The organism is Oceanospirillum sp., assembly GCF_048265165.1.
Classification (GTDB): domain Bacteria; phylum Pseudomonadota; class Gammaproteobacteria; order Pseudomonadales; family Halomonadaceae; genus Oceanospirillum.
On sequence record NZ_JBLXCD010000005.1, the window covers coordinates 172,582 to 230,252 of the forward strand.

A 57,671-nucleotide genomic window follows, 5' to 3' on the forward strand; every position below is an offset into this window, starting at 1 on the left:
ACCTCTACATCAGAAAACAGGCATAAAAAAATCCGGCAGCATGGTACGTGCTGCCGGATTAACTCGCTGGAGGAACATCCTGTCACTCATCTTACTTTGCTTTTCGAAACGGGCTTACTCAGTGAGCAAGCTCTATTCAGTAAAGCAAGGCTCAAATCACTCGACACAGGCAAAATGGAACCTACCCTCCTGTACCCATAAACCGGCACCGTAGGCATATAACCTCAGTCGACATCATGAACCTCAGGTTACGAGAACAACCGATGCTCAGAAAGTAACCATACTCTTAGTATGCGTCCATTTCTTAAAGTTCCAACCTCTTGCAGGAAAATACTCCACAAAGATGATCTTAAAGCAGCTCTTTGAAACCTGCTAACCCTGCCTTTCTCCGTTCTCATCGCGATCAACAGAGATCCAGACAAAGTTACGGGCATCCAGCTGAGTCTCGCCACTGTAACGATAGCAGGCCAGCTTGCCATATTTCACAGCACTATAATCAAGACAGGCTATATTCGGTGTAACAAGGGCCGGCACACCTTCACACCAATAATGGCCAATAAACAGAGGACGTTCGTCATGGGCATAATGCAGCAAGGCGGCTTTCTCCTGCTCACTCAAAGCCCGGTCTTCAAGATTTCCCGGCAAGTTATCCGGCTGAAAAATCACATCACCATATGTTTTAGGATTCTCTGCCCAAAAATGAGTACGAAAGGTCCTGCGGGTAAAACCATCACCTCCATGGATTTCTATACCTTCGGGCAGACGGATATGACTTCCCCGTGTAAGGTGCTCCATTAGGTGAAAGCCAAAACTTCCCGGCTGAACAGATTCGATTAATAAGTCATAAGTGATCTTGTCAGTAGAATATTCATCCCGAAGTCTCTGTATTAATCTTCTGTCCCAACTGGCATGTACCACGCGAAAGGCTTCAGATTCAATATAAAGAGGTAAGGTTCTGAACCAGTCAAGATAAAGCGCCCATTCATCCTGAGCACCGGCAAACTGATCCAGGGTTTCCCTGATTAATCGGGTATGGCGAGGGTTGTGGCTGCGCAGATAATCATCGGCAAAACCTTCAGGTGCAGGGGTGCAGTACGTCAGAGCATTATGTTCGTGGTTCCCCATAATGCAGACTGCTTCACCAGCCTGAACCATGCTGTAAACCAGTTCAAGAGACTCCCGGATACGAGGCCCCCGATCGACAATATCTCCAAGAAAAATAATCTTACGCTCGGGGTGCCGCCAGGTACCATTGCTCTTGCGATAATCCATTTGTAGTAAAAGGCGTTCAAGCGTGCGGGCGCAACCATGAATATCGCCAATCAAATCGTAGCCCGAAGCATCAGGCAGGCAAGTAAAATTGGTGTTACTGATCGCCAAAACTACTACTCCAGCCCAACTTTGTTCGGCAAATTTCGTAAAAATTATGATCTACAGGGTGAATCAGTCGCAGCTTATACGGACGCTTTTTAACATAAAGAACATCGCCGGGCTTAGTGACTAGATGCGTCTGACCATCACAGCTGACATGTGGGTAGGCTTCGTTATCTTCAGCAATGATAATTTTCACTTCACTACTGCCATCAACGACAATCGGGCGGCTACTTAGTGTGTGAGGGAACATAGGCACAAGCACAATAGCATCCAGTTTTGGATGCATAATCGGCCCACCACCAGACAGGGAGTACGCAGTAGACCCAGTCGGAGTAGAAACAATTAAGCCATCTGAGCGCTGATTGTAAACATACTGGCCCTCAATATAGAGATCGAATTCAATCATGCGGGCTGACTTACCCGGGTGCAGTACCACATCATTCAAGCCAACAGCGTTACCGACAGGCTCGCCGTTACGGTAAACCTCAGCATCCAGCATAAAGCGGGTTTCAGTAATATACTGGCCATCCAGTACTTCGCCAACACGCTCTTCGAGCTCGTTCGGTGAGATATCGGTTAAAAACCCTAGCCGGCCGCGGTTTACCCCTAAAACCGGCGTATTGTATTTTGCAATGGCACGGGCAGCACCCAAAAGGCTGCCATCGCCACCAACGACAATAACCAGATCGCTGACTTCACCAATCAGTTTACGACTGACTTCCTGTAGACCATGGCCCGGCATTACTTCGCCAACCTGGTCTTCAATAATGATGTGCAGATCCCGTTCTTGCAGGTAGCGGATCAGCCGCTTCATTGTGTCCACAACCTTAGTGCTACCCAATCGCCCGATTAGGCCAATATTTTTAAATTGTTCCATCTGCCGTCTTATGATTCGTTTGGTGTGGATGTAAGCTTTCCAAAAAAAGAAAAGCCGGTTATAGCCTGGCAAAAACCCGGTACTTACATACTCTGTAAGATATTCTCCGGAATGCGGAGAAGATATACAACATCCGATATACTCGGAATAAAGGATCAACTATCACCAGAATTTGCTGCAGACCGTCCTAAAAGCACCGACGAATACCCAAAAGCAACGACTACTAAGTAAGAGATGCCATGTACTCACCGGAAATATTTCAGCATCAGGCGGTCAGAGATCTGGTCTGGCTATTAACCACGCAGCAACTGTGCCATTGTACTGCAGAAAGCTGGCAAATACCCCCTCCTGACTGGGATAGCTTAATACAGCTTGATCAATGTCCAAAAACTATTGAGGCCTATTTATCCGGGGAAAAAGCTCAGCGTTTAGGCCATTATCACGAACAGTTATGGCTGTTTTATTTCCAGCAACACCCTGATTTGCAGTTGCTAGCCAATAACCTGGTCATCCAGGGAGAGCAGCGCACACTAGGTGAGTTTGACATTCTGGTTCTGGATCACAGAGACGGGCTGATCTGGCACCTGGAACTGGCAATTAAATTTTATTTAGGCACACAAACCGGCTGGGGATCACCTGAAAAATGGAGTCACTGGTTAGGCGCTGCCTGTCAGGATAGCATGGAGCACAAGTGGCAGCGGCTTTTCACACAACAGCTGACCCTGTCTGAAGATAAGGAAGTACGTCGAAGACTATTAGAACATACGGACAAAAATGGCGTAAATCTTATACCTGATCGATCCAGTGCTTTAACTCGGGGCTGTCTTTTTTACCCTGGTTCTCCCACGGAAGACGCATTACCAGAGCCTGAGGCCATGCATCCAAATCACCAGAAAGGCCAATGGATCACGCTGCAGCAATGGCTAAAACAAAAAAAACAGCGCACAAACTATCAGTGGAGAATCTGCCGTAAACCTCACTGGATGGCACCTATTGTGGCACCGGAGTGGCTCTCAGAAACAGCCCTCGCCGAGAGGCTGGTCAACGAGCTAAAACCTTCGCCGGAAGCCACAGAGACAGGGATAGATGTAACCGTCAGAAAGAAAAATAAAAAGCCACAGATGGGTGCTGAAGGCATATTATTGGAAAACCGCTCAGGAGAGCGGCTTTTTGTTGTTGCCGATAACTGGCCCGGCTATCTTCCGTTGCCTTGGTGTAGGCTACAACGGAATAATATCAACGCTTCAAATACACTACCCTTGGGAAGCTGTAGCCAGTTTACCAGCTAATGCAATCAGAGCGACACCTGTCACACGCTCAATCCAGTGGCTAATTTTTCTGAAGAAAGCACGAACCTGACCACGGGACAGAAACAGGGCTAATCCAACAAACCAGAGCCCGGTCATCACCGTCATCCACGCCCCGTAAAACCCTTGAATCCAGACGGGAGTTTCCGGGCTGATCACAACAGAAAACAAAGACACAAAAAAGAGCGTTGCCTTAGCATTCAGTACATTGGTCAGAAAACCCAGACGCCAAGCTTTCCAAGCCGTTGCAGCATTTACATCACGGTCCTGGCTAATATCATCTACAGACTCTTCATCGGATGGTTTTGCTTTCAGGCACTGCCAGCCAACCCATAACAGATAGGCCGCACCTAAAACTTTAAGTACCGTAAAGGCCGTAGTTGACTGAGCAATCAGAATACCAAGCCCCAACAAAGAATAGGTAACGTGAACCAAAATACCACTACCTATTCCAACAGCGGTCCAGACACCTGAGCGACTACTGGCACAAAGGCTTTGACGTAAAATAACCGCAAAGTCAGGGCCCGGGCTTGCAACAGCCAAAAAATGTACAACAACAACCGTTAAGAATTCCGGCCAATATAAAAATAACTCAGACACAAATCCTCTCCTGAATTTAATTCGGTAATTAACTTCTGCGTCATAAAAACAAAAAGAGCCAGCAAGGCTGGCTCTTTGAATAAATAACCAGCGTTATATCAGAAACGAACACCAAAACCGATATTAATAGCGTCCAGTGACTCGTCATAACTCATATAGTCAGCATTAAAATACCAATCCCGCCATAAGGTCAATTCAGCTCCACCGCCGTATGAGACACTTTTTACGTTCTCAACAACACCGGCATTATCAAACTGTGACGCAGCAAACCCTACTAAGCCCTTAATTTGAAGCCTGCCCAATGGCAGGGCACCACGGGCATAAACTCCAACAGAGTACTCATGGGCACCATCACCAATAGCCAATTGGGTTTCCGCAGATACAAACTCTTCGAAACGCTGCCCAAATGTCAGTCGGGTAGAGTTACCGGAGTCGGTAGCTGTTCCGCTATAACTGTAGCTCATCATATCAATGCCAGCATAAGTATAGGACTGCTGATAAACATCAACTCTCGGGTTGCTATCGGCCGTCTGACGATAAACCGGAGCCGCTTCAGATGGAATGGAAGCTAAAGTAGCCGCAATGGCTAGGGTACTGGCGATGATACGATGCTTCATCGATTAACCTCTGTTTATATTCTTATATCCCCGGCAGGTGTAGCCTGCCGATTTGGTTTTAGATTAACACAATTATCGGCAATCATAAGCCTCACTTAAACTCAGATAACCATTTTTTCCCCGGACGATCCTGAACATAAGAAACATAAAAAGCACACATTCAGATACTGGTCAGCCTCTACTTCTTATGACACCGGCACATCTTACCACTCTCACTTGACCCTATAGTTATCTATAGGGTTTATAATTCTGGAAAAATGAAGAGGTCAGTCAGATGTCCGGTTCTTATAAAATTGGTTCATTGGCAAAAGCCAGCGGCGTTTCAGTGGAAACCCTGCGTTTTTACGAAAAGCAGGGACTACTCCCTGAGCCTAAACGTTCGGAGTCAGGCTATCGCCTATATCCGGAAAGCGCCCGGAATCAGGTTGAGTTTATTCTGCGGGCCAAAGCCGTTGGTTTTTCCTTAAAGGATATTGCGGGACTTCTGGACCTGGAGGTCAACCGGGAACAGGAAACCTGCCAGACCGTAAAGCGTTTTGCTGAAGAGAAGCTAATGGAAATCGAAAATAAAATTCAGGAGTTACAGCAGATGCGCACTGCGCTGAAGCAGATTACCGATGCCTGCTGTGGCGGCCCCTTACCGGCAAGCCACTGCACAATTCTTACTGCACTCGCTGATGGCCACCCTGATAAGGAAAAACAGCATGCTACTTATTGAAAATTTCTACCTTCTTTTCCTTGATGCGGCCCCCTGGCTATTGGGGGGCTTGGTTGTTGCCGGCTTGATTCATAGTTTTGTCTCTACAGACACACTCGCCCGACACCTTGGGTCTGACAGCGTTAGCGCAACTGTAAAAGCCGCCCTTTTTGGTGCGCCCTTGCCTTTATGTTCCTGCAGCGTTATTCCGGCAGCAATAAGCCTCAGGCGCAGTGGTGCATCCAAAAGTGCAACCGTATCTTTTCTGATTGCCACACCGGAAACCGGTGTCGACTCTGTACCCGTTTCTTATGCACTATTGGGGCCTTTTATGGCAATTATCCGGCCTATTGCCGCCATTATGAGTGCTATAACCGCGGGCCTGATGACATTAATATTTTGCGATGAACCGGATCAAAAGCAGTCAGAGAACAAAAACACTGAAACAGCAGGCGGTTGCTGCAGTAAAAAAAGCAGCTGTTCTTCCGTTAAATCCAGTGAACCGGTACAAAAACCAAGTGTGTTGAACCGTTTTATTCAGGGACAACACTATGCCTTTGTCGACATATTTAACGATATGGCTGGCTGGCTTATGGTAGGCCTTATATTAGCAGCAATGACACTGACCTGGGTGCCGGAGCAGTTTTTGACTCAGTGGGGCAGCGGTTTTACCGCAATGGCAGTCATGGCGCTGGTAGGTATTCCTATGTACATTTGCGCTACTGCATCAACGCCTGTTGCAGCGGGTTTATTACTGTCCGGAATATCCCCCGGTGCTGTACTGGTGTTTATGCTGGCGGGACCTGCTACCAATATGGCAACTCTGGGAATTGTTAAGCGGGAACTGGGCGGCAAGGCGCTTGCCTGTTATCTGGGCGGTGTTGTTAGTATTGCGTTTATCTCCGGGTTAACCACTAATGCTTTGGTGCGCTATTTTAATATTGATATTAACGCCCAACTTGCTGCCAGCGAACATTTGTTACCGCAGTGGCTGATGATGATATCCGCCCTGGCTCTTGTTGCTCTGATTATCAACTATGCACGGAGCAAGCTACCCAAGCGAACTAACTCGGCTGGTTTAGGACCAGATACAGCATCAGCTAAGCAATAAAAAGAACATTATTCTCAATCTGAGCCCCGTACCAGCAAACTCACCGGTATGGGGTTCTTAAACAAAATACTATCCGCACAAAAAAACCAGCAGGCGATAAACTGGAAAGCCGCCAAGCCATCAGAAGTACTGGCTACCAGCAGGGTGCTCCCCTGTCTCAATTGCATCATTCAGCTCGAATGTTCTGGCCCACTGAAAAGTATTCAGCATAGCCATACCTGCTTCATTCATATCTCGGCCAAAACTGACTACGCCATCTTCATGGCCCGCCATCGCGAATACAGTGTTGAGCGAAAGCAGTCCCTGCCGCCAGATATTTTTAACCGCCTGGGCCATTTCAGGTGTGCCATAAGGCACATCAGCCGGAGTTTCAGCCATCTGAAGCCGCGCCCGATTCAACCAAATCTCAGGACTGTGTACATGAATAACCGCCTGAATGGTGTCATCCAGCGCATAAACCGTACCATGGGTCAGAGCTTCCGAAGAAGGCTTCACGGGACCTTTGGCAATAATATGATTGGTTAAGGGATTGCAATACTCGACCAGCGCGTAATGCTCCGGTGACAACTGTTCCACCCCTCCGGTCTGGGTGCCACTGATAATAAATCCATCCCCATACCGAATACTGATATTGCCATACCCCAAACCACCATATCGCCCTGGGTTCTGGCCGATCAGCTCCAGCTGAAAAAGAGTCAGCCGCCACTGCTGAATCGCCTCAAGGGGCTCGGGCAAGCAAGGCTCAGTCTCGGTGTAATCCAACCGATATTTTATAACCCCTTCACGCTCAGTCATTCAGATTCCTTAAAGCTTGATCGACGAATTTCATTTGTAATTATCAGCCCTTCTATCCACACATCAATCAGGTGAAGCTTGCCGACAAAGCCTCTGCAGACAGATTTAAACCCTTAAGCTGCCATAAGTCAGAACCTTCCTGGTAGCCTCCTGCAATATCTTCCAGCCAGCTTTGCCTGAGCCAGACTCCTTGTTGGTAATCCAACTGTATCACCAACTGTTGCTGAAAAGGGATCTGTAGCACATGCCCCAGCACAATACGGATAACCCCCAGATGAGCCACCAAAATCCCCCCAGTTGCCTGCTGCTGCCAGTCATGAAAAGCCGCCAGCACTCTTTGCTGCATAAGGTTTGCAGACTCCCCTCCGGGAAAAGAGAAATTGAGCAGATTCTGCTGCCAGCGCTCAACATTGTCACGGCCTATATCCTGCCAACTCAGTCCTTCCCAGTGCCCAAAGTCCAACTCCTGCCAGCGATCATCCAGATATGGTGATGCACCAGCACCACGGCACCGAGCAATATAACGGGCAAGTTCAGATGCCCTCTGTAACGGGCTTGAAATTACAGGTAGGTCACAACTGTGGCCCAGCTTCTGCCAGGCGGATGATGGTCGCTCCTCCGGAGGAAGGTCTGTTGCCCCATAGCAGATCCCTGCATCAACCTGAGGCTTAAGATGACGAATCAACAGGTAGTCACAGGTCTTCGTTATCATGAAAATTTTCCCCGAATCACATCAGCTCAAAGTAGCAGCGAGGACCAGATAGATACATGCCTCTGCTAACTGCTGTGCACCACCGAGACAGTCACCGGTATAACCCCCGATCCGCCGTAACCAGTACCAACGGAGCAACACATACAAAAGACACAGTATCAGTAGCAGAATGACCGAGTGCAGAATACTGAGAAATAAAAGACCGGATAAACCGATAGCAGCGATAAACGCTAACTCCTTGAGCGTCAACGGATCATTATGACCGGAAAGTTTCCGATCAGCCTCATCGCGGACATAGGTCAAACCATACATAAAGCTAGCGGAGAAACTGCGACTCAAGGTATGTCCCAGAACAATAGCGTAGGCCACCCGCTCAACGGGTACCAGATGAAGTGCTGAAAGCTTAACGGTCAGCATCAAACCTAAGCCCAGAGCTCCATATGTACCTATACGGGAATCTTTCATAATGGCGAGCACTTGCTCTTTCTGCCAGCCACCACCAAAACCATCACAGGAATCCGCAAAGCCATCCTCATGGAACGCACCTGTGAGCAAAATACCGACAACGGTGCTCAGCAGAAGTGCTAACCAACTGCTATGCCAGATAGTGTAAAACCCGAGGAAAGAGAGCGCACTTAAGCCACCGACTAAAATACCGATCACAGGCAGAAAGCGCGCAGCACGACTCAGTTGTAGCGCTTCATCCGGTATCTTTTTCCATATCGGTATGCGGGTAAAGAGAACAGCAGCAGCAAGCAAAAGCTGCCACTGAAACCGCCAAAAATGACCGGTTTCAGAATCAGTTGCCATTTCCAGCGCTCTTGCCTTTTTCACCTGCTGCCACAGCTTCACCACTGACTCCGGCATCGGCAAACGAAGCCATCTCATTCAGAAAAGCAACAGAGGAAGCGATCAGTGGATAAGCCACAGCAACACCACTGCCCTCTCCCAGGCGAAGGTCAAGCTGCAACAGTGGCTGTACATTCAGATGCTCCAGCATCTTACAATGACCACTCTCATCCGACTGATGCGTAAATACACAATAATCCAATACATCTGGATACAGAGCCTGTGCGACCAAAAGAGCGCTGGTAGCAATGAAACCATCCACCAATACCAACATGTTTAACTCTGCAGCTTTTAACATGGCGCCACACATCATCGCGATCTCAAAGCCGCCGAAACGGGCCAAAATCCGCAGAGGATTATGGTCTTTATTACCACCATTGTCCTCCAGATAACAGGCTGAAGCCTGCTGCAGGATCGCCAGCTTTTTCAGAACGCCTTTTTCGTCAAGCCCGGTACCCCGACCGACACACTCCACCAGAGGAATTCCTGTTAATTGATGCATTAACAAGGCTGCGGAAGACGTATTACCAATTCCCATCTCACCAAATCCCACAACATTGCAGCCTCCGGCCGCAACACGAGCCATCTGGTCAGCGCCGCGCTGAAGCGCCTGCTTAACCTGCTCATCGGTCATGGCAGCGCCATTAAGATAACTGGCTGTGCCACGGGCAATGCAGGCATCATACAACTTAGGATGCTTTGGCAACTCCCCGGAAACTCCTGAGTTAACTACTTCCAGCTCAATATCATGCTGACGACAAAACACATTAATTGCAGCACCACCATTCAGAAAATTCAGCACCATCTGAAGAGTGACCTCCTGAGGAAAAGGGCTGACACCTTCGCGAGCAACACCATGGTCGCCCGCAAAAACTAACATATGAGGCCGTTTTAACTCAGGCGTCAGGCTTTGCTGAATCAGACCCACTTTGAGCGCAACCGATTCCAGCTGTCCAAGAGACCCTGGTGGCTTAGTTTTGGTATCAATTTTTTCCTGTAACTGTACGGCCAGTCGCTTGTCTGTTCGTGAGATAGAAAACATAGAGGGTCTCAGCTTATACGCAGGCTGAACACAACCTGTCCTGTATATTAAAAAAAGAAAAAGACCTGCAAAACAGGCTGACTCATCAATAGCACCCGATCCGAAAGAATCAGTCGTCGTCCTTCAAACCTTTTTTGCCCTCTTCTGTCAATGTCCAAGGCAACCCAGGCTGCTGCTTGAGATTCTTCTGGGAGTCAGCCTGCGGGTCCTGCTGCTGGTCTTCGTCATCATCCAGCATCGCCTGATAGAAGCTAGCGGAGTAGTGGCGGGTACCAGTATTGGTTGGGGTAATCGTTTTAACTTCCGGTACGGCATCCTGATCCGATGCTTTTTTATCAGCGTCTGAAGCCGTGTCCTGCTTTTGCTCAATATCAGGATCCACGGAGTTTAGAGCATCGGGCTGAACAAAGGCTTCACTTAAAGGTGTATAGGCTAACTCGGAACGGGTGGAGTTCAGCTCAGCTTCTTCTTCTGCCAGTTGCTGAGCTTCTGCTGCAGCTTTCTCTTTCTTCAACTGCTCAGCTTCTGCCGCCGCACCAACATACTTAACCAAAAAATCCCGGGAAGGTGCAAACAAAGCAGCCCCTGTTACCGCTTCGGTATACTTCAGCATATGGTCATAATGACCATGGGCATCGCTATAAACCATACTGGCCAACATACGGGTAAAGTTGTCTGAAAAGCGGCAATAAGAGACAAAATACAGCCCCTGAGCACTCAGATTCCCATAGGGCATGCTCTGGCGGAGAATCTCAATTGCTTCACCTTCCTCATCTTTAATGCCTGTACGCTTGATATGAGATGTCAGTGGCTTGGCATCACCTTCAAACTCAATATTATCCGCCTTGCTTCGCCCAAAAACCTGCTCCTGCTCTTTAACAGAAACCTCATTCCAAATCGGCATATTGTGGACATAGCGCTGAATATGAACATAACTGCCGCCAGCAAAAGACGGATCCTCATGACCAACCAGTGCCACTTTAGCCCGCTCTTCACCCTGTGGGTTTTCAGTTCCATCAACAAAGCCTGTCAGATCGCGGCAATCCAAATAACGAAATGTCGGGATCGCTTCCTGAAGATTGGCTATCTCCCCTAACATGCTGTCGATACGGCGCGCGACAATAAAGTTGATATCATGTCGATCAGAGCGAATCTGGAAATAGAGATCACAAGGTGTTTCCGGAGCAAGTCGGCTGCCCTGCTTCATTTCAGGAAAAGGTTTCAGAGCAACCGGTCGTCCTTGTGGATAAAGTCGATCCCATGCATCAGAGCCGATGGCGACAACACCATTAAGGGAAGGTACATCGAAAACCCGTGAACATTCATCAATCATCGCGGGAAATCGCGCAACCATATCGCGAATCAGGGGTAAGAGATCATCATCATGGCTTAGGGTATACGTGATATAAAAACCAAATTGATTTGATTCTGTCAAAATGCCGGACTGAACATTTTTTAGGGATTGATCCTGCATAACCTTGCCTTCTCCTGTAATCTCAACCTGACCATTATGCCATGGCTTCACTTAATCCATAACCTCGCCGCCCCTGAAGGCCCCCACTGTGTATCAAGAGTATCCTACAGCCTTTCCTGAACTCTCCGGCCTGAAGTGACTGCCAGAAACGACAAAAAAGTTTTCCGGTATAAACCGGGTCCATAGGCAGAGACAGGCCAGGGTTATGAACTTCAATCTCAGCACTCAACTGAGCCATCTGCTGTAGCAGGCCGGACGAAACTTTGGCATAACCCCCAAAATGGCCATCAAGCAGCAATTCCCAGTTTTTCTTTTCGATGCCACAACGACTATCAGAAAGTAGGCGATCATCAATATCACGAATCAGAAATTCACCACCTTTTAAAACGGGCACACCAATAATCCGGTAATCTTTTTTTCGTCCCGCAATCAATCCCGCTAGTGTGCCGCCAGTCCCCACGGCACACCAAAGCTGATCCGGCTGCCAGTTTCTTCTTTCACATTCGCTTTCTAACTGGTGAGAAAGTTCAGTAATGCCAGGGGCAGCCAAAGCACTGCTACCACCTTCAGGAACAACGAAATAGCCTGGGTAACCAGCAGTTAGGCCCTTCAACCAATCTAGGTTATTTCGTAGTCGATAGTCTTGTCGGTTTATAAAGTGCAGTTGAGTGCCCCACATCTTTAAATCCTGCAGCATCGCGCTTTTAGTCGCCAGCTCCTGCTCGCCACGAATCACAGCAACGCAGGGAAGCTGCAAAAGATGGCAGGAATAAGCCAAAGCATGAAGATGATTGGACCAGGCACCGCCAAAAGAGAGAATGCCGGTCGCCCCCTGCTCCAAAGCGGCTTTAAGATTATATTTCAACTTGTAGGCTTTATTACCGGATATAACAGGATGAACGTTGTCTGTACGCAAAATACAAAGTTCAACCTGCATCTCCGTCAACAGAGGGTGTTGCAGTGACTGCAGCTCCGGCTCCACAAGGCAATCCAGCCACACCTGAAACGGCTCTCCCTGCGTGGGTGTGCTTAAAGGATACATTTCCGGCACTTTACTCGGTAGGTTTCACATGCTTTGCCAGAAATTTATCCAGCGCATTACCGAATTCCTGACGGTCACGGGGCCCTAAAGCAGCAGGCCCCCCCGTCTGAACACCACTACTGCGCAGATCTGACATAAAATCACGCATCATCAGGCGCTCACGAATATTATTCTTTGTGTACAGCTCCCCGCGGGGGTTCAGTGCATGGGCATTTTCTTCAATCACCTCTGCTGCCAAAGGGATATCTGCTGTTATCACCAGATCACCGGGATCAAGGTTCTGTACTATATAGTTATCTGCAACATCAAACCCGGGAGGTACCTGAACAGCCCGAATTTTACAGTTTGGTGGCACGGTTAATGGTTGATTCGCAACCAGGATCATCGGCAGATCCAGACGCTGAGAGGCCCTGAATAAAATATCTTTAATTACTTTCGGACAAGCGTCCGCGTCTACCCAGATCTGCATAGTTACCGCCCATATCAAAACAGTTATTTAAATTTCTGCATTATAAGGCAGCGAACTCATACTGACGAATAGAGGATGCAAAAACAGAAAAAGGGAGCCGAAGCTCCCCCTATGAATCAGACCTGTTTCTGTCGTATTTAATTATAGGGTCACCGCCAAACGAAGTCCCTGATCAATCGCTCGCTTAGCATCCAACTCAGCCGCCACATCGGCTCCTCCTATCAGGTGAGGCTCTTTGCCCAACGCCTTAAGCCCTGCTTCTAATTCCCGGCATGGCTCCTGGCCAGCACAGATAACGATATTATCCACCGGTAACAGCTCTGGCTCACCATTAATCGTCAGGTGCAAACCTTCATCATCAATTTTCAGGTAGTCGCAGCCGGATAACATATTTACATTGCGCTTCTGCAGAGATGCCCGATGAATCCAGCCCGTCGTTTTGCCAAGCCCCTTACCTAACTTACTGGCCTTGCGCTGCATCAGCCAAACCTCTCGTGCAGGCTCAGGGTTATGAGCTTCAACGCCCTCAATACCAGCACGGTGCTGAACCGTAAGATCGACACCCCACTCACGCATAAATTCATCGATATTTAAACTGGCAGATTCACCTTTTTGAGTCAGTAGCTCAGAAACATCAAAACCGATCCCGCCAGCCCCCATCACGGCAACCTTCTGACCAATAGGCTTGGTTCCCGTAATTGCTTCGATGTAACTGACAACTTTCGGGTGATCGATCCCCTCAATACCCGGTGTCCGTGGCGCAATACCTGTTGCCAGAATGACTTCATCAAAATCTTTAAGATCTTCAGCTGTGACACGGGTATTCAAGCGCAGCTCAACGCCAGTAACTTCAATACGGCGCTTAAAGTAACGCAGAGTTTCGTAAAACTCCTCTTTACCCGGAATACGCTTAGCATAATTAAACTGCCCGCCAATCTCAGATCCAGCATCAAACAAGGTAACATTGTGTCCCCGTTCGGCAGCAGCCGTCGAGGCCGATAAACCCGCAGGGCCCGCCCCCACAACAGCAACCGACTTAACCTGTTTGGCAGGCAAGCTGATGATTTCTGTTTCATGGCAGGCACGTGGGTTCACCAGGCACGAGGTCAGCTTCATCTGGAAGGTATGATCCAGGCAAGCCTGATTACACCCGATGCAGGTATTAATCTCATCCGCACGGTTTTCAGCAGCCTTACTGACAAAAGCCGGATCTGCCAGAAAAGGTCGCGCCATAGAAACCATATCCGCATGACCATCAGCCAGTACTGCTTCCGCTACTTCCGGGGTGTTGATACGGTTGGTGGTAATCAACGGAATACCAAGCTCTTGCTTCATCTGCTGTGTAACACGGGTAAAAGCAGCCCGGGGAACACTGGTAGCAATGGTCGGAACACGGGCTTCATGCCAGCCAATACCGGTATTGATCAGGGTAGCGCCAGCAGCTTCAATTCGTTTACCCAGCTCAACCACTTCCTGCCAGTCGCTACCGCCCTCGACTAGGTCCAACATTGATAAGCGGAAAATAATAATAAAGTCTGATCCAACCTGTTCCCGAACCTTGCGCACAATTTCGGTAGCAAAGCGAACCCGGTTATCAAAACAACCGCCCCACTCATCGGTACGTTTGTTCGTCCGTGCAGCAATAAACTGGTTAATCAGATAGCCTTCAGACCCCATAATCTCAACGCCATCATAGCCAGCTTGTTGAGCCAAATCCGCACAGATCACATAATCGGCAATCTGCTTTTCAACTTCCTCTGCCGTTAACTCATGGGGAGGGAATGGATTAATAGGAGCCTGAATTGCTGAAGGAGCCACAGAGCGCTGAGAATAAGCATAACGACCCGCATGGAGAATCTGCATACAGATGCGGCCACCGGCATCGTGGACAGCATCCGTCATCACCCTGTGCTTTTCCGCCTCTTCCGGCGTACTCATCTTGGCAGACCCTTCAAAAACCGCCCCTTCTTTATTCGGAGCAATACCGCCGGTCACAATCAAAGCAACACCGTGTTTCGCGCGTTCAGCATAAAACGCTGCCAGGCGCTGAAAACCATTTGGGCTTTCTTCCAGATTCGTATGCATAGACCCCATAAGAACCCGGTTCGGCAGGGTTAAAAAACCCAGATCAAGAGGTTTAAGCAGGGTTGGATAAAGCACTTCTGTATTTGCCATTGTCATTAATAGGTCCTCGATCATCAATCAGGCTGCCCCGCCATTTAAAATCGGAGCTTTATTTTTATGTTGGCTTAACTGTAAACCATGAACCTAAAAAAGTATTATCTTTAGAAAACAGAATAATAACTTTAGAGAACAGTCTTTAACTCATGAAACTAGGCGATATTAACGTCAATATTCTGCAGTGCCTTTATCAGACCATTACTGAGCAAGGTAAAAACGCAGAAAGTCTCTTTTCGGACTTTGGGCTGGGGGATTTAGATCTCAGCCATCCGGACAGAAGGATCAGTATCCCCCGCTATATGCGTTTAGGTGAGCAGGCAACCCGTCTCACGGGTCGCCAGGATATTGGTATTCTGATGGGAGAAAAGTGTCGAAGCCATCACTTTGGGCTGATGGGCCTAACCGCACAGTCCGCAGCAACCCTGGGAGATGCCCTGGAAACATCGATTCGATTCGAACGCCTTTATAGCTCAAACAGCCGTGGACATAGTTTTGTACGTCGGGAAGCAGAGCGCACAGGTTTTTGTTTTTACTCCATAAGCCCCTACAACCGATACAACTACTTTGTTGTCGATGCGGTATTGGGAGGCTGGTTAAGCCTACTACAGGAATGGAGTGGCAGTTCTTTATCTGAAATCAGGCAGGCAGGCGCCACAGTGGCGATTGAGTTTGAGCGCCCAACTTATGCCGCAGCCTACCGAAAATGGAAACTTCCGGTACAGTTTTCAGCCCAGGGGAATACTCTCTGGCTCCCCAACGACCTGTGCCAAAGCAATACAGTCCACAGCAACCCGATTACGTTCCGTCAGCTGGAACGGCTCTGTCAACAAGCTCTGGACGAAATATTACAAGGCAGAACACTTGTGGATAAAGTGGAGGAAGCAATTGCGATGCAGCTCAGCGGTCAAACACCATCAATCAGTAGTGTCGCCCGGTACTTCAGCCTGGAACCCTGGACCCTGCAACGTCAACTACAGTCTGAAAACGTAAGTTTCACTCAGCTACTTGATCAAACCCGCAAAGAGCTGGCAACCCGCTATATAAGAGATACAAAACTGACCATTGGAGAAATAGCATGGCTGATGGGATTTTCTTCGTCACCAGCATTTCAACGGGCATTTAAACGTTGGCACGGGCAGGCTCCTGGGCAATACCGGAGTCAACAACAATAGCAATCAGTCTGGAAATAAAGTAACAGCAAAAATATACAAGAAGAGTATTCAGATGAGATAACAGAATAAGATATTGAGATAAGAGCAAGCAAATGGCGGACCGGACGGGACTCGAACCCGCGACCCCCGGCGTGACAGGCCGGTATTCTAACCAACTGAACTACCGGTCCGCATATAAATCTGATCACACTAACGCTAAGCGAAAGTGGTGGGTGGTACAGGGATCGAACCTGTGACCCCCAGCTTGTAAGGCTGGTGCTCTCCCGGCTGAGCTAACCACCCACGGGAGTATCAAACTAGACTTCCAGGATATCTATCAGATCAAATTGGCGGACCGGACGGGACTCGAACCCGCGACCCCCGGCGTGACAGGCCGGTATTCTAACCAACTGAACTACCGGTCCGCATATAAATCTGATCACACTAACGCTAAGCGAAAGTGGTGGGTGGTACAGGGATCGAACCTGTGACCCCCAGCTTGTAAGGCTGGTGCTCTCCCGGCTGAGCTAACCACCCACGGGACTGCCTAAAAGACATTCGATATAGTTGCGTATCAGGCAAAAAGCTAAATGGCGGACCGGACGGGACTCGAACCCGCGACCCCCGGCGTGACAGGCCGGTATTCTAACCAACTGAACTACCGGTCCGCATATCATCATACAAGTTACAGAGACCATCTTATGCGAACAAAAAATGGTGGGTGGTACAGGGATCGAACCTGTGACCCCCAGCTTGTAAGGCTGGTGCTCTCCCGGCTGAGCTAACCACCCAACGCAGTGATGAAATTGGCGGACCGGACGGGACTCGAACCCGCGACCCCCGGCGTGACAGGCCGGTATTCTAACCAACTGAACTACCGGTCCGCATATCATCATACAAGTTACAGAGACCATCTTATGCGAACAAAAAATGGTGGGTGGTACAGGGATCGAACCTGTGACCCCCAGCTTGTAAGGCTGGTGCTCTCCCGGCTGAGCTAACCACCCCCGCAACTTGTGGCGCAAATTATAGGGATTTATCAAACCCTGTCAAATACTTTCTTGAAAAAATTTAAATTATTTTTCAGTTAGTTAGCCTATACATTATGACGCAGCAAATTAGCCAGGCATCCTGAATATCCCGGCAAGATCAACCACTGCTGGCAGTATCCACTTCAATTAGACTCTTACCCCAGAAGCAAGAATATGTCTCAACATTTACGCTCGGATACTTAAATCTAAAGAACGCAATAACATATCAGTTAAAAACCCAGTCGCTCATCACACCGCTCACTCATTTACTACCACTCCTTTTATATACGACAGGCGGCTCTTTCATACTGCGCTTGCATAGATCCAGTCGTAATAAAGAAAAAATTCACAGGATACGTGAGTAATAAAAAACACACAAAAGCGACCGCAAAGCCATTAAAACCGGCTGCTAAAACCCTTATTAATCGTAAAACCCCAATAAAACACAGGGTTATAATTATCGACCCAGATCAACAAACCCCTATCAGCGTTAGGTTTTTACGACTTTCGGCTATGCCATCCCCTTCTATTTACTGTTAAAATCCCCCCGCCTGAAAGATTCGCTAGAGGAAGCGTTGAAATCAGGTGCGATGCAATTTGATCAAGGTTCGTCTCACACGATCCAATGCCCACGGTACGGTGCGGCGGATTGTCGCGCTTCCTTGATATGCGTCATTGCCAAAAAAGCCGTTATCCAAGAGACTTCGGCTGGATTCCTTCACTTAAACTCGCTGTTAATGGGAACCTGACATGAGCACAGCAACTGAACAACCGACCTACAATTACAAGGTGGTCCGGCAGTTCGCCATCATGACAGTCGTTTGGGGTATCGTCGGTATGACCGTCGGTGTCCTGATCGCTGCTCAGCTGGTGTGGCCGGCACTAAACTTTGATACTGCATGGTTGAGCTTTGGTCGTCTTCGTCCACTGCACACTAACGCAGTTATTTTCGCCTTCGGTGGTAGCGCCTTGTTCGCTACTTCTTATTACGTCGTACAACGTACCTGTCAGGTTCGTCTGTTCTCCGACGCTCTGGCATCCTTTACCTTCTGGGGCTGGCAACTGGTAATCGTACTGGCGGCTATTACTCTGCCACTGGGCATGACCAGCTCGAAAGAGTACGCTGAACTGGAATGGCCGATCGATATCCTGATTGCCGTAGTATGGGTTGCTTATGCGATCAACTTCCTGGCAACGGTCAAAATCCGTAAAACCTCACACATTTATGTGGCGAACTGGTTTTATGCGGCCTTTATTATCACAGTTGCTATTCTGCATATCGTTAACAGCGCGGCTCTGCCGGTAAGCCTTACTAAGTCTTACTCTGCATACTCCGGTGCTATCGATGCAATGGCGCAGTGGTGGTACGGTCACAATGCTGTAGGTTTCTTCCTGACAGCTGGCTTCTTAGGCATGATGTACTACTTCGTTCCTAAACAAGCAGAGCGCCCGGTTTACTCTTACCGCCTGTCTATCGTTCACTTCTGGGCGCTGATCTGTACTTATATGTGGGCCGGCCCTCACCACCTGCACTACACGGCACTGCCTGACTGGACTCAATCTCTGGGTATGGTGTTATCTCTGATTCTGCTTGCTCCATCATGGGGCGGTATGATCAACGGCATGATGACGCTGTCCGGTGCATGGCATAAGCTGCGTAACGACCCGATTCTTCGCTTCCTGGTTGTATCTCTGTCTTTCTATGGTATGTCTACCTTTGAAGGCCCGATGATGGCAATCAAGACAGTAAACGCACTGTCACACTACACTGATTGGACTATCGGCCACGTTCACGCTGGTGCTCTGGGCTGGGTAGCAATGATCTCTATCGGTGCTATTTACCACCTGATTCCTCGCCTGTTTGATAAAGAACAGATGCACAGCGTTAACCTGATTAACGTTCACTTCTGGCTGGCGACTATCGGTACTGTTCTTTATATCGCATCAATGTGGGTTAACGGCATCCTGCAAGGTCTGATGTGGCGCGCGGTTAACGCCGACGGCACCCTGACTTACAGCTTCGTTGAAGCTCTGGAAGCCAGCCACCCAGGCTTCCTGGTTCGCTGGATAGGCGGTGTTTTCTGGGTAACTGGCATGCTGATCATGGCATACAACGTCTGGATGACAGTACGCAATACAGAAGCCAAACCTGTTGCACAGACAGCCTGATGCCAAGGTAAGGAACGATAGACATGAAACACGAAAATATTGAAAAGAACGTTGGCTTAATGATCGTACTGATTCTGGTAGCGGTCAGTTTTGGTGGCCTTGCCGAAATCGTGCCTTTGTTCTTCCAGAAAGACACAACCCAGCCGGTTGAAGGTCTGAAACCTTTAACAGCGCTTCAGATTGAGGGCCGTGACATTTACATCCGTGAAGGCTGTAACGTATGTCACTCCCAGATGATTCGCCCATTCCGCGCAGAAACCGAGCGCTATGGTCACTACTCTGTTGCAGGCGAATCTGTTTATAACCACCCGTTCCTGTGGGGGTCTAAGCGTACCGGTCCCGATCTGGCTCGCGTAGGTGGTCGCTACTCTGATGACTGGCACCGTGCCCACCTTTACAACCCACGCGACGTAGTACCTGAGTCTAAAATGCCATCTTACCCATGGCTGTTCAGCAATACTCTTGACGGCAAACTGACGGCTAAGAAGCTGGAAACATTGCAAACTCTGGGTGTGCCTTACACCGCAGAAGATATTGCAAATGCCAAAGCAGGCGTTCAGGGCAAAAAAGAGATTGAGGCTCTGGTTGCATACCTGCAACAGCTGGGCACTGTACTGAAAGACAAACGGTAAGGGCTTATGGATATCAATGACTTGCGCGGCGTTTCAACCATTTTAGTAATGGTTGGCTTTATTGGCCTGACAATCTGGGCCTATAGCAAGCGACAGAAAGGCAGTTTCGATCAAGCAGCCAATCTGCCATTCGCCGACGAAGATAGCCATAACTCGGGCAAATCAAAATTGGAGAATAAAGACCATGACTAGCTTTTGGAGCGCATGGATCATTGTTATCACTCTGGGTGTTATTGCAGGCTGCTGGTGGGTTCTGTTTGCCAACCGTGTTGCCTCCCCCAAAAGTGGTGATGTGAAGACTATGGGTCATAGCTTCGACGGAATCGAAGAATATGACAACCCGATGCCACGCTGGTGGTTCATCATGTTCATCGCAACCATCATCTTCAGTCTGGTTTATCTGGCACTGTATCCAGGTTTAGGTACCTTTAAAGGCTTCCTTGGCTGGACCCAGGTGAATCAGTGGGAAGCTGAGGTTAAGTATGCCGATGAAAACTACGCGCCTATCTTTGAGCAGTATGCCAGCATCCCTGTAGCGGATCTGGCAATGGACGAAGAAGCGATGAAAGTTGGCCAACGCCTTTACGCCAACAACTGTGCACTATGCCACGGTTCAGACGGTCGCGGTGCATACGGTTTCCCTAACCTGACTGACACGGACTGGCTGTATGGCGGTACACCTGAAGCGATCAAACACACCATTGTGAACGGTCGTAATGGTCAGATGCCAGCCTGGGGCCAGGTTCTGGGTGATGAGGGTGTAACTCAAATGGCTCAGTATGTTCTGAGCCTGAGCGGTCAGGAAACAGATTCAGCTGCTGCTCAAGCTGGTTCTGCAACTTACACTGCAATGTGTGTTGCTTGTCACGGTGCAGACGGCAAGGGCAACCAAATGCTGGGAGCTCCGAACCTGACGGATAACACCTGGCTGTACCTGAACCCTGAGTGGGGTGTAGCGAAGTCTGTTGAACAGTCTATTCGCCTTGGTCGTAACGGCCACATGCCTGCCCAGGCTAAGTATATCGGTGAAGACAAAGTTCACCTGGTAGCTGCCTACGTTTACAGCCTGTCCCAAGGCAAGTAAACACCTGAAGGAATGCGACATAATGTCGCATTCCTTTTCCTCCCTCCCTTCTTAAAAATCCCGTAGAATCGTAGAAACCTGAACCTGTTATTTGTGGTTCCAATCTATACTTATAATTGTAGAAAAGGTTGGTTAGCGATGAAGGATAGAATTCCTACTCAAGACATTACGGATGCCGCTAAAAAGCGTGCCCACGCCGTTAAGTCTGCAAACGAACGTAAAATTGAGAAAAAACAGGAGGGGGAAAGTCTTTATCAGAAGCGCAAGCATATCTATGTACGTAAAGCGATTGGCTTATTTACAAACCTTCGCACCTCCGTTAACTGGATATTCCTACTGGCTTATTTCACGTTTTCTTGGCTCCAGTGGGATGGCAAGCAGGCGATCTTTTTCGACCTGCCTAACCGGCAGTTTAATGTTTTTGGCTCAACCTTCTTCCCCCATGACTTCATGCTGCTGTCATGGGCATTAATTATTGCTGCTTTCCTGCTGTTTTTTATGACTGTTTTTGCAGGCCGGGTCTGGTGTGGTTACGCCTGCCCTCAAAGTGTATGGACTTTCTTCTTCATCTGGGCTGAGCGTATAACAGAAGGTTCGCGCAATAAGCGTGTCTCCCTGGATAAAGCACCCATGAACGGAGAAAAGCTTCTTCGTAAAACCGCCAAACATTTAATTTGGTTGTCCATTTCGGCAGCCACAGCATTTGCATTTGTAGGCTATTTCTCACCAGTACGGGATCTTGCTTCTCGAATTTTGTCAGGTGACCTTGGCCCATGGGAAACCTGGTGGTTACTGTTCTTTACTGTTGCGACCTATATCAATGCAGGCTGGATGCGTGAGCAGGTTTGTATGTATATGTGTCCTTACGCACGTTTCCAGAGCGTCATGTTTGACCGCGATACACTTGTTGTTTCTTACGATGAGAAACGTGGCGAGGGCCGTGGCCCACGTAAAAAGGGTGATGATACGTATAAAGAGCGCGGTCTGGGTGACTGTATCGACTGCGGCGTTTGTGTTCAGGTGTGCCCGGTGGGTATCGATATCCGCGATGGCCTCCAGTACGAATGCATCACCTGTGCAGCCTGTATTGATGGCTGTAACGAAATGATGGACAAGATGGGCTATGAGCGCGGCCTTGTTCGTTACACCACAGAAAACGAGTTGGAAGGTAAGAAAACCCATATTCTTCGACCTCGTCTGATCGGTTACTTTGCGGCATTGATGGCCATGATCATCGCCTTCGCTTTCGCTGTGGGCGACAGGATTCCTCTCGAACTGGAAGTACTGCGTGATCGCAACCAGCTATACCGAATGGATGCCGAAGGTAATATTGAGAACAGTTTTATTATTAAACTGGCCAATATGGATCAGGCAACCCGCACTTACGAGCTGTCAGTAAAAGGTCTTGAAGGTCTGGAACTGGTCGGCACGAAAGAAGTCTCAGTGAGCGCCGGTGAAGTTATCAGCCTTCCTGTCCGCATGAAGATCAGCCGTGAAAAGATGTCTGAGCCAAGTGTTGACATTCAGGTCACCGTTAAATCGACCGATAGCTCAGGTTACGAACTGAGTAAAGAATCTCGCTTTATTGGAGCCGTACAGCGGTAATAAAAATGCAGAATACCCATACTAAACCCATTGCATGGTACAAACAGTTCTGGCCCTGGTTTCTTCTGGTTCCACTGATTGTCACTGTGATCGTGGGCATAACAATGCTGACATTCTCCATTCAGGTTTTTGATGGCACTGTTAATGACAACTACTACAAAGAGGGTCTGGCTATCAACCAGACCCTGGAGAAGGACCATAAAGCAGCAGAGCTGAAAATGGCTGCCGAGGTTAGACTTGATAATCTGACTGGTGACGTTCTCCTCACACTGGATGGTCAGCTGAAAAGCTGGCCAACTCAGCTAAAACTCGACTTCGTTAATCCAACCCGTGCAGCAAGGGACTACAGCATCACCCTGACGCAGGTAACAGAGAACCACTACCGGGGGCAGGTTGAAAAAGCACCGTTAAACCTTTGGTATATGGATATCACTCCGCCGGATGGCCAGTGGCGCCTGAAGGGTAGTGCTGAATTTCCTGTTGAAGATACCCTGATGCTTAAAGCAGGCCAATAATACCGGCGGATTATGATGAGCTTATCCTGTTACCACTGTGGTGAGCCGGTTCCTGCCGGCTCCAGCTTCTCAGTTGTTATTGAAGGCGAAAAACAGCCAATGTGCTGCATTGGTTGCGAAGCCGTAGCCCATGCCATCGTTAACGGCGGTCTTGAAAATTATTATCGCTTTAGGGATGCACCGGCCACCCGGCCCGATGATATGACCGATGAGCAGCAAGCTGCATTTGCTCTTTACGACAGGGAAGATGTTCAGGAAAGCTTTGTTCGTGATCTTGGCAACGGTATAAAAGAAGCCTCCCTTGCCATTGATGGCATCACCTGTGCCGCCTGCGTTTGGCTGATTGAACACCAGGTCAGCCAAAGCAGTGGGGTGGAAACGATTCATGTAAACCTCAGTAATCACAGAGCCACAATGCGCTGGTCGCCGGATCAGATTGAGCTAAGTAAGCTTATGGCAATGTTTGCCGCTATAGGTTTCCAGGCCTATCCCTACCAGGCTGATGAACAACAGGAACGCTTGGTCAAACAAGAGAAAAAGACGATTCGGCGCCTGATTATTGCAGGCCTGGGCATGATGCAGGCCATGATGTTTGCCATCATGCTTTATGCCGGCGCTTTTGAAGAGATGGAAGAACAGTATGTCATGCTATTTCGCTGGCTTTCTCTGATTGTCTCTGCCCCAGTTATCCTCTATTCCGCTCAGCCATTTTTCAGAGCAGCTTTCCGTGATCTGAAAAGCCGTCACCTAACCATGGATATTCCTGTATCCCTAGCTATTGGCGTTGCTTTTGCTGCCAGTGCCTGGGCTACGATTACAAATAGCGGGGAAGTTTATTTTGACTCCGTCAGCATGTTCACTTTCTTTCTATTATTTGGCCGCTACCTTGAGATGCGTGCCCGCCACCGTATTGGCCGCAGCGGCAACGCCCTTAATACTCTGATTCCAACCAGTACCACCCGACTCACAAAGGGCGAAACAGCAGATCAGGAAGAAGTTGTCCTAACTCGGGAGTTAAACGAGGGGGATACCCTTCTGATCAAGCCCGGCCATACTCTGCCGGCTGATGGCATCATTATTGAGGGGCAAAGCAGCCTGAACGAATCGGCTCTGACCGGTGAGTATATGCCTGTATCCAAGGCAGCCGGAGACAAAGTACTCGCGGGCACAATGAATGTTGAAAGCCCATTAAAGATTCGCGTAGAACAAACCGGACAGAACGCAAGAGTGGCGAATATCGCTCATCTGCTGGACAGGGCCTTCTCTGAACGTCCGAAAACGGCTGAGATCACGAATAAAGTTGCACATTGGTTTGTACTTTGTGTGTTGATATCAACCTGCGGCGTTGGTCTTTTCTGGTGGCAGCATAGTCCGCAAGATGCATTTTGGATCGTATTATCAGTATTGGTCGTTACCTGTCCGTGCGCACTTTCTCTGGCAACGCCAACAGCCCTGACCACGTCAACTAACGCACTTCGGGAGCAAGGGATTCTAGTTACCCGAGGTCACGTGGTAGAGAGCCTGGCACAGGCAACCCGAATTGTCTTCGACAAGACAGGAACCTTAACAGAAGGTCGATTAATTCTGACCGAAACGAGGGTTCTGAATGACACAATTACCGAAGAAAATGCCCTTAAATTAGCCGCGGCATTAGAGCGCACGTCTGAGCATCCAATTGCTCGGGCATTTGATGAATATCGTGGTTTTTATCTTGCCGAAGACGTACGATCCATCCTTGGAAAAGGGTTGATCGGTACTATCTTAGGTGAGGTATACCGCATCGGTACGCCTGGGTTTGCCACAGACAACAACCAACCTCCAAAGCTACCTGATAACGGCCAATGGCTGCTTTTAAGCAGAAATACCCAGCCAGTTGCCTGGTTTGCAATCGGAGACCGTATTCGCAACGGTGCAAAAGACGCTGTATCTGCACTTCAATCCCTTGGGCTTGAAGTTGACCTCTTGTCCGGCGATCAATCAGGAGCCGTTAATGTCATTGCCCAGTCTACCGGTATCCGCAATATTCGATCCGGTGCCTCGCCTGAGGATAAACTTGCTCATATCCGCCAACTTCAGGAACAAGGGGAGCGCATCATCATGGTGGGTGATGGCGTAAACGATATTCCTGTGCTGGCAGGTGCAGATATTTCCATTGCCATGGGAAGCGCCACAGACCTGGCGAAAACAAGTGCAGATGCCATTCTGATGTCCGGCCAGCTGCAGAGAATTCCTGAAGGAATTACTTTGAGTAAAAAAACACGTCGCATCATCCGCCAAAACCTTACTTGGGCCGCGGGTTACAACCTAACAGCCTTACCCTTAGCTGCAGCGGGTGTTATCCCACCCTATCTGGCGGCTATTGGCATGTCCGCCAGCTCGCTGATCGTTGTACTTAATGCTCTCCGGCTTAATGCTAAACTGCCACAACTGACATCACCTGAGCGTCAGAAGGAGCTACATACATGAGTATTCTTTTCTTATTAATCCCCCTTTCTCTCACTCTGTTGGGCGTAGCCATATGGGCGTTCTTCTGGGCAGTAGATAAAGGTCAGTTTGACGACCTGAGCGGCCCGGCTTACAGTATTTTGTACGACGATGATGTTAAACCAGCCAAAAAGCCATCTCCGGGGCAGGACCAACCAACAGTCAAAACTCATGCACTGGAAAAGACTGAAGTGTCGGATACCAAGGATTCAAAGCAGCCATAATGGAATCATCCGGACTCTTCAATCTGATGGGTGCTGATTTTAGCCTCATGACGCTATTAGCTGCCTTTGTCTTTGGGTTAATGGGAAGCGCTCACTGCCTGGGGATGTGCGGCGGTATCATGAGCACACTGACATTGGCACGTTCTTCTTCCAGTACAGGAATGCTGCCTTTACTGGCTTACAACAGTGGCCGCATTTTCAGCTATACCCTCGCCGGCACCATTGTCGCGTCTCTCGGGGCTTTATTGAGCGATAGTTTACTGGTTATTGCCGAAATTATGCGCATTGTCGCCAGTATCATTCTCATCATGATGGCCTGTTATATCGCCAACTGGTGGAAAGGGTTGGTTTATATCGAGCATGCCGGTCGCTATCTCTGGAAGTACCTTCAGCCCACGGCATCCCGACTGATGCCGGTTAGAACCAATACTCAAGCTCTGTTGCTGGGGTTGGTCTGGGGCTGGCTGCCTTGCGGCTTGGTCTACAGCATTCTTATCTGGGCATTGTCAGTAGCCCATCCTCTTCAGGGCGCCGCCATTATGCTATTTTTTGGCTTAGGTACTCTGCCCGCAATGTTAATGACTGGCCTTTTAGCGAGCCAGATCAAGGATTTAAGTCGCTCATCTGGTGTACGCTCCGTCGCGGCTATTATCATCATTATTTTTGCACTATGGCAGCTGGCACCACTTTTTAATATCGGACAGCACCACGCTCACTCTGGTGGTGCTTCCGCTTCCCATATGTCAGGCACTGGATCTCAACAACACGCCGGACATCTTGGACAAAAAAGTGACATGGAGCTATCAGCCGGCCAGCACCCCGTTACGCCAGAGCAATAAAAGAGCGGCCAATCCGAGAAACAATTAAATGTTACTTACTGACGATGCATTAACTGATGCACTGCACGGCAATGCCGAAAAGGTTTAACTATGAAGACACGGACTCAGATCCAGTGGGATCACGACCTTATCCAGCGTTATAACATCTCCGGACCTCGCTACACCTCGTACCCAACCGCTGTTCAGTTCACCGACCAATTTGGCGAAACAGAGTACCGTGCTGCGGCTCAACGTAGCATTGATGCTAACAGCCCTCTATCGCTTTATTTTCATATTCCCTTCTGCGATACGATCTGTTTCTACTGCGGCTGTAACAAGATCGCCACCAAAGACACCGCTAAAGCCGAGCCTTACCTGGAGCGAGTCTATAAAGAGATTGAGATGCAAGCTGCCCTGGCTAACGCTGAAAACCGTCAGGTAAAACAGTTGCACTGGGGTGGCGGCACCCCTACTTTCCTAAGCCATAAGCAGATGCGCGACCTTATGGCAAAAACCCGGCAGGCTTTTAACCTTCAGGACAACGACGAAGGTGACTTCTCTATTGAAATCGACCCCCGGGAAGCTACAGGCGATACCATGGAGCTACTGCGTGAACTGGGCTTTAACCGTGTAAGCCTAGGGGTGCAGGATTTCAATCCGGCGGTGCAAAAAGCGGTTAATCGAATCCAGTCAGAAGAGATGACCCAGGAGATCCTGGATCACTCCCGCCGCCTGGGCTTCCGCTCCTTAAATATCGACCTGATTTACGGGTTACCGCTGCAGTCGGTAGATACTTTCAGCGAAACACTGGAAACCATTATCCGCATGAGCCCGGATCGTATTTCGGTTTTCAATTATGCTCACCTTCCTGAGCGCTTTAAGCCACAGCGACGTATCAAAAATGAAGAAATTCCCGCACCGGATGTGAAGCTGAAGATTCTGGAGCACACTATCAATCGTCTGATAGAGGCTGGATATGTTTACATCGGCATGGATCATTTTGCAAAGGCAGATGACAGTCTTTCTATCGCTCAACAAGAGGGTAAGCTACACCGTAACTTCCAGGGTTACACCACTCATTCAGACTGTGACCTGATTGCAATGGGTGTGTCTTCTATAAGTCAACTAGCGAATACCTACAGCCAAAACGCTTACACCATCAATGAATACGAGTCGGCCATCGACGGTGGTCAGCTGGCAGTCATCAAAGGTCTAAAATTAACTGATGATGATATTTTGCGGCGCAGTGTGATCAATCAGATCATCTGCCACTTTGAGCTGGATGGCGATCACTTCAGCCGTGACTTTAATATCGACTTTGACAGCTATTTCAAAGAGGAGCTGAAGTTCCTGCAACAACACCATGCTGATGGTCTGATTGAGCTGTCCGGTAATAAGCTAAAAGTCACACCTGCCGGTCGTTTACTGGTACGGGCTGTATGTATGGTGTTTGATAAATATCTGGATAAGAAAGCACTGACACAATCCTATTCCCGCATTATCTGAGAGATGATAACGACAGAGCAGAGGGTGAAAGCACAGTCTTTCGCTCTTTTCTTGTCTTAAATCATGCTATTCTGGTAAATCTGATATGCATCAAAAAACTTTGCGTAGTTCAGTAAAATGTTCATAATGAGCACAGCTTCTGAATTAAATAGAGGCATCCGTGAGCCATTCTTGTTAGTCATTAGCCCGGAGTTCTGATATGCCAAAGGGGCAACTTAAGGGAATATGTTTTCACCCGAGCAAGGAAACTAAGTGTGTTACCTGCAGCCTGAGTTCTCTCTGTCTGCCGATATCACTGAATTTTGAAGACATTGACCAGCTGGATAAAATAATTAAGCGCCGCCAACCACTGAAAAAAGGCGAACATCTTTTTCATCAGGGTGACCGCTTTGACTGCGTTTACGCGGTACGTTCCGGTAGCATTAAAAACTATGCCATGACCAATGACGGCGAAGAGCAGATCACTAATTTCCATCTGCCCAGTGAGCTGGTTGGTCTCGATGGTATCGATTGTGAAACCTACCCGGTATCTGCAAAGGCACTCGAGACAACAACGGTTTGTGAGATTCCATTTGGGCGTCTTGAAGAGCTGGCAAAAGAACTCCCGGAGCTTCGTTCTCAGGTTCTGCGCATCATGAGCCGAGAGTTGCGCGATGACAAGCAGATGATGATGCTACTGAGTAAGAAAAATGCTGAGCAGCGCGTAGCTACTTTTCTGACCAATCTTTCGACCCGATTCAAACGCCGCGGATACTCACCATTTACCTTCCGGTTACCCATGTCCCGTAATGAGATAGGTAACTATCTGGGTCTGGCGGTTGAAACGGTAAGCAGGGTCTTTACTCGCTTTCAGAACAGCGACCTTATCGCGGTTAACGGTAAAGAAGTTCATATCCTGAACATGGATGACCTGAGTATTCTTGCAGGCCTGCCAGATCAGGAACAGAAAATACCTAATGAGACTAAAATAGCCAGTGAGGGTTAACTTATCTCATCAGGCCATAAAAAAAAGAGAGCCCAGTGCTCTCTTTTTTTATGAGTTAGTTTCAGAGTACACCTAAGGCTTAACCGGCATTAACAATATCGATGCGCTTAGCCATCATTTGAACCTGCTTTTGCTCAAGATTTTTAAAGTCGAACAGATCAGTATCTGCCAACTGAGAAGGTGCCACATTCTGCATCGCACGAAACATTGTATCAAGACGCCCAGGGTGTTGCTTCTCCCAGCTTTGTAACATCTCTTTTACGACCTGGCGCTGCAGGCCATCCTGAGAACCACAGAGATTACATGGAATAATCGGGAATTTTTTCAGCTCAGAAAACGCTTCAATTTCTTTTTCAACACAGTACGCCATTGGCCGAATGACAATATTTTTTCCATCATCACTCAGAAGCTTTGGAGGCATCGCTTTAAGCGTTCCACCGTAAAACATATTTAGAAACAGTGTTTCCAACATATCATCTCTGTGGTGGCCTAATGCAATTTTAGTGGCACCAATCTCTTCTGCAAAACCATACAGAGAGCCTCTGCGCAGCCGGGAACAAAGTGCACAGGTCGTCTTGCCTTCCGGAACCTTCTCCTGAACGATACTGTAGGTATCTCGCTCAAGAATATGGTAATCAACACCGATCAAAGCCAGATACTCAGGTAAAACATGCTCAGGAAAGCCTGGCTGTTTCTGATCCAGGTTCACAGCCACCAAATCAAATTTTACCGGTGCACTTTTTTGCAGGCTCATCAGAATATCCAGCATGGTGTACGAGTCCTTCCCCCCCGACAGACACACCATCACCTTATCGCCTTCCTGAATCATATTGTAATCGGCAATAGCCTGCCCGACATGGCGGCGCAAACGCTTTTGCAACTTATTAAACTCGCGTTTATCTTCTGGTAAAAGTTCCTGCATGGGGGCTCCTGTGGCAAGGCAAAGCTAAGGGAGGTCTTTTACCCAAAAACCAACTAATTGTAAACTCGAAGCCTCGATAAAAAAGCACAAAAAATGACAACACTTTGATGTTTAAAGCGTTTATGATTAACCCTGAATTTTGATACGCTTGGATCAGGTTCATTTTTGGGCACAATGGATGACAGGTAAGGCGTTAAATGAATACTCTGCAGCGATCACGTCTGCTGGACACGATTCAGCTGGTTCTTGAAGCTCACCCTCAAGGATTAAACGAACACACCCTCATTAAAGCTTTGGGCGAAACAGGGGTTATAGAAGTGACCCCCGCTACCTTCTCAGACACCATGACGCTTTTCCGTACCCATTTTCTGGTTTACAACGCACTCTATGAACTTAAAGATGAGCTAATAAAGCAAGCTCACTGGATTATGGAGATTTCAGCGGTCCATATTCAGCTCCACCCCTACGAATTTGGTCATGATCTTCTCGAAGAAAAAGATCCAATGCGTGACTACTATCTTGATCTGACAGCTCTGCAGGAAACAACAGAGGAAGAGTTAGATGATATGTTACGAAACTTCTGGAAGAAAATTGATATCGAAGAGGAGAAGCAGGTAAAACGCGGTCTTAGTCATCGGGCATTGGAGTGTCTGGAGCTAAGCGAACCCATTACCTTTGCTGAAATAAAGCAGCGCTATCGCAAACTGGCTATGCAACACCACCCGGACCGGGGCGGAGACCCATCGAAAATCCAGGAGATCAATGAAGCCATGGCAATTCTAAAGGCAGCTTTCCAATGAAAAAAAACCACCTGTTCAGCCTGCTGATTCTGGCTGTAATGCTACTGATAAACAGTACTGAGACACTTGCCGCCCGACATGCAGTCGTCTTACAGTATCAGCATATCAGTGATCGCACCCCTCCCAGTAAAAGTGCAACAGAGGAAGAATTCCTTCAGCACCTGGACTATCTGAAAAACCATGGCTTTACCGTATGGCCTCTGGAAAAGATTGTTGACCGCGTAAAAAACAAGCAGAGCATCCCTGACAAAACAGTCGCGATTACCTTTGATCACGCCTATATCAGCGTCTATGACAGTGCGCTCAAACATCTTTCAGACCGCAAACTCCCTTTTACCGTATTTGTCGCAGCAGCTCCTATCCTGAAAGCGCACCCTCTTTATATGAACTGGGAACAACTCAGAAATGTTCAGAAAGCCGGTGGTACTATTGGCAGTATGGGTATTACCTCCAGTAACTTTGCCAAATCACTGCCAGGTGAAAGTACAGAAGAGAGACGACTGCGTATTACAAAAGAGATAGATCTGAACCAGAAAGCTCTGAAAAAGTATTTAGGGATTACACCTAAGCTTTTTGCCTATCAGGCAGGCCAGGCCGATGAGGTCGCCAGAAAAGTAATAAAATCGAAAGGACTCGTTGCCTTCGGTATACATCAGGGGCCAGTAAGCCGCTACACATCAATGAGCTACCAACCGAGGTTCACAGCAACCGGTACGGCAAGTAATATCAACAATCTCTCGGTAAAGCTCACAAGCCTGCCCCTGCCTGTACGCCGGGTAAAAGCACAGCCAACGATATTGGCGGCAGATAATCGCCGACCTCAGGCAGAAGTTGAACTCTTGTCTGGCAGCTACCAACTAAGCGGCCTGCGCTGTCAAAACGGAGATGGCTTACCAGTCAGTACCTACACAAGTAGTGAAGAAGGTAAGCGCCCTGTATTCATGATACAGAGCAAACTGGGTGAAAAAATTGGCCCTGTGGAATATACCTGCACAGCTCCCCATGATAAATCCACACGATTTTATTGGTTCTCACATAGCTGGATACTGCCAGATCAAAAAGGTAGCTGGTAACAAACCTTCCAAAAACCGGAGGCCTCGTGCCTCCGGGGTATTTATTGTAAATTCCTGACTGCAAGCTCCTGATTTATTGATTCTCTCTGCAATATTTCTATAACGGATAACCTGTCTTTCTCATTTCAATAAATTCGATGAAATCGAAAAAAAGCCCCACTTAATTATGATTTTTATTATCCAGTAACCGAGTATGCTCAGGCCAACTAAGTTCAGGTGAGGCATTGAAGATGGGTTTACTGGTAGATGGCCTTTGGTGCGACCAATGGTATGACACAAAGAAAAGCGGCGGTCACTTTTTACGGGAGGACGCTCAGTTTCGTCACCAAATTAGTGACGATAGCTATCCAGCGGAAGAAGGCAGATACCACCTTTATATATCTCATGCCTGCCCTTGGGCACATAGAGCGGCTATTGTCCGGCACTTGAAAGATCTCGAGAGCTTTATTCCCGTAACAGCTGTGTCACCGGATATGCTTTCTGATGGCTGGGTCTACGACTCTGCGGAGCCAAATTACGGCTACCAGTTCCATCATCAACTCTATACACACTCGGAAAAAAATTATACCGGCAGAGTTACAGTGCCAGTTCTTTGGGACCTGAAGACAGAAACGATTGTAAATAATGAGTCGTCAGAGATTATCCGTCTGTTTAACAGTGCCTTTAATATAAAAACAGGCAACCATATTGATCTATACCCTGAGCACCTAAGACCTGATATTAACCGTTGGAATGACCTTATCTACCCGAGTATCAACAACGGGGTATATCGCTGTGGCTTCGCAACAACACAGCAAGCCTATGAAGAGGCATTTGGCCCTTTATTCACAGCTCTCGACACAATTGAAGAACAGCTGTCTGTCACCCCTTATCTAACTGGCGAATACCTGACAGAAGCTGATATCCGCCTGTTCACGACGCTTATCAGATTTGACCCTGTTTACGTTGGCCATTTTAAGTGCAACCTAAAACGGATTGCTGACTACCCAAGCCTATGGGATTACACGAAGGCCATTTATCAATTTAAAGGGATCAGTAATACTGTCCACTTTGATGAAATCAAGCGCCATTACTACTTCAGCCACGCGAACATTAATCCAACACAGATCATCCCTGCAGGTCCGGATCTGTCCGCTCTGAATTCACAGCCGAACCGTCCGGCCCCGAAACTCTTTCAGGCATAATTTAATCTGGAATTTTTTGCCGACCCAAACAAAAAAGGCCTGCAATATCTATGGCAGGCCAACTCTACAGAGTAGCACTTTTCTAACGGGCTCCTGAGGCCAGTCATGGCTCAATTCTCGTTTTGAAAACTCAGGTTAGCTGGTGGGAACCGGGCCCTTCAACAGACGCACATACATCAGCGCCGTAGTAATTGCGTCGCCTAAGGCACTGTGGCGCTGCCCTACCATAGGTACGCCTAGTTTTTCAGCGATTTTCTCAAAGTGAAGATCTGGTTGCAGCTCAGGATTAGCGCGCTTGACCTTAGCCTCATAGCTCTGAGACAGCTCAATCGTTTTATTCGGCAAGCTGAAGCCAAACCGTGGGCGAATAAAGCGGTTTAGCACTGTAATATCATAATCGATGTAGTACCCCATTATTGGACGATTACCAATAAAGTTCAGTAACTGCTCCAGAGCATCAGGCAATACCTCACCTCCGCGCAGATCGACGCCACGAATACGATGAACTTTAATCGAATCACCGGTCAGGCTTTCTGGCTTCTGTAGTTTGATATCCAACTTTTCACTGGTCAGCACCTGAGTGCCTTTAATCTTTACAGCCGCAATAGACACCAACTCCGCTTTCTGAGGATCCAGATCCGTCATTTCGCAGTCCAGGGCGATAATCTCATCGCCTGTATACGGCTCAAACATGAAGGCATAGTCGCCATCTTTATGAGCCCATTTATCGGTAGCACTTCTTATTGTTTTCAAAACCATTTTGCTTACCTCACAATAACGTCAATGTTTATCTTTCAAGGTGATAGCGATGCGACATTCTTGATTTAAACTCTTTCACCATATGCAGCGCTTCACGAAGCAGGTCACGGTCAAGTTTATTAAGGCCCACAGCACTTACCATATTACTCTCACCTGGTGGGGCCTGACCGGTTTCGACCTTAAGCTGCTGTTGCAAACGCAGCGAGCTTAACACGACTAAGGCCTCTGCTAGGTCATCAGCAAACTTGCGTTTCATCACTCGCTTTTCGACTAAGGCATCAATACGTTGAAAGGTGTTAGTCTCTTTTATCTTAAATTGCAGCGCCATAGTACGAATGCCATGAACTATCGGGAAGATGCCACCTTTTTTAATATCCATACCATCGGAGTTTTTCAAACCACCAAAGAAGGTTAATGGTGTGCTGAAACGACGTAAGGGCATAGCAAAATAGGAGTAGAAAACCTCGTTACCCTCCAAAGAATGGAACAGAGTGTCACGCAGGCGACTAAACAAGCGAGCATCGCCCGCTACTGCGTGGGCATCAACAAAAATAGCGAGATTCATCAGGCCTGTTCCTTCAACAGAACCGCTCCACTGGTTCAGCGTTTTTCGCCACTCTGACTCTTTCATAACCCACTCTGGGTTCGAAACCATGATATTGCCGGGACATAGCGGGTAACCAAAATCCAGCAATGTACTCGTAAACTTATCCATTACCTGACTGCACTCTTGCCAGTCCAGGTCGTCTGCTATGATCAGGGCGTTATCCTGATCGGTCTTTAATACCTGCTCACCACGACCTTCGCTACCCATGACCAGCAAGCAAGTTTTTTTACGAAGCGCTTCAGGGACTAATTGCTCGTAGGCTTTAGCAATAATACGGCCATTTAATGCCGCCAACAGATCCATCGCGAAGCGAATCTTAACCCCTTGAGCCACCAAGCCATTGATCAGCTCTGTTGTCCCTTTAGCAGCACGGGCGAGCTCTTCAAGATTACCAGCTCGTTCAATCTGCAGCCCAATCACATGAGATTGGCTGGAGAAAAAACTCAGTACATCCGTCAGCTCAACCAGGCCGGCTAATTTTTTCTGATCAAAAACGACCACACGTTGAATCTTATGACGTGTCATCAGCACCAGAGCATTAAACAAGAAATCATCAGCCTGAACCGTTAGCAAGTCATAGCTGGCCAGGTCGCAGATATCACTATCAAGCCCCATATCCTGCAGCACCACACCTTCAAGTAGGTCTGTACGGGTTACCATGCCATATTTAGAATTCTTATGGACCAATAAACAATCTGAGTGCTGCTCACGCATGGTACGTGTCGCCTCCAGAATCGTTGTACCGGACTGCAAAATAACCGCTTCGCGCAAAACGGAGTCTGCAACCTTAGCCATCATAAAAGAAGACATGTCGCCATTGCCCAGTTTTTCACTACGGCGCCGTTCCAGTAAGCGTGCCTTTTCAGCCAGGGTGTTCTGAAAATAAGCCGAAAAAGGCTCATTGCTATGCATCAGGCCGAGAAATATCTCTTTTGGCAGCAGCCAAGCAATCGTTTCTTCAACCGTCTTGAATGTATAACGGCTGGAACCGTTAATAATACCTATCGCACCAAACAGATCGTCATGGGCATATTCCCGGATCACGCCACCATCCGGCTCGGATTCTTTTGTCAGGTCCAGCTCAACAACAGCACCTTTCAGCACAACAAAAACAGATTCACTCACCTGCCCGGCATCAATGACAATTTCATCTTTACCAAAATATCCAATATCCAGACGGGATATTAGCTTTTCCTGCTCTTCCGTACTGAGCAAATCAAAAGGCGGATGAGAGAGGTCGAACTCATTGCTCATAGATTTTTATCCTTGTTATCAGAGCCAAAGATTCTGAAGGCGGATACGCAAGTGGTGAAGGGAGATATGCCCGAACCACAGGCCTGCCAGCGCATTCGGTAACTTTGTGTTATGAACCGAATCTAGCAGACCCACCGGTCAGCTGTAAGCCTGACTTTAGTATCAGGCTTTAAAAAGAGGGGGAGTTGTTAGCGGCAAACCTGAAGCAATAACTCATTATCCTGAGTGAGAACCTGACGCTTCTCCAGATCCAACATTCTTTTTTCATTCATAGGCAGAAGATCGCGAGTATCACAGTTAAGCACATAAGCCTGAGCCTTAACACGATCAACATGTTGCTTCTCAAAGCGGTAAAGCATGAACTCAGAAATTATCTGATTATCAATGGAACGTGGCTGAATACTACCTGTATCCAAAACGGTAAAAGCCGTTGTCATAGGAATCATATACGTCCACGGTCGCCAGAGGCTTCCCGGAGCTTCTGAAGCAACCACAACAGAGTTCTCAGGTAAACTCGCAGTTTTGTGATCAAACCAGTCGTACTCAGTATGAACCTGATAAGCCAGCATACCAACACCGGCAAAAACAGGGATAATCCACTTAGGCAAGCGCTGGCGGCTGACTTTCCTAAGAAACAGAGCGATACCTGCGCAGGCAACACCCACAACAAACGCAGCAATTAAGTGCCAAATCATAAAACCCTTCCTTAAAATAAGTCGGGCTTCCTTAAAAAGGAAGCCCGCTTTGCTTTCTTATACCCTTGCAGATTGTAAACCTGCGCGAGTTGAAGAGCTATTAGTGATCAACTGCCTCACCAGCACCTTTAGGGAAACGTACACTTTCTACCATTTCCTGAATTTCTGCTGGTGGTTTCTCAGTAGCACCGGAAACAATGAAGGCCGTTGCAAAGTTGATTACTGCACCAATTGCACCGAAGGATAGAGGGGAGATACCCAGAATCCAATGCTCAGCAGTGTCCGGCAGGGTGTTAGTACCAGGGATAAACAACCAACCTTTGTAGGTAAAGATGTAAACCAGGGTTGTAACCAGACCCGCCAGCATACCTGCAACAGCACCTTTATTATTCATGGTGACAGAGAAGATACCCATCATCAGAACAGGGAAGATCGAAGCCGCTGCAATACCAAATGCCAGTGCTACCGTCTGTGCCGCGAAGCCAGGAGGGTTCAGCCCTAACCAGGTTGCAACCAGAATAGCTGCAGCCATAGAGATACGAGCAGCCAGCATTTCACCTTTCTCAGAGATGCTTGGATTGATGGTTTTCTTGATCAAATCGTGACTGATTGCCGCAGAGATTGCCAATAACAGACCTGCAGCCGTTGACAGTGCAGCAGCGATACCACCCGCAGCGATCAGACCAATAACCCACCCCGGAAGCCGTGCAATTTCAGGGTTAGCCAGTACCAGAATATCGTTATTTACGTTCAGCTCATTACCATTCCAACCACGCGCTTCAGCAGTATTGTTGAAGTCTGCGTTTTTGTCATTGTAGAACTGAATACGACCATCGTTATTCTTATCTTCGTATTTGATCAGACCAGTCTCTTCCCAGGTTTTCATCCACTCAGGACGCTCAGAGAAAAGAATCGGGTTCTGCATCGACTGCTCATAATTTTCCTGCTTAGCAGCAGCTTCAGGATAAACCGTTGTAATGAGGTTCAGACGAGCCATAGATGCAACAGCAGGAGCGGTCAGATACAGCAGAGCGATAAAGATCAGCGCCCAACCTGCAGACCAACGTGCATCAGCAACTTTAGGTACGGTGAAAAAACGGATGATAACGTGCGGCAGACCTGCAGTACCAAACATCAGAGACAGAGTAAACAGAACCATGTTCAGTTTATTATCCACATCTGCGGTATAGCTGCTAAAGCCCAGCTCAGTAACAACAGTGTTCAGTTTTTCCAGAAGAGGTACACCGGATTCAACGTGAGTACCAAACATACCAAACATCGGGATCGGGTTACCGGTCAGCTGCATCGCGATGAAGATCGCAGGAATGGTATAAGCAATAATCAGTACAACGTACTGAGCTACCTGAGTATAGGTAATGCCTTTCATACCACCGAATACTGCGTACAGAAATACGATCAGAGCCGCAATCCAGATACCAGCATCGTTGGAAACTTCCAGGAAGCGGGAGAATGCAACACCGGCACCACTCATTTGACCGATTACGTATGTAACCGAAGCAACAATCAGACAGATTACAGCCAAGGTACGGGCTGTGCTGCTATAGAAGCGATCACCAATAAAGTCAGGAACAGTGAACTTACCAAATTTACGCAGGTAAGGAGCCAGAAGCATGGCCAGCAGTACATAACCACCGGTCCAGCCCATCAGGAAGGAAGATGCAAAATAGCCTTTAGAGGCCAACAGACCAGCCATGGAGATAAATGATGCAGCGGACATCCAGTCAGCTGCTGTTGCCATACCATTAGCAACAGGGTGTACGCCGCCACCAGCTACGTAGAACTCTTTTGTTGAGCCCGCTCGGGCCCAGATGGCAATACCGATGTAGAGTGCAAAAGATGCCCCTACAAACAGAATATTAATCGCAAATTGACTCATGTTTCCTTACTCCCCAAGGCCAAATTTTTCATCAAGTTTGTTCATCTTCCATGCGTAATGGAAAATGATACCGATAAACGAAATAATTGACCCCTGCTGGGCAAACCAGAAACCTAAGTCCGTACCACCAACAGGAATTCCAGCCAGCAATGGACGCAGAAGAATTGCAAACCCATAGGAAACTAAAGCCCAGACAATCAGACTTCCAAAGATCAGGCGTAAATTCGCCGACCAGTATTCAGCAGCGTTGCTTTTACTATCTGCCATAGTGATGCTCTCCGTTTATTGTTATTAAGAGTTCAGGATATAAAGCCTGAGAATCATGAGACGCCAGCAGCAAGTAAGGATTAACGGCACTCGTTGCCATTTGAAATAATCGATACAAGATTTTTGCTGTGCCCTCATTTTATTGTTATGTAAATTCCAGCTCTTCAGGCCTAATTGATTTTCAAAAATATCCTCTGCAATGTAATCCCCGACATTAGTAGTAGAGTGATCAGGGCATTATCAAAAAAACAACAAAATCCTTAAAAAACATACAGATAGGAAAAAATTGAGATATCAGGAAATAAGCTTTTTTTTACCTTCTAACATAAAGGTCTAATAAGTTTAGTATCCTAAAAACCAAGCCGAAAAACCAAATGGTCATACTTTGATCAAATCTGATCAGGGCAATCAATATTCATAGGCTGAGCATTCGCTTATATTGCTGCAACGCATATAAAAAAGGTGAACAAATGTTCACCTTTAATCCATAACGACCATATAAATCTGCCTACCTCGGCTCCTGAGTATGAACCCTGTCCGCAGCCCTTGGAATACGAATATCATCAACCATTGCCTGAACTTCTTCTGGTGGGCAGGGCGTCACTCTGGATACTATAAAAGCCACGGAAAAATTCATCATCATCCCCAGCGCTCCAAACCCCTCTGGAGAAATCCCCATGAAAAGATCCTCTTTCGTACCTCCCATGAACTTGAAATAAACGATATAAGCCAGTGTTGAAAGAAGACCAACCAACATACCCGAAATAGCACCCTCTTTATTCATACGTTTAAAGAAGATCCCCATAAAGATTACCGGGAAAAAGCTCGCCGCTGCCAAACCAAATGCAAGCGCTACTGTAGCAGCAACATAACCCGGAGGGTTCAGACCAAAATATCCTGCAATACATATGGCTGCGACAGAGGCCATACGGGCAGCTACCAGCTCCTGCCTTTCATTAATTTCCGGCAATAGAGTTTTTTTGAGTAAATCGTGGGAAATAGCCGTCGATATTACCAGTAACAGGCCTGCAGCAGTGGAAAGCGCAGCAGCGACAGCGCCAGCGGCGACCAAGGCAATCACCCAATCAGGCAGACTGGCAACTTCGGGGTTTGCAAGTACCATAATATCCCGGTCAACGAATACTTCATTAGCATAGGGCTGAATACTTGGGTCAAACCCCGGGGAAGCTTTAGTGTCAATCAGTGGGTTATCAGTTAAACGCTGACCTAACTCGCCGTATTTATCGGTCAGTACCGGCTTACCGCCCATAAAGGCATCACCGGCTGCATACTGAACCTTGCCATCACCATTTCTATCATTCCAAGCAACAAGGCCGGACTGCTCCCAGTTTTTAAACCATGAAGGCATATCAGAATAAGAAACCCCACCTCCCTGCTCTCCATTAAGGGTATTAATCAGGTTGAGCTGCCCAATAGCCCCCACAGCAGGCACTGTCAAATATAGGACAGCAATAAACATCAAAGCCCAGCCTGCAGAAGAGCGGGCATCACGAACATTTGGCACCGTGAAAAAGCGAACAATAACATGGGGTAAGCCTGCGGTACCGGCCATCAGCGCCGCTGTAATGAAGAAGGTATCAATGGTTGTTCGGGTACCTGTAGTGTATTCGTGGAACCCCAGATCCTGCACAATCTCATCAAGTATAAAAAGTACCGGCTTACCGGCCCATACTGGGTTAACCGACTCTAAAACCGTAGCCCCCAACCCGGTCTGAGGTAAAACATGACCGGTTACTTGCATCACCAGAAATACCGCAGGAACTGTGTAAGCAAAAATCAGAATACAGTACTGGGCCACCTGTGTATAAGTAATGCCTTTCATGCCCCCCATAACCGCATAGAAAAATACAATCACCATGCCAATCAGCACGCCAGTATCAATATCGACATGAAGAAAGCGCGAAAAAACAATTCCAGTGCCGCGCATCTGGCCGGCGATATAGGTAAATGAAATAAAAATGACACAGATAACCGCAAGGGTACGGGCTGTATTAGAGTAATAGCGGTCACCGATAAAGTCAGGCACAGTAAATTTGCCAAACTTTCGCAGATAGGGGGCTAATAATAATGCCAGCATGACATAACCACCCGTCCATCCCATCAGGTAACCAGAGGCATCGTAGCCAGAAAAAGAGACAATGCCTGCCAGTGAGATAAATGAGGCAGCAGACATCCAGTCAGCAGCTGTTGCCATGCCATTTGCAGCAGGATGAACACCGCCACCGGCCACATAAAACTCTTTCGTGGAGCCTGCCCGGGCCCAAATGGCGATACCGATATAAAGGGTGAATGACAGGCCGACAAATAAGTAGGTAAGTGCATCAAGGCTCATGACGAAAAGTTTCCTCTGAGTGCTTTTTTATTATTCTGGACTTGCAGTAGACGCGAAATGCTTCGTCAGGAGTTCATTCATGTACATCATATTTCTTGTCGAGCTTATTCATACTTCGCGCGTACATCACCAGTAATGCCAGAAAAATAAAAATAGAGCCTTGCTGAGCAAACCAAAAGCCCATTTTGAAGCCAAAGAAATGTATTTTATTCAGAGCATCGACAAACAAAATGCCGCAGCCATAAGAAGCTACAAACCAGATGATGAGGTAGCGAATAATCAAACTGATATTCTCACGCCAATATGCAATCGCCTGCTCTTCTTTCATGGGTTAACCTTTTTGTTATTTAGATTTTTTTATTATTGGTACAAACCAGTCCATAGGACAATCTAACAAATCTGAGTTTTTTAACCCCTTTACTTTAGTCTTAATCGGCCGGGCAAACTGACCCTAAATCACAGATCTAATACAAAGAATTCTGCCAATTTAGCCGGTCACCCTCCCCTGATTGATTGCCAGTCTCATATTTGCCTTGAAGCCTGATGTCAGCTACATGACAATATTGGTTCATTTTTCATCAGGTGATCGGGTATGTTCCAAGGCTGGATATTAGTGACTATCTCACTGATCTACATTGCAATTCTTTTCTCTATAGCCTGGTGGGGAGACGCAAAAGCAAAGCGTAGCAAAGCACGCCTGACGTCCCGTCGTCCTTTTGTCTATAGCCTGGCTCTTGGTGTTTACTGCACCTCCTGGACCTTCTATGGCACAGTCGGACAAGCCACCCATAGTAGCTGGACCTACCTGAGCATCTTTCTTGGCCCCATTATTATGTATGTGCTGTTTTCAGGGCTCATCCGGAAAATCATCAGGGTCAGCAAAAAGCAGAACATCACCTCCATCGCTGATTTTATTTCATCCCGCTATGGAAAAACCCAGAGCCTGGCTATTCTTGTTACTCTGATTGCCTTGGTAGGAACGCTACCCTATATCGCGTTGCAGCTAAAAGCTGTCACGATGTCGTACAACGTTATTACCAGTTATCCGGCCCCTCTGACGAATAGTAGCGTTGAGTTTTTTAGCGATACCGGTTTCTATGTCGCCATTATGATGGCCATTTTTGCCATTATCTTTGGTACTCGTAATGTGGATGCAACAGAACACCATGACGGCCTTGTTCTGGCCATCGCGTTCGAATCTATCATCAAGTTACTGGCTTTTATCGTTGTCGGTGCTTCGATCACCTACGGTATGTTTAATGGTTTTAATGACCTTCTGACTCATGCCCGCTACTATCTTGAAATTGAGAAAGAGCTCAATAAAGATCCCATCAGTAACGGTTTCTTAGCCCAAACACTTCTCGCAATGCTGGCGATTCTCTGTCTGCCCCGACAATTTCATATGGCCGTGGTAGAAAATACCCACGTTGAGGATGCCCGAACGTCACGCTGGGTTTTTCCGGCTTATCTGGTCGCTATCTCCTTTTTTGTCTTGCCGATTGCCGCCGCAGGCCTGCTGATTTTCCCCGATGGAACCGTTGAACCCGATACCTTTGTACTGACGCTACCGATGGCCGCACAACAAGGCGGACTGACTCTTCTGTCCTTTATTGGAGGTTTTTCTGCCGCCACCAGCATGGTCATTCTGGCAACAATCGCCATCAGTATTATGGTGTCTAATGACATTGTGATCCCATTGCTGTTGAAGTTTCGATGGAGTGGCAGTACCTCCCATCATGATTTTGGTCAACTGGTACTAAGAATCCGGCGGATCACCATTATTGGTGTGCTGGCCCTGGCTTACCTGACTTATCTGGCAATTGCCGAATTCAATTCACTGGCCGCAACCGGGTTACTCTCTTTTGCTGCAGTAGCCCAATTTGGCCCGGCGCTGATCGGGGGCATGTACTGGAAAAGAGGAAACCGATACGGCGCCTTGGTGGGCATGAGTAGCGGTATTCTCATTTGGGCATATACTATGCTGTTACCCAGCCTGGCGAATGCCGGCTGGCTCGAGTCCAACATCTTTGTTGATGGCCCGATGGGAATATACTGGTTGAGACCAGAAGCCCTTTTCGGTGCCAATCTGGACTTTCTGACCCACGGCGTAGCCTTTAGCTTGGGCATCAACCTGATACTGTATATAGCCGTCTCAAACATCACCCGGCAACGGGTGATTGACCGGATTCAGGCTTCAGCATTTATCGACAGCATTGATACACGAAATACCAAATCTGCCCGCCCCTGGATGGGCTCAACCTCCGTGGGCGACCTGATGGCGTTGTGCGAACGCTTTCTTGAGCCGGAAGCGGTCGATAAAGCCTTCTCTGATTATTTTCTGCGTAATAATAAAGAATCTTTCCGACCGGATGACCGAGCCAGCATCGAGGTTATTCAATTTACGGAACGCCTTCTTACCGGTGTACTGGGGGCATCGTCTGCCCGCATCGTGATTAACTCAGCGCTTCAGGGTAAAGAGATTCAGATCAGCGATGTTATCTCCATTGTGGATGAGGCCTCTCAGGTTCTCGAGTTCAACCGTGCTCTGCTGCAGGCCACGATTGAAAACGTCAGTCAGGGCATCTCCGTGGTCGACCACAACCTGAGGCTAGTCGTCTGGAATCAGCACTATCTCGACCTGTTCAATTTCCCGGACAACTTAATTCGAGTCGGCGAACCCATCGAAAATATATTTCGCTTTAATGCTCAAACCGGAGAGTACGGGCTAGGCGACCCGGAGGACCAGGTTCAGCAACTTCTGGATAATATTCGCTATGGCGAGCCTCATCGCTATATTCGCTACCGTAAAGATGGAACCGTGCTGGATGTAGAAGGCAACCCCATGCCGGGTGGAGGCTTTGTTTATACCTATCAGGATATAACCCAACAAAAACAAACAGAAGAAGCACTGATTCAGAGCGAAAATAACATTAGGATTTATACAGATAATGTTCCCGCTTTGATCGCATACTTTGACACAGAGTTACGCTACCTATTCACCAATAAAGCTTATGAAGAAGCCATGAGCGTAGACCGGACAACAATTATCGGTCAGCCCATCTACAAGGTACTCTCCCTGACTCAGTATGAAGCACGCCGCCCTTATATCGAACGGGTGCTACAAGGCGAACGTACCATTTTTGAACTGGAACATATTCTGGATAACGGTCGTATGCGCTACGGCCTGGTCACCTACACGCCCCATAAAAATGATCAGGGAGAAATTCTTGGTTTCTTCTCTCTTTATCAGGATATTACCGAACGCCGTAAAGCAGAAATTGCCTTAAAAGAAACCAATGAAACACTGGAAGAACGTGTAAAAGAGCGCACACAGGAACTGTCTGACCTCAACCAGGACCTGATGCAGGCAAAACAAACATCAGAACAGGCCAACGCCTCCAAAACCCGCTTCTTAGCAGCGGCATCCCACGACCTGCTTCAGCCTCTGAATGCCGCACGTCTGTTCACCTCAGCGTTAGCTCATCAGGTAAAAGAAGAAAATCCTGATCAATATCGCATGACCCGTAATATCGACAGCTCACTAAAAGCCGCTGAAGAATTGCTCAGCACCCTATTGGACATATCTAAGTTAGATGCGGGTGCACTGCAACCAAACATCAGTACTTTTTACCTGGCCGATATTCTTAAGCCTCTTAAGGCAGAGTTCGGTGTAATGGCTAATGATCGCGGCCTGCAATTCAGCACGGTCGGTAGTCAGGTCGTTGTTCGCAGTGATAGCCAGATGCTGAGAAGAATTGTCCAGAATTTCTTATCAAATTCTGCCCGTTACACTCAGCATGGAAAAATTTTACTGGGTTGTCGGAGGGTTAAAAATGGTGTCCGAATAGAAGTCTGGGATACAGGCCCAGGCATCCCCGAAGAGAAGCTCTCTGAAATTTTCCAGGAGTTTAAACGTCTGGACCACCCTGAACGTCACAATAAAGAGGGTGAAAAAGGTCTTGGACTTGGACTCTCTATTGCCGAGCGCATGAGTCGAGTGCTGGATCACAAACTTCAGGTTAGATCATGGCCCGGTGAAGGCACTGTATTTAGCGTAGAGGTTCCCTTAGGTAAACCTGAAGACCTTCCAAAGGAGCAAAGCGAAAAAAGTGCAAGCCTATCCTCAAAACGCCAGCGCAATAACCCACTGGCAGGTCTGCATATTCTCTGCATAGATAACGAGCCCCTGATCCTGGAGGGCATGGAAGCGATGCTCAGTAATTGGGACTGTCGCGTGAGTAAAGCCACAACCATTGGTGGAGCAAAATCGGCCATCCGAAATTCAGGCATACCAGATATTGTTCTGGCGGACTATCACTTGGATAACGATGTCACAGGCGTCATGGCCCTATCAGCGCTTAACGAAGCAAGGCATGAGCAGATTCCCGGTATTATGATTACAGCCGACAGAACTGAAACCGTTGCAGAAGAGATCAAGCGGGAGGGCTACACCCTGCTGCATAAACCACTTAAGCCAGCACCACTCAGGGCTATGGTCACCCGCATCCTAAAAAGCCAAAAACTGAAACAGTGATCAACAATGCATGAACATGAAAAAGCCGCTAAAAATAGCGGCTTTTCATCAGTAGGGGTCTAGGGGTTACAGCGCTTAATCAGCAACCTTTGGCGGCTCAACCTCAAGCTGCTTAGCTGCAATTACCGCCTGAGTACGACTGTGCACACCCAATTTACGCAAAATAGCCGTTACATGCGCCTTAATAGTGGCTTCAGAGACATTAAGCTCATAAGCAATCTGCTTATTCAGCAAGCCTTCAGTAAGCATATTCAGTACACGGAACTGTTGCGGAGTCAGTGTTGAGAGTGCTTCAGCAAAACGAGCCTGTTCTTCACTGACTTCACTCAGTGTTTCAGAGATCTCAGGCGGAAGCCACACTTCACCATTGAGCACTTCTTCAATCGCTTCAGCGATGGTCTCCAATGAAGACGATTTAGGAATAAAGCCGGATGAGCCAAAATCAATCGCTCGCTGGATCACGATAGGCTCTTCAGTACCAGAGACAACAATCACGGGAATAGCAGGACACTGCCCCCGCAGAAAAACCAAACCAGAGAAACCATGCGCTCCAGGCATATGCAGATCCAACAGGATAAGGTCTGCATCGGAATTGTTACTGGCTGCGGTCTGCACAGCCTCCATATCTTCGGCCTCAACAATCTCGGCTTCAGGTGCTACCTGCTTTACCGCTTGCTGCAGCGCGGCACGAAATAATGGATGATCGTCAGCAATAATGATCTTCTGTGCTAATGCCATTAATCTCCTCCAACTCCCTGCTAATCTTATATTTTTTCACTCTTATTTGCTGATCAATAATACCTTATTGTTGACACTTTTGCCTGCAAAAAAAAGCTCCCATGTGCTAATCACACGGGAGCTTTTCGTCTTTTCGACTACAAAAGTCGTGAATCGAAGCGATTAACGGTTCAGGCGGGACTCAATCAGATTATCGACAACACCTGGATCAGCCAGCGTTGAGGTATCCCCTAAACCATCACATTCATTCGCAGCAATCTTGCGCAAAATTCGGCGCATAATCTTGCCGGAACGTGTTTTAGGCAGGCCATCGGAGAACTGAATCAGATCCGGAGTAGCAATTGGGCCAATCTCTTTACGAACCCACTTCACCAGCTCTTTACGCAGATCTTCAGACTCATCAACGCCATCATTCAATGTTATATAGATGTAGATACCCTGGCCTTTAATCTCATGGGGATAGCCCACAACAGCAGCTTCAGCAACATCTTTGTGTGCAACCATAGCGCTTTCAATTTCAGCCGTGCCCATGCGGTGACCGGATACATTCAGAACATCATCAACACGGCCGGTAATCCAGAAATAACCATCTTCATCACGGCGCGCACCATCACCAGTAAAGTATGTGCCAGGATAAGTACTGAAATAAGTCTGAACGAAACGCTCATGATCACCCCAGATAGTACGAGCCTGACCAGGCCAGCTATCCTGGAGAATCAAACCACCTTCAGTCGCGCCTTCCAGCTCAGTTCCCTGACCATCAACCAACGCAGGCTGAACACCAAAGAACGGCAGTGTTGCAGAGCCCGGTTTCAAATCCGTTGCTCCCGGCAACGGAGAGATCAGAATCCCACCGGTTTCGGTCTGCCACCAAGTATCAACAATTGGGCAGTTACCGTTACCGATATTTTTGTGATACCACTCCCAGGCTTCAGGGTTAATAGGCTCACCCACAGAACCCAGCAGACGCAAAGAATCACGCTTACTATCGCCCATTACGTCATCGCCCTGGGCCATTAATGCACGAACTGCGGTCGGTGCCGTGTATAAAATATTGACGTTGTGCTTATCAACCACATCACCAAAGCGACTGTGAGATGGATAAGAAGGCACACCTTCAAACATCAGAGTAGTTGCACCATTAGACAGAGGACCATAAAGGATGTAACTGTGACCCGTAATCCAACCTACATCAGCTGTACACCAGTAAACATCACCCTCTTTGTAATCAAAGATATATTGGTGCGTCATGGATGCATAAACCATGTAACCACCGGTCGTATGCTTAAGGCCTTTAGGCGCACCGGTAGAGCCGGAGGTGTACAGAATAAACAACGGATCTTCTGCCCCCATCTCTTCCGGAGGACAAATATCAGAAGCCCCTTTATAGATGTCGTGATACCAGACATCCCGGTGATCATGCCAAGCAATATCACCGCCAGTGCATTGAACCACAACGACTTTTTCAACCGTCTTAACTTGCGGATTAGTCAGCGCTTCATCCACGTTCTCTTTCAGAGGAACTGCTTTGCCACCACGACGTCCCTGATCGGCTGTAATCACAATACGGGAGTCAGAGTTAATGATACGCCCAGCAATTGCATCCGGGGAGAAGCCACCAAATACAACGGAGTGAACCGCACCGATACGAGCACAGGCCAGCATCGCAACAGCAGCCTCAGGGATCATAGGCATATAGATAGTCACCACATCCCCTTTACGAACGCCCTGGCTTTTCAGCGCGTTCGAGAACTTACATACACGAGTATACAGATCACGATAAGTAATATTCTCAGATTGCTCAGGGTTGTCACCCTCCCAGATAATAGCAACCTGATCACCGCGGGTTTCCAGGTGGCGATCCAGACAGTTAGCACTGGCGTTCAGAGTACCATCTTCAAACCAGTTGATATCGACATTATGAGTATCAAAACTTACATTCTTAACTTTGGTGAAAGGCTTCATCCAGTCAATACGCTGGCCGTGTTCAGCCCAGAATGCATCTGGCTGTTCAACAGACTGTTTATACATCTCTTCATACTTCGCTTTATTGATCAAAGCATTTGAAGCCACGTCTGCTGGAACTGGGTACACTTTTTGTTGTTCGCTCATCTAAATCCTGCCTCTGTGCCTGTAAAGAAAAGAAACCCCGGGCGCTTTATTTTTATGATGCGGAGGTAAACAAAACAACCTCACCCGGAATACATATTCGATGCAAAGTTATACTGGGCTGAGAGACGCGAAAACATTAGACCTTGGTAGCACTATTTTTTCCTTAAAAATCAATGAGTTATAAATAGCCTTTCCTTTTGTGACCATATAGCCATTTCCGGTTTCATTTTCTCGCAGGTGCACAACAAGCTTTCATTCGACTTTCGGGTCATACAATCATCTGCCCTATAAAGTAAAACGGGTTATAACAACTGCCTGCTGTAACCCCCTCTTGAAAGCCCTAGGGGGCGTTTTACAACCCTTTTTTCTCTTTAAAAACCAACTCTTGACGACAAGTGCGACATAAGTATTTGATTCCCTGAGCAATTTTCTTGTGACGGCGAATCGTCAACCCATGGGCCCGCTCTGGACAACCACAGTGATAGATATAATCCTGTTTCGCGGTTTTAGTAACATCATATTGATGAGTTGTTTTAGCAGGGACACCTAATACCTGTTCCATAACAGCCTGCCACTCCCGTCCATGGGGTTTAATCTGATGGCCAAATTCCCGAAACGCCACTAAGTGTGCCAGCTCATGCGGTACTACATTGATCATAAAATCCTGATAGTTTTCCGCCATAAGGGCTAAATTGAACCTCAGCTTCCAGCGCTGAAGATAAGCCTGCCCAGCACACTTTCCTCTCAGGCTCAGATCCAGCTCCGGCACCGGATAAGTTTTCCCGAAGTAAGTTTCTACCTTTTCCATCCAATAGATCAGACCAAAACGCAGTGCAACTTCCGCCTGCACTTTATCTCCTGGATCGGGGCATACCGGCAGTGCCCGAGAATGTTCTTTCAATAATATTTCTGCTTGCACACAGTATCCTTGGCCATAGCTATTTTCTGAATAAATGTAAAATGGTCGCAGCTTGTCGATAAAATCTCAATTGCCTGCTAGCGGTCACCTATGACATTGGTACAATGGGCGTCATTTAATGGCCTTGGGTCTGCGCTCTGTGTGTCGCGCTATATTTTTGCACAGAAGCTTTTTACCGGGCCTCCCAGTTCAGAGGTAGTTATGAAAGAAGAGTCTATCCCAGTAGCCGTTATCGACGATGCTACCCTGGATCAGCTGTATGATTTTCTGGAATCAGATCAGGTTGACCCTGAAGCGCTGGACATTATCGGCCTGCATGGCTTTATGGTAGCCTTGGCGGTATGTCCCGACCCGGTCCCAACCGGAGAATGGCTACCGGTTGCATTTAACGGCATGCCAAAGTTCTCCAACTCAGACTCCGGAGCATTTGACGAAGAGACCGTCATCGGCTGGCTGGAAAGCATGCTGGAGCATACCCGCACTGTACTGTACCGTGGCCAAACTATCGAGTTGCCTTTTGAGCCAGAGCTGGAACAAGACGAAGTACTGGATGACAGCGAAATCAGCGCATGGTGCGCCGGTTTTGTTGAGGCTGTCATGATGCGTGAGGAAGTATGGTTTGGGCAGCATGAACAGGATGCCGCAGAACTGCTACTGCCCTTTATGGCAATCTCCTGTCTGTTTCCGGATGAAGAGCTTGACGATATTGTTGCCGACCTGGACACGACGAACCGTTTAGCAGCTCAACTACCAGAAATTCTGGTAGACCTCTATCTGCTATTCCACGCACCAGCAGAAAAACCTTCTTCTTTCCCCGGAAAAGGCAAAGGAGGCTCAAAGGGTGGCGCTGGTAAGGCTGCTAGCGGTAAAGGCGGCCAAGGGAAAAACCGCCGGAGCGGCAAGCGTAAATAAACCGGCCTTTCCTAGATTGAACCTTTAACAACGTACAAAAAAGAGCGAGGGTTCGACAACCCCGCTCTTTTTTATCATCGTTTATATCGACCATTAATCTGGATCAATGCTGCTGACGCTGGCCATAAAGCTTATGGTAGACCCCTTGCTGTTTCAGCAGCTCATCATGACGCCCTTCCTCAATGATTCGCCCATCATCAAAGACATAAACCCGGTCTGCTTGCTTCACAGCACTTAACCGGTGGGCGATGATAAGTGTGGTGCGCTCTTCCAGAAACGCCGCCATTGCCTCATGCAAACGGGCCTCGGTTTCCGTATCCAATGCTGAGGTAGCCTCATCCAAGATCACCACTTTCGGATCAGTCAGTATCATACGGGCAATCGCCAATCGTTGTTTCTGCCCTCCGGACAATCGTAACCCCTTCTGCCCAACCAGGGTGTCAAGCCCGCCCTCCAGTTGCTCCACAAAGAATTTCAGCTGAGCAATCTCCAGGGCCTGCCAAAGCTTCTTATCCCGTTGTTCGCGCCCCAGCGTAAGATTATCTCTGACCGTACCATTAAACATGGCCGGATGTTGCAGCACCGTCGCGACATGATTTCGTACCGGTAACAACCCAATAGTCTCAATAGGAGCATCATCGTAAAATATCTGACCGGACTCCGGCTGATACAGCCCCAGGAGGGCCTGTACCAATGTCGACTTACCACCACCACTGGTTCCCACCAAAGCAACCTTCTCACCGGGACGAATATCAAGGTTCACGCCCCTAAGCACGGGTTCATTATCGCCATACCTCAGGTGCAAGTCTCGAATACAAATACCGGTTGTTACCTTGCCAGAAAAGGGGTCATTCACTTCAGGGTAGTCAGGCTCCTGCTGCAGCTTCAACAGATCATTAAGACGGCCAGTCGCCGCTTTGGCAGCAAACCAGGCGTACTGAATTCCCAGCACCTCCTGCACAGGCCCCATCATGAACCAAAGATACCCAAATACTGCCAGCATCTGCCCAACTGAAAGATCTGAATAAAGCACCATTAGCATCGAGAGTGCGCGGAATATATCGAAACCAAAAAGAAAAACCAGAAAACTCAGCCGGCTGACAGCATCGCTTTTCCATTCGAAGTTGGCGGAGTGCTCTTTAACATCAAATGCCTTCCGTACAAGGCGCTTGATGTAATGTTCTTCACGATTACTGCTTCTCAATTGCTGCACAACATCCAGCGTTTCTCCCAAGGCTGACTGGAAGGCTTCGAAAGCGGTATTTTGCGTCCTCTTTAGTTGCTTCACATGCTTTCCCAACCGCATGGTCACCCAAACCACAACCGGGTTAAGCAGTAAAATAAAAAGCGCCAGCTGCCAGTGCATCCAAAAAAGAATCACAGCTGCACCTATCAGTGAAAGAAAAGCCACCACAAAGCGACTGACAGAGCTACTGATAAAACGATCAATCGTGTCAACATCCGTCACCAGATGAGAGGCCACAGAACCAGCCCCAAGATGCTCATATTCTGCCATAGAGATCCGCTGTAGATGCCCCAGCAGACGCTTTCGCAGCATGAACACAATCTCTTTTGAAATCAGAGTGAATTGACGGGTTTGCCAGACATTCAGTACCAACGCTGCAGCACGCATCAGAACTGTCGCCAAAAGAACCACAACAATATAGGCAGCAGGCAGCTGCCAGTCCTGGGGCAAAAGGTCATTAATCGTCGCTGTAATCTGCCCGGGCTGGCTGAGTAGTACCTCATCCACAAGCAGAGGGATCAACAGCGGTAAAGGTACACTGAATAAAGTCGCCGCAATCGCGATCAGGTTCGCCAATATCAGGGACTTTTTATGTTGTCTGATGACTTGCCAAAGGGACTGAGGAGTAATCTCCTGCTGCATAAGAGAGCCTGCACTGTTATCAGTCATCGTACATAATTCAAGGGTGTTATCTGTTTTGATCGACTCAGATTTCAAGTCAAAACTCCCATTTAATCCGGATGGGCTACTTCATGGTAATGAGTAGCAAATATTGAAAAACCGCCTTATAGCCCGAAAACAAACTTTATGCCTGCAATTCAAGTCTGGTGCGCCTAATCAGTTATAATCTGTTTAAGCTAGGTGGCGGTATCAGCACAACTCGCTACAAGGCACATACCACAGAATAACAACAGGAAGATGCCAACTATGATTTATCCGGCCCGCATCAAACAACGAGCAGACCGTCTGAGAAACCGCCTTGTAAGGATTCTGATGGTGCTGGCCGAACGCCTGATGCTGCTGTTCGTTCGTATTAGCTTCCACCGTAATTTACCCCAGCCAGACAATAATAACGATTCTTATTTCTATGCATTGGGAAATAAGAGTCTCTCCGATCGCCTGCTACTGAGCCACATAACCCGCCACTACAAGCTACCCTGGTCAGAGCAGGCCAGCGAACAGCCGGAAGAACCGGTCTCCTATATTGCGTTGCATAACCACTACTACGGTCTGAAAGGGGTTGCAGAGCATACTGTTTCGCCACGACTAGTTCGTATCATGGCTTATTTACTGGAAAATCCTGATCATGATATTCGACTGATACCTGTCACTATTTTCTGGGGGCGAGCTCCGGGACAGGAAACACATTGGCTCAACCGTTTCTCTGATCAAAGGGGATCTGTGCGGCAAAGTCTGCAACGCCTGGCTGCAATTCTGTTTCATGGTCGCCATACACTGGTGCATTTTGCTGAGCCGGTATCTCTCAGGGAATTAATCGCCACCAGCCCTCAGTCCACTCTCATCAATCAGCATGTGCGTAAAACAGCCCGTTTGCTGCGCGTACATTTTCGCCAAACCCGAATCAGCGTCACCGGGCCTGAACTTCCGGAACGGAAACAACTGATCAGGCAGTTGATACGCAGCCCAAGGATACAGGCTGCAATTCATGAGGCAACGCAGCCCGGAGAGCATCAGATCAGCAGCCAGAAGGCTCGCGATAAAGCAGAGAAGTATGCTGATGAAATTGTAGCTAATGTCTCTTACAGCACACAAAAAATGTTTGATGTGCTGCTCAGCTGGCTCTGGAACCGTCTGTATGATGGTGTGCAGATTCACAATATTGAGCAGGTACAGGAAACCGCAAAGCACAGTACGGTGGTTTACGTCCCCTGCCACCGTAGTCACATGGATTACCTGTTGCTTTCTTATGCGCTGTACAACCATGGTCTGACGCCCCCCCATGTCGCTGCCGGTATTAACCTGAATCTGCCGATTGTAGGCTCTCTTCTGCGCCGCGGTGGTGCTTTCTTTATCCGCCGTAGCTTTCGCGACAACCCTCTCTACGCCGCCGTATTCTCTGAATACCTTTTCCTCTTGCTAAACAAAGGATATTCCACAGAATACTTTGTGGAGGGTGGCCGAAGCCGCACCGGCAGAACACTGCAGCCCAAGCCAGGTATGCTATCGATGACAGTACAGGGTTACCTGCGCAATCCCCATCGGCAGATCCGGCTGATTCCGGTCTACATTGGCTATGAAAAAGTAGTTGAAGGGCGAACCTACCTGGGTGAGCTGCGCGGTAAAGCCAAAAAAGGTGAATCGATTCTGGGACTTCTGAAAGCAGCCAAAACACTAAAAGAGCACTTCGGTAAAGTCAGCCTTGCTTTTGGTGACCCTATTGATCTTAAAAAGACCCTCGATCAGGTTGTTCCCTGTTGGCATGAGAACTATGAGACCAATGATAAACCTCAATGGCTCCCTACTGCCGTGCGAGCACTGTCCCATGAGGTCGCTACCGGCATCAACAATACAGCAACATTGAATGGTGCAAACCTGTGTGCCTTGGGGTTATTGACGGCCCCAAGCTTTACACTCGAATACAGTAACCTAAGCCACTTTATTCACTTCAGCCAGAAGTTGCATAATCAGCTAAGGCACAAAGGCGATGCACCTGTAAATCATCAAACCAGCGAACACCTGATTGCAGAGGCTGAGAAGCTGGAGCTTATCACCCGGTTACCACACACCTATGGCGACCTGCTACAGCTTAATGAGCAACAGGCACTATTGATGACCTGGTATCGCAATAACATATTACACCTGTTTGCCCTCCCCTCCCTGGTGGCTTTCTGTTTTAACCAACAAAGCCAGTACACTCGTAATCAACTCCATGAATTACTCGGCACTCTCTACCCTTTCATTCATCAGGAACTGTATCTTCCCTGGCAGGGTGATGATCTTCACCACCAAATTGATGCCGTTATTCATTTTTTTATTGAGCAGGAACTGCTGATTGACGACGGTAAATATCTGGTACGGGTCAGTCCATATCAGGAACAAGGCACCCTGCTAACACTTATGGCACGTCCTATTCAGCCCAGCCTTGAACGGGGTTATCTTATGGTTGCGCTGCTATTGCACTTTGGCAGCGGCAGCTTCACTACAGAAGCACTGACAACGGAATGCCAGGTACTGGCGCAACGCCTTTCCATTCTGCACGGCCTGAATGCACCGGAATACTTCCACAAGCCCCTGTTCCGTCAGCTGGCAGAATTACTGCTTTCACTAGGCTACCTACAAATCGATGAAGAAGGCCATCTGACGTTCGATAGCAGTCTGGAATGGTTCTCAGTACAGTACCGCTCCCTATTTGATCCCGCTTTAAGGCATAGTATTCGCTTGCTAACCCATCAGCCAAAACATGCCATAAAAAAACAGGATGACTAAATCGTCTAAAACCATCCACGATTATTTTAAAACGAATATCCATCCGCTTACCCGGAGAAACATTAAGCTGACACAGCATGGCTTTCTTTAACAAAAGGCTGTGTTAGCATCCTCCGACGTTATTGTATTTACGCTACCCGCTCAGGCTTAAACTCATACTCAGAGTTCGCCAATCAGGAGTAATAAATGAGTAATGCACAGGAAAAGATGATGAATCAAAACAAAGACTGGTTTTTGGAAAACCTGGTCAATACCGTAAACAGCAGCGATATTGAGATCGGTATTACCCTACAAATGGATGGCTTTCTTGTATCCGGTCATATCGTAAACGGCCGTAAGTACTTTGATGGTTTCTCCGGTGAATTTATCTCAGAAACATCGGTTGCCTTTGGTAATAGAGAAGCGTTGGAAAATATTCGTCAGGCATTTGATAAGTACGCCAGCCTTTACGATGGCGAGGAATCTGCAGGCGACAACGGCGCCAGCTTTATCCATTTACAGGATGCACGCTTTTTTAACACTAATGGCGCGCCTATCCCAAATAACCGGGGCATGTGGTGGCGAGGTCGTATATCCGAAGTAAGTGGCTTTATTCTGGGCACGCTGAACGCTGAACAGGCTGAGGACTAGTCTCCGGACCGCAAGAACTGTATCTGGAGAATAAAAGCAGAGCATTTCAGTAATACAGCCCACATGGGCTAACTCTGCTTTTTGATTCCAGATATTTCTATTATCCCGCATACTTAAGCTATATTGCTAAAAGGACGTTTTGGAATAATAGAACATATGCAACAACTGCCTATTTATCATCCTATCCACTCTAAGCCGCACTTGGAATTTCGCCAGAGTTTTTTCCAGATCACATTTCAGGCGATGGCCAGCGACTGTGAGCTCCTGATAGACCTTCCAGAGGAAAGAGTCGGTTTTGCCAAGCATCTGGCGGATATTGCGGTTCGCGAAGTCTGGCGTATTGAGCAAAAATACAACCGTTACCTGGATAACAACGCCTTTACTCGCATCCATCAGCACACGGGGCACTGGCAGAAAGTTGACGAAGAAACTTACCGCCTGCTGGAGTTTGCCGATCAGGGCTGGCAGATATCCGATGGCTTATTTGATCTGACATCAGGCGTGTTACGAAAAGCCTGGTCCTTCAATGGAAGTAATCAGCTGCCGGAAACTCTGGCAGTGCAAGATCTGCTCCCTCATATCGGATGGTCAAAGCTGGATTATCGTAAAACCGGTGACAACGCTGAACTGCTTTTACCGGAAGGTATGGAATTAGATTTTGGCGGCATCGGTAAAGAGTATGCCGTCGATCGCGCCCTAGGGTTAATACTTGCCGAAGCGCAGGCTGATAAAACCCCGGTTTCCGCTCTGATCAACCTAGGAGGGGATATGGCTTGTAGTGGCCTGCGCTTAAATGACGAGCCCTGGAAAGTCGCAATTGAGCGCCCGGACACTGAAAAGAACTCACTCGCTTTGCTCAGTCTCTCCGGTGGAGGGCTTGCAACGTCCGGAGACAGTCGACGTTTTTTACTGAAAGACGGTGTGCGTTACAGTCACGTACTGAACCCTAAAACCGGCTGGCCAATTGATAATGCCCCTCGCTCAGTAACGGTTGCAGCTCCAAGTTGTGCGCAGAGCGGCCTAATTGCTACTTTGGCCCTGTTACAAGGGCCTCATGCAGAAGATTTCCTCAAATCAACCGGCTTACGTTACTGGTTGATACCCAATTAAACGTTATCCGGCTGAGGGTTAAACTCCAGTACCCGAAAGACAACCTGAGCCGTCAGGTCGAGCTTTTCCAGCTGCTGAGCGCTTTGTTTACCTTCATAGCTGGCTCGATACAGATGAGGGGTCATCACCAGCAGATCCTGAACCTGTTCTTTATTAAGAGTGGCGGGCCGGAATTCAAGCTGTTGCTGATCGATCAGTTTAAAGCCCTCTTCGGCTATACCTTTAAGTTCAGGTATATTCTTCCGGTGAACTTCTTTATAGATGATCTCACGCAACTCAACCAGATGATCAACACCGGATTCAGCCAAAATTACCTTACCGCCGGGTTTCAGAACCCTAGCAAACCACTCCGGTTGCCAAAAGCCGAACATGCAGATGATCAAATCCACCGAACCGGGCTCAACAGGTAACTGGGCATTGGTGCCTACAATCCAAGTGATCGGAAGCTGATATTTGGTTGCCGCCTGAACACCCCATTTAGAGATATCCACACCAAGTAGCTCAACCTTTTTTTGATCAACCTGCGTTTTTTCAATCAACTTGTTTTCTGTTGCCAAACGGCTCAGGTAGTAGCCTTCACCACAACCGGCATCCAGAATAGTTACAGATTTATTACCCGAAGCATCCAGCTGCTGGCTAACCAGTTGATTCAGCTGATCGGAGATAGGCTGATAAAGCCCAGCCTGTAAAAAACGCTGGCGGGCCTGAATCATCTCTTTGCTGTCACCGGGATCTTTTGATTTCTTTTTCTGTACCGGTAGCAGGTTAACGTACCCTTGTTTAGCGATATCAAAACTGTGCCCACCAAGGCATTTTAGGCTTCCTCCGTCCAGGGCCAGGGGTTGTTGATCCAGTGGACAG

48 protein-coding genes and 8 tRNA genes (1 of these 56 running past the window's edge) are annotated in these 57,671 nt (G+C 47.9%); 23 read left to right on the forward strand and 33 right to left on the reverse strand.

Annotated features, from left to right (window positions below; translation table 11 throughout):
- Nucleotides 1-372: 372 nt before the first annotated feature.
- Both ACN0R8_RS11585 and ACN0R8_RS11590 read right to left on the reverse strand, forming a co-directional pair.
- Nucleotides 373-1,380, reverse strand: a complete 1,008-nt coding sequence (locus ACN0R8_RS11585; protein ID WP_417597572.1) for a metallophosphoesterase — start codon at nucleotides 1,378-1,380, stop codon at nucleotides 373-375.
- Nucleotides 1,367-2,251, reverse strand: coding sequence for an NAD(+) kinase (locus tag ACN0R8_RS11590; protein WP_078320060.1), 885 nt, complete (start codon nucleotides 2,249-2,251; stop codon nucleotides 1,367-1,369). The genes ACN0R8_RS11585 and ACN0R8_RS11590 overlap by 14 nt, the downstream gene beginning before the upstream one ends.
- Before the next feature lie 239 nt (nucleotides 2,252-2,490).
- Between ACN0R8_RS11590 and ACN0R8_RS11595 the strand changes: the two genes are divergently transcribed.
- Complete coding sequence (locus ACN0R8_RS11595; RefSeq protein WP_417597574.1) at nucleotides 2,491-3,540, forward strand: DUF1853 family protein; 1,050 nt, start codon at nucleotides 2,491-2,493, stop codon at nucleotides 3,538-3,540.
- Here ACN0R8_RS11595 and ACN0R8_RS11600 read toward each other — a convergent pair.
- Nucleotides 3,505-4,158 carry a LysE family translocator gene (locus ACN0R8_RS11600; protein WP_417597576.1) on the reverse strand — a complete coding sequence of 218 codons (654 nt, stop codon included), beginning with the start codon at nucleotides 4,156-4,158 and terminating at the stop codon, nucleotides 3,505-3,507. The genes ACN0R8_RS11595 and ACN0R8_RS11600 overlap by 36 nt on opposite strands.
- Nucleotides 4,159-4,256: 98 nt before the next feature.
- Nucleotides 4,257-4,775, reverse strand: coding sequence for an outer membrane beta-barrel protein (locus ACN0R8_RS11605; protein ID WP_417597578.1), 519 nt, complete (start codon nucleotides 4,773-4,775; stop codon nucleotides 4,257-4,259).
- Nucleotides 4,776-5,049: 274 nt separating this feature from the next.
- Here ACN0R8_RS11605 and zntR point away from each other — a divergent pair, with 274 nt between their 5' ends.
- On the forward strand, nucleotides 5,050-5,493 hold the full coding sequence (gene zntR / locus ACN0R8_RS11610; protein ID WP_417597580.1) for a Zn(2+)-responsive transcriptional regulator: 444 nt from the start codon (nucleotides 5,050-5,052) through the stop codon (nucleotides 5,491-5,493).
- Complete coding sequence (locus ACN0R8_RS11615; protein ID WP_417597582.1) at nucleotides 5,480-6,583, forward strand: SO_0444 family Cu/Zn efflux transporter; 1,104 nt, start codon at nucleotides 5,480-5,482, stop codon at nucleotides 6,581-6,583. Before zntR ends, ACN0R8_RS11615 begins: the two co-directional genes overlap by 14 nt.
- Before the next feature lie 120 nt (nucleotides 6,584-6,703).
- On the opposite strand, the gene ACN0R8_RS11620 is transcribed toward ACN0R8_RS11615, so the two are convergent.
- From ACN0R8_RS11620 to ACN0R8_RS11655, 8 genes are all read right to left on the reverse strand, one after another.
- A complete protein-coding gene (locus ACN0R8_RS11620; RefSeq protein ID WP_417597584.1) occupies nucleotides 6,704-7,378 on the reverse strand; it encodes a class II aldolase/adducin family protein in 675 nt (224 codons plus the stop codon).
- A gap of 67 nt (nucleotides 7,379-7,445) precedes the next feature.
- Entirely contained in the window at nucleotides 7,446-8,090 is a 645-nt protein-coding gene (locus ACN0R8_RS11625; RefSeq protein WP_417597586.1) for a histidine phosphatase family protein, read from the reverse strand.
- 21 nt (nucleotides 8,091-8,111) lie between these two features.
- Nucleotides 8,112-8,900, reverse strand: coding sequence for an adenosylcobinamide-GDP ribazoletransferase (locus ACN0R8_RS11630; protein ID WP_417597588.1), 789 nt, complete (start codon nucleotides 8,898-8,900; stop codon nucleotides 8,112-8,114).
- Entirely contained in the window at nucleotides 8,890-9,981 is a 1,092-nt protein-coding gene (gene cobT, locus ACN0R8_RS11635; RefSeq protein ID WP_417597590.1) for a nicotinate-nucleotide--dimethylbenzimidazole phosphoribosyltransferase, read from the reverse strand. Before cobT ends, ACN0R8_RS11630 begins: the two co-directional genes overlap by 11 nt.
- A gap of 109 nt (nucleotides 9,982-10,090) precedes the next feature.
- Nucleotides 10,091-11,455 (reverse strand): Dyp-type peroxidase, encoded by a 1,365-nt coding sequence (locus tag ACN0R8_RS11640; RefSeq protein ID WP_417597592.1) that lies wholly within the window; start codon nucleotides 11,453-11,455, stop codon nucleotides 10,091-10,093.
- A 34-nt stretch (nucleotides 11,456-11,489) separates the two neighbouring features.
- The gene (locus ACN0R8_RS11645; protein ID WP_417597594.1) at nucleotides 11,490-12,497 is read right to left on the reverse strand and encodes a 1-aminocyclopropane-1-carboxylate deaminase/D-cysteine desulfhydrase; all 1,008 of its coding nucleotides are present in this window, start codon (nucleotides 12,495-12,497) and stop codon (nucleotides 11,490-11,492) included.
- 10 nt (nucleotides 12,498-12,507) lie between these two features.
- Nucleotides 12,508-12,966: a YaiI/YqxD family protein gene (locus ACN0R8_RS11650; RefSeq protein ID WP_417597596.1), complete on the reverse strand. Its 459-nt coding sequence runs from the start codon at nucleotides 12,964-12,966 to the stop codon at nucleotides 12,508-12,510.
- 141 nt (nucleotides 12,967-13,107) lie between these two features.
- A complete protein-coding gene (locus tag ACN0R8_RS11655) occupies nucleotides 13,108-15,147 on the reverse strand; it encodes an FAD-dependent oxidoreductase (protein ID WP_417597598.1) in 2,040 nt (679 codons plus the stop codon).
- Nucleotides 15,148-15,293: 146 nt separating this feature from the next.
- Between ACN0R8_RS11655 and ACN0R8_RS11660 the strand changes: the two genes are divergently transcribed.
- Nucleotides 15,294-16,319, forward strand: a complete 1,026-nt coding sequence (locus tag ACN0R8_RS11660) for an AraC family transcriptional regulator (protein ID WP_417597600.1) — start codon at nucleotides 15,294-15,296, stop codon at nucleotides 16,317-16,319.
- 93 nt (nucleotides 16,320-16,412) lie between these two features.
- Here ACN0R8_RS11660 and ACN0R8_RS11665 read toward each other — a convergent pair.
- The 8 genes from ACN0R8_RS11665 to ACN0R8_RS11700 all read right to left on the reverse strand — a co-directional run bounded on the left by ACN0R8_RS11665 (nucleotide 16,413) and on the right by ACN0R8_RS11700 (nucleotide 17,305).
- Nucleotides 16,413-16,489 (reverse strand) — tRNA-Asp (locus tag ACN0R8_RS11665).
- Nucleotides 16,490-16,525: 36 nt separating this feature from the next.
- Nucleotides 16,526-16,601 (reverse strand) — tRNA-Val (locus ACN0R8_RS11670).
- Nucleotides 16,602-16,646: 45 nt separating this feature from the next.
- Nucleotides 16,647-16,723 (reverse strand) — tRNA-Asp (locus ACN0R8_RS11675).
- 36 nt (nucleotides 16,724-16,759) lie between these two features.
- Nucleotides 16,760-16,835: transfer RNA gene (locus tag ACN0R8_RS11680), tRNA-Val, on the reverse strand.
- A gap of 54 nt (nucleotides 16,836-16,889) precedes the next feature.
- Nucleotides 16,890-16,966: transfer RNA gene (locus tag ACN0R8_RS11685), tRNA-Asp, on the reverse strand.
- 47 nt (nucleotides 16,967-17,013) lie between these two features.
- A tRNA-Val gene (locus ACN0R8_RS11690) sits at nucleotides 17,014-17,089 on the reverse strand.
- A gap of 16 nt (nucleotides 17,090-17,105) precedes the next feature.
- Nucleotides 17,106-17,182: transfer RNA gene (locus ACN0R8_RS11695), tRNA-Asp, on the reverse strand.
- A gap of 47 nt (nucleotides 17,183-17,229) precedes the next feature.
- Nucleotides 17,230-17,305: transfer RNA gene (locus ACN0R8_RS11700), tRNA-Val, on the reverse strand.
- A 774-nt stretch (nucleotides 17,306-18,079) separates the two neighbouring features.
- Here ACN0R8_RS11700 and ccoN point away from each other — a divergent pair.
- From ccoN to fnr, 11 genes are all read left to right on the forward strand, one after another.
- Complete coding sequence (gene ccoN / locus ACN0R8_RS11705; RefSeq protein WP_417597602.1) at nucleotides 18,080-19,498, forward strand: cytochrome-c oxidase, cbb3-type subunit I; 1,419 nt, start codon at nucleotides 18,080-18,082, stop codon at nucleotides 19,496-19,498.
- 23 nt (nucleotides 19,499-19,521) lie between these two features.
- Nucleotides 19,522-20,130, forward strand: a complete 609-nt coding sequence (gene ccoO, locus ACN0R8_RS11710; RefSeq protein ID WP_417597604.1) for a cytochrome-c oxidase, cbb3-type subunit II — start codon at nucleotides 19,522-19,524, stop codon at nucleotides 20,128-20,130.
- A gap of 6 nt (nucleotides 20,131-20,136) precedes the next feature.
- Nucleotides 20,137-20,322 carry a cbb3-type cytochrome oxidase subunit 3 gene (locus tag ACN0R8_RS11715; RefSeq protein WP_417597606.1) on the forward strand — a complete coding sequence of 62 codons (186 nt, stop codon included), beginning with the start codon at nucleotides 20,137-20,139 and terminating at the stop codon, nucleotides 20,320-20,322.
- Nucleotides 20,315-21,214, forward strand: a complete 900-nt coding sequence (gene ccoP / locus ACN0R8_RS11720; RefSeq protein WP_417597608.1) for a cytochrome-c oxidase, cbb3-type subunit III — start codon at nucleotides 20,315-20,317, stop codon at nucleotides 21,212-21,214. Before ACN0R8_RS11715 ends, ccoP begins: the two co-directional genes overlap by 8 nt.
- Nucleotides 21,215-21,352: 138 nt before the next feature.
- Complete coding sequence (gene ccoG / locus ACN0R8_RS11725) at nucleotides 21,353-22,819, forward strand: cytochrome c oxidase accessory protein CcoG (RefSeq protein WP_417597610.1); 1,467 nt, start codon at nucleotides 21,353-21,355, stop codon at nucleotides 22,817-22,819.
- Nucleotides 22,820-22,824: 5 nt separating this feature from the next.
- Complete coding sequence (locus ACN0R8_RS11730) at nucleotides 22,825-23,334, forward strand: FixH family protein (protein ID WP_417597612.1); 510 nt, start codon at nucleotides 22,825-22,827, stop codon at nucleotides 23,332-23,334.
- Nucleotides 23,335-23,346: 12 nt separating this feature from the next.
- Nucleotides 23,347-25,800 carry a heavy metal translocating P-type ATPase gene (locus ACN0R8_RS11735; protein ID WP_417597614.1) on the forward strand — a complete coding sequence of 818 codons (2,454 nt, stop codon included), beginning with the start codon at nucleotides 23,347-23,349 and terminating at the stop codon, nucleotides 25,798-25,800.
- Entirely contained in the window at nucleotides 25,797-26,042 is a 246-nt protein-coding gene (gene ccoS / locus ACN0R8_RS11740; RefSeq protein WP_417597615.1) for a cbb3-type cytochrome oxidase assembly protein CcoS, read from the forward strand. Before ACN0R8_RS11735 ends, ccoS begins: the two co-directional genes overlap by 4 nt.
- Nucleotides 26,042-26,881: a sulfite exporter TauE/SafE family protein gene (locus ACN0R8_RS11745; protein ID WP_417597616.1), complete on the forward strand. Its 840-nt coding sequence runs from the start codon at nucleotides 26,042-26,044 to the stop codon at nucleotides 26,879-26,881. Before ccoS ends, ACN0R8_RS11745 begins: the two co-directional genes overlap by 1 nt.
- Before the next feature lie 90 nt (nucleotides 26,882-26,971).
- Nucleotides 26,972-28,366: an oxygen-independent coproporphyrinogen III oxidase gene (gene hemN / locus ACN0R8_RS11750; protein ID WP_417597617.1), complete on the forward strand. Its 1,395-nt coding sequence runs from the start codon at nucleotides 26,972-26,974 to the stop codon at nucleotides 28,364-28,366.
- Between the two features lie 199 nt (nucleotides 28,367-28,565).
- Complete coding sequence (gene fnr / locus ACN0R8_RS11755; protein ID WP_417597619.1) at nucleotides 28,566-29,351, forward strand: fumarate/nitrate reduction transcriptional regulator Fnr; 786 nt, start codon at nucleotides 28,566-28,568, stop codon at nucleotides 29,349-29,351.
- A gap of 79 nt (nucleotides 29,352-29,430) precedes the next feature.
- Here the strand turns inward: fnr and ttcA are convergent, their stop codons facing one another.
- The gene (gene ttcA, locus ACN0R8_RS11760) at nucleotides 29,431-30,273 is read right to left on the reverse strand and encodes a tRNA 2-thiocytidine(32) synthetase TtcA (RefSeq protein WP_417597621.1); all 843 of its coding nucleotides are present in this window, start codon (nucleotides 30,271-30,273) and stop codon (nucleotides 29,431-29,433) included.
- Nucleotides 30,274-30,470: 197 nt separating this feature from the next.
- Here ttcA and ACN0R8_RS11765 point away from each other — a divergent pair, with 197 nt between their 5' ends.
- The 3 genes from ACN0R8_RS11765 (at nucleotide 30,471) to ACN0R8_RS11775 (ending at nucleotide 33,330) form a co-directional block, all read left to right on the forward strand.
- Entirely contained in the window at nucleotides 30,471-31,073 is a 603-nt protein-coding gene (locus tag ACN0R8_RS11765; RefSeq protein ID WP_417597623.1) for a DNA-J related domain-containing protein, read from the forward strand.
- Nucleotides 31,070-32,146 carry a polysaccharide deacetylase family protein gene (locus ACN0R8_RS11770; RefSeq protein WP_417597625.1) on the forward strand — a complete coding sequence of 359 codons (1,077 nt, stop codon included), beginning with the start codon at nucleotides 31,070-31,072 and terminating at the stop codon, nucleotides 32,144-32,146. Before ACN0R8_RS11765 ends, ACN0R8_RS11770 begins: the two co-directional genes overlap by 4 nt.
- A gap of 230 nt (nucleotides 32,147-32,376) precedes the next feature.
- On the forward strand, nucleotides 32,377-33,330 hold the full coding sequence (locus ACN0R8_RS11775; RefSeq protein WP_417597627.1) for a glutathione S-transferase family protein: 954 nt from the start codon (nucleotides 32,377-32,379) through the stop codon (nucleotides 33,328-33,330).
- A 135-nt stretch (nucleotides 33,331-33,465) separates the two neighbouring features.
- On the opposite strand, the gene ACN0R8_RS11780 is transcribed toward ACN0R8_RS11775, so the two are convergent.
- The 7 genes from ACN0R8_RS11780 to ACN0R8_RS11810 form a co-directional block, all read right to left on the reverse strand.
- Entirely contained in the window at nucleotides 33,466-34,089 is a 624-nt protein-coding gene (locus tag ACN0R8_RS11780; protein WP_417597629.1) for a 3'-5' exonuclease, read from the reverse strand.
- Between the two features lie 28 nt (nucleotides 34,090-34,117).
- Nucleotides 34,118-35,950 carry a DUF294 nucleotidyltransferase-like domain-containing protein gene (locus ACN0R8_RS11785; RefSeq protein ID WP_417597631.1) on the reverse strand — a complete coding sequence of 611 codons (1,833 nt, stop codon included), beginning with the start codon at nucleotides 35,948-35,950 and terminating at the stop codon, nucleotides 34,118-34,120.
- Between the two features lie 188 nt (nucleotides 35,951-36,138).
- On the reverse strand, nucleotides 36,139-36,645 hold the full coding sequence (locus ACN0R8_RS11790) for a hypothetical protein (RefSeq protein WP_417597633.1): 507 nt from the start codon (nucleotides 36,643-36,645) through the stop codon (nucleotides 36,139-36,141).
- A gap of 100 nt (nucleotides 36,646-36,745) precedes the next feature.
- Nucleotides 36,746-38,542: a sodium:solute symporter family protein gene (locus tag ACN0R8_RS11795; protein WP_417597635.1), complete on the reverse strand. Its 1,797-nt coding sequence runs from the start codon at nucleotides 38,540-38,542 to the stop codon at nucleotides 36,746-36,748.
- Between the two features lie 6 nt (nucleotides 38,543-38,548).
- A complete protein-coding gene (locus tag ACN0R8_RS11800; protein WP_078320030.1) occupies nucleotides 38,549-38,809 on the reverse strand; it encodes a DUF4212 domain-containing protein in 261 nt (86 codons plus the stop codon).
- Nucleotides 38,810-39,317: 508 nt separating this feature from the next.
- Entirely contained in the window at nucleotides 39,318-41,162 is a 1,845-nt protein-coding gene (locus ACN0R8_RS11805; RefSeq protein WP_417597637.1) for a sodium:solute symporter family protein, read from the reverse strand.
- 73 nt (nucleotides 41,163-41,235) lie between these two features.
- Entirely contained in the window at nucleotides 41,236-41,490 is a 255-nt protein-coding gene (locus ACN0R8_RS11810; RefSeq protein ID WP_078320028.1) for a DUF4212 domain-containing protein, read from the reverse strand.
- A 264-nt stretch (nucleotides 41,491-41,754) separates the two neighbouring features.
- Here ACN0R8_RS11810 and ACN0R8_RS11815 point away from each other — a divergent pair, with 264 nt between their 5' ends.
- Nucleotides 41,755-45,696: a NahK/ErcS family hybrid sensor histidine kinase/response regulator gene (locus ACN0R8_RS11815; protein WP_417597639.1), complete on the forward strand. Its 3,942-nt coding sequence runs from the start codon at nucleotides 41,755-41,757 to the stop codon at nucleotides 45,694-45,696.
- Between the two features lie 75 nt (nucleotides 45,697-45,771).
- Here the strand turns inward: ACN0R8_RS11815 and ACN0R8_RS11820 are convergent, their stop codons facing one another.
- The 3 genes from ACN0R8_RS11820 to ACN0R8_RS11830 all read right to left on the reverse strand — a co-directional run bounded on the left by ACN0R8_RS11820 (nucleotide 45,772) and on the right by ACN0R8_RS11830 (nucleotide 49,396).
- Nucleotides 45,772-46,434 (reverse strand): LuxR C-terminal-related transcriptional regulator, encoded by a 663-nt coding sequence (locus ACN0R8_RS11820; RefSeq protein ID WP_078320026.1) that lies wholly within the window; start codon nucleotides 46,432-46,434, stop codon nucleotides 45,772-45,774.
- A gap of 162 nt (nucleotides 46,435-46,596) precedes the next feature.
- Nucleotides 46,597-48,546, reverse strand: a complete 1,950-nt coding sequence (acs, locus tag ACN0R8_RS11825) for an acetate--CoA ligase (protein WP_417597641.1) — start codon at nucleotides 48,544-48,546, stop codon at nucleotides 46,597-46,599.
- 352 nt (nucleotides 48,547-48,898) lie between these two features.
- Nucleotides 48,899-49,396: a SprT family zinc-dependent metalloprotease gene (locus ACN0R8_RS11830; protein WP_417597643.1), complete on the reverse strand. Its 498-nt coding sequence runs from the start codon at nucleotides 49,394-49,396 to the stop codon at nucleotides 48,899-48,901.
- Nucleotides 49,397-49,555: 159 nt separating this feature from the next.
- On the opposite strand from ACN0R8_RS11830, the gene ACN0R8_RS11835 reads away from it, so the two are divergent.
- Complete coding sequence (locus ACN0R8_RS11835) at nucleotides 49,556-50,377, forward strand: YecA family protein (protein WP_417597645.1); 822 nt, start codon at nucleotides 49,556-49,558, stop codon at nucleotides 50,375-50,377.
- Between the two features lie 103 nt (nucleotides 50,378-50,480).
- Here the strand turns inward: ACN0R8_RS11835 and ACN0R8_RS11840 are convergent, their stop codons facing one another.
- Entirely contained in the window at nucleotides 50,481-52,292 is a 1,812-nt protein-coding gene (locus ACN0R8_RS11840; protein ID WP_417597647.1) for an ABC transporter ATP-binding protein, read from the reverse strand.
- 249 nt (nucleotides 52,293-52,541) lie between these two features.
- Between ACN0R8_RS11840 and plsB the strand changes: the two genes are divergently transcribed.
- From plsB to ACN0R8_RS11855, 3 genes are all read left to right on the forward strand, one after another.
- Entirely contained in the window at nucleotides 52,542-55,070 is a 2,529-nt protein-coding gene (plsB, locus tag ACN0R8_RS11845; protein ID WP_417597649.1) for a glycerol-3-phosphate 1-O-acyltransferase PlsB, read from the forward strand.
- A 186-nt stretch (nucleotides 55,071-55,256) separates the two neighbouring features.
- Nucleotides 55,257-55,700, forward strand: coding sequence for a gas vesicle accessory protein GvpU (gene gvpU, locus ACN0R8_RS11850; protein WP_417597651.1), 444 nt, complete (start codon nucleotides 55,257-55,259; stop codon nucleotides 55,698-55,700).
- A 156-nt stretch (nucleotides 55,701-55,856) separates the two neighbouring features.
- Nucleotides 55,857-56,810 carry an FAD:protein FMN transferase gene (locus tag ACN0R8_RS11855; RefSeq protein ID WP_417597653.1) on the forward strand — a complete coding sequence of 318 codons (954 nt, stop codon included), beginning with the start codon at nucleotides 55,857-55,859 and terminating at the stop codon, nucleotides 56,808-56,810.
- On the opposite strand, the gene ACN0R8_RS11860 is transcribed toward ACN0R8_RS11855, so the two are convergent.
- Nucleotides 56,807-57,671, reverse strand: the 3' portion of a protein-coding gene (locus ACN0R8_RS11860; protein ID WP_417597655.1) for a putative RNA methyltransferase. The gene runs 32 nt beyond the window's last position; 865 of the gene's 897 nt are visible here — the last part of the coding sequence; its start codon lies off the right edge, out of view — the gene reads right to left on this strand; it ends in the stop codon at nucleotides 56,807-56,809. The genes ACN0R8_RS11855 and ACN0R8_RS11860 overlap by 4 nt on opposite strands.

Coding starts and splice junctions, on each gene's coding strand:
- ACN0R8_RS11605 (WP_417597578.1), bottom strand. CDS start 4,775: ATGAAGCATCGTATCATCGCCAGTACCCTAGCCATTGCGGCTACTTTA.
- ccoO (WP_417597604.1), top strand. CDS start 19,522: ATGAAACACGAAAATATTGAAAAGAACGTTGGCTTAATGATCGTACTG.
- zntR (WP_417597580.1), top strand. CDS start 5,050: ATGTCCGGTTCTTATAAAATTGGTTCATTGGCAAAAGCCAGCGGCGTT.
- ACN0R8_RS11715 (WP_417597606.1), top strand. CDS start 20,137: ATGGATATCAATGACTTGCGCGGCGTTTCAACCATTTTAGTAATGGTT.
- ccoP (WP_417597608.1), top strand. CDS start 20,315: ATGACTAGCTTTTGGAGCGCATGGATCATTGTTATCACTCTGGGTGTT.
- ACN0R8_RS11630 (WP_417597588.1), bottom strand. CDS start 8,900: ATGGCAACTGATTCTGAAACCGGTCATTTTTGGCGGTTTCAGTGGCAG.
- ACN0R8_RS11650 (WP_417597596.1), bottom strand. CDS start 12,966: ATGCAGATCTGGGTAGACGCGGACGCTTGTCCGAAAGTAATTAAAGAT.
- ACN0R8_RS11620 (WP_417597584.1), bottom strand. CDS start 7,378: ATGACTGAGCGTGAAGGGGTTATAAAATATCGGTTGGATTACACCGAG.
- cobT (WP_417597590.1), bottom strand. CDS start 9,981: ATGTTTTCTATCTCACGAACAGACAAGCGACTGGCCGTACAGTTACAG.
- ACN0R8_RS11645 (WP_417597594.1), bottom strand. CDS start 12,497: ATGTATCCTTTAAGCACACCCACGCAGGGAGAGCCGTTTCAGGTGTGG.
- ccoG (WP_417597610.1), top strand. CDS start 21,353: ATGAAGGATAGAATTCCTACTCAAGACATTACGGATGCCGCTAAAAAG.
- ACN0R8_RS11835 (WP_417597645.1), top strand. CDS start 49,556: ATGACATTGGTACAATGGGCGTCATTTAATGGCCTTGGGTCTGCGCTC.
- ACN0R8_RS11745 (WP_417597616.1), top strand. CDS start 26,042: ATGGAATCATCCGGACTCTTCAATCTGATGGGTGCTGATTTTAGCCTC.
- ACN0R8_RS11640 (WP_417597592.1), bottom strand. CDS start 11,455: ATGCAGGATCAATCCCTAAAAAATGTTCAGTCCGGCATTTTGACAGAA.
- ACN0R8_RS11810 (WP_078320028.1), bottom strand. CDS start 41,490: ATGAAAGAAGAGCAGGCGATTGCATATTGGCGTGAGAATATCAGTTTG.
- ACN0R8_RS11730 (WP_417597612.1), top strand. CDS start 22,825: ATGCAGAATACCCATACTAAACCCATTGCATGGTACAAACAGTTCTGG.
- ACN0R8_RS11785 (WP_417597631.1), bottom strand. CDS start 35,950: ATGAGCAATGAGTTCGACCTCTCTCATCCGCCTTTTGATTTGCTCAGT.
- ACN0R8_RS11815 (WP_417597639.1), top strand. CDS start 41,755: ATGTTCCAAGGCTGGATATTAGTGACTATCTCACTGATCTACATTGCA.
- ACN0R8_RS11590 (WP_078320060.1), bottom strand. CDS start 2,251: ATGGAACAATTTAAAAATATTGGCCTAATCGGGCGATTGGGTAGCACT.
- fnr (WP_417597619.1), top strand. CDS start 28,566: ATGCCAAAGGGGCAACTTAAGGGAATATGTTTTCACCCGAGCAAGGAA.
- ACN0R8_RS11735 (WP_417597614.1), top strand. CDS start 23,347: ATGATGAGCTTATCCTGTTACCACTGTGGTGAGCCGGTTCCTGCCGGC.
- ccoS (WP_417597615.1), top strand. CDS start 25,797: ATGAGTATTCTTTTCTTATTAATCCCCCTTTCTCTCACTCTGTTGGGC.
- ACN0R8_RS11615 (WP_417597582.1), top strand. CDS start 5,480: ATGCTACTTATTGAAAATTTCTACCTTCTTTTCCTTGATGCGGCCCCC.
- acs (WP_417597641.1), bottom strand. CDS start 48,546: ATGAGCGAACAACAAAAAGTGTACCCAGTTCCAGCAGACGTGGCTTCA.
- ACN0R8_RS11820 (WP_078320026.1), bottom strand. CDS start 46,434: ATGGCATTAGCACAGAAGATCATTATTGCTGACGATCATCCATTATTT.
- ACN0R8_RS11625 (WP_417597586.1), bottom strand. CDS start 8,090: ATGATAACGAAGACCTGTGACTACCTGTTGATTCGTCATCTTAAGCCT.
- ACN0R8_RS11660 (WP_417597600.1), top strand. CDS start 15,294: ATGAAACTAGGCGATATTAACGTCAATATTCTGCAGTGCCTTTATCAG.
- ACN0R8_RS11840 (WP_417597647.1), bottom strand. CDS start 52,292: ATGACTGATAACAGTGCAGGCTCTCTTATGCAGCAGGAGATTACTCCT.
- ttcA (WP_417597621.1), bottom strand. CDS start 30,273: ATGCAGGAACTTTTACCAGAAGATAAACGCGAGTTTAATAAGTTGCAA.
- ACN0R8_RS11775 (WP_417597627.1), top strand. CDS start 32,377: ATGGGTTTACTGGTAGATGGCCTTTGGTGCGACCAATGGTATGACACA.
- ACN0R8_RS11765 (WP_417597623.1), top strand. CDS start 30,471: ATGAATACTCTGCAGCGATCACGTCTGCTGGACACGATTCAGCTGGTT.
- hemN (WP_417597617.1), top strand. CDS start 26,972: ATGAAGACACGGACTCAGATCCAGTGGGATCACGACCTTATCCAGCGT.
- gvpU (WP_417597651.1), top strand. CDS start 55,257: ATGAGTAATGCACAGGAAAAGATGATGAATCAAAACAAAGACTGGTTT.
- ACN0R8_RS11855 (WP_417597653.1), top strand. CDS start 55,857: ATGCAACAACTGCCTATTTATCATCCTATCCACTCTAAGCCGCACTTG.
- ACN0R8_RS11780 (WP_417597629.1), bottom strand. CDS start 34,089: ATGGTTTTGAAAACAATAAGAAGTGCTACCGATAAATGGGCTCATAAA.
- ACN0R8_RS11655 (WP_417597598.1), bottom strand. CDS start 15,147: ATGACAATGGCAAATACAGAAGTGCTTTATCCAACCCTGCTTAAACCT.
- ACN0R8_RS11805 (WP_417597637.1), bottom strand. CDS start 41,162: ATGAGCCTTGATGCACTTACCTACTTATTTGTCGGCCTGTCATTCACC.
- ACN0R8_RS11800 (WP_078320030.1), bottom strand. CDS start 38,809: ATGGCAGATAGTAAAAGCAACGCTGCTGAATACTGGTCGGCGAATTTA.
- ACN0R8_RS11790 (WP_417597633.1), bottom strand. CDS start 36,645: ATGATTTGGCACTTAATTGCTGCGTTTGTTGTGGGTGTTGCCTGCGCA.
- ACN0R8_RS11595 (WP_417597574.1), top strand. CDS start 2,491: ATGTACTCACCGGAAATATTTCAGCATCAGGCGGTCAGAGATCTGGTC.
- plsB (WP_417597649.1), top strand. CDS start 52,542: ATGCCAACTATGATTTATCCGGCCCGCATCAAACAACGAGCAGACCGT.
- ACN0R8_RS11795 (WP_417597635.1), bottom strand. CDS start 38,542: ATGAGTCAATTTGCGATTAATATTCTGTTTGTAGGGGCATCTTTTGCA.
- ccoN (WP_417597602.1), top strand. CDS start 18,080: ATGAGCACAGCAACTGAACAACCGACCTACAATTACAAGGTGGTCCGG.
- ACN0R8_RS11770 (WP_417597625.1), top strand. CDS start 31,070: ATGAAAAAAAACCACCTGTTCAGCCTGCTGATTCTGGCTGTAATGCTA.